The sequence below is a fragment of the Nonomuraea sp. NPDC050227 genome (genome assembly GCF_044459705.1).
Lineage (GTDB): Bacteria > Actinomycetota > Actinomycetes > Streptosporangiales > Streptosporangiaceae > Nonomuraea.
On sequence record NZ_JBITJF010000006.1, the window covers coordinates 562514 to 619061 of the forward strand.

Here is a 56548-nt window from a genome sequence, read left to right on the forward strand (position 1 = left end):
GCCAGCCCTCCGGCCGGGGCGTCCCCGGCTCGCGGCGCGGCAGGTCGCCGTAGACCATCAGGTCGCCGAGGGCGTTCACGCGGGTGGTGTAGCCGCCGGCCAGCCAGTGGATCACGTCGAGGTCGTGCGCCGCCTTCTGCAGCAGCAGGCCCGTGGTGCGGGTGCGGTCGGCGTGCCAGTCCTTGAAGTAGTAGTCGCCGCCGTAGGACACGAAGTGGCGTACCCACACGGTCTTGGGCTCACCGATCACACCCTTGCGGATGATGTCCCGCATCAGGCGCACCACGCCCATGTGGCGCATGTTGTGCCCCACGTACAGGCGGCTGCCCGTCTCGCGGGCGGCCCGCAGGATGTTGTCGCAGCCCTCGACGGTGATGGCCATCGGCTTCTCCAGGTAGACGGCCTTGCCGGCCTGGAGGGCGTCGATGGCGATGCGCTCGTGCGTGTCGTCGGGGGTGTTGACGACGATCGCGTCGAGATCCGGCCGGTCGAGCAGCTCGCGGTACTCCCCGGTCAGGAACTCCGCCTCGAACCGCTCCGACTGCTTCTTGAGCACTGCCGGGTCGGAGTCGCACAGCGCCGCCACGACCGAGCCCTCGCCCGGCCGGTGGGCGGCCAGGGCGAGACTCGTCCGCAGGCCGAGCCCGATGACTCCGATGCGCAGGTCTTCCACAAGTGTCCTTTCAAACGGTAGAACGATCAGCCCTTGGCGATGGAGGCCTCGTACTCGGCCCGCATCGCCTCGCCGCCCCTGCCCAGCCACTTCTTGACGAAGGCCGGCCAGTCCGACATCGACTTACGCCCGGTGACGATGTCGTCGACCATGTCCTTGCCCATGGTGCTCAGCTCGCCGTTCTTCTGGGTGTAGGTGTCGGAGAAGTGGCCGGTGGTGACGCGCTCCTGAAGCATGGGAGCGATCTTGGTCTCGAAGTCGTGGATGAGCTTGGTGCGCTCGGGCTGGCCGGGCAGGAACAGCGCGGACGGCGACCCGATCACGAACGAGAGCGGCTGCTGCGTGGTCGGCACCTCGGCCTTGCCCTTGTCGGTGAAGGCGAGGTCGCCGTCCTTCTTGGTGAAGTGGGTGCCCTCGACGCCGAAGTTGACGCGCTCGTACTCCTCCGTGCCGAACGGGGCGGCCAGGTAGTTGAGCACGCCGAGCAGGGTCTCGATGCGCTTGGCGTCCACCTTCTTGCTGATCGAGGTGAAGCCCACCGAGCCGAGCCCGGCGTTGTAGACCGGCTTGGACGACGGCGTCGCCGCGAACGGCACGATCGCGCCCAGGTTGTACTTCTGGGTCTTGGCGTCGTTGAGGAAGCCGGGGAACGACTCGACGTACGCGCCGATCTGGCCGTTGGCGACCTTGTCCTTGATGGTGGGCAGGGCGGGGTCGGGCCAGAACAGGTTGGCCTTGAAGCACTTGACCGCCAGCTCCAGCGCCGCCTGGTACTCGGGCGTCTCGAACTGGTGGATCAGCTTGCCGCCGGTCAGCTTCCAGGTGTTGGGGGCGCCGTACCAGTGGCTGAACATGTGCACGTGGTTGTAGTAGCTCGGTTCGAGCGGGTACTTGTTCTTCTTCACGTCGAGCAGCTGCTTGGCCTTGGCCAGGAAGTCGTCGGCGCCGGTGAACTCGGTGCCGCCGACCGGCTGCCAGTAGTCCTGGTTGACCAGGAACACCTGGCCGAAGCGGCTGTAGGCGACCGCCACGCCGTACAGCTTCCCGTCGGTGACCGCGGACTTCCAGGTCACGTCGCCCAGGTTGGCCAGGTTCGGGTACTTCTTGATCGCGTCGCCGCTCAGGTACGACGTCAGGTCGTGGAACTTGGCCGCCAGCAGCTCGGGCACCCGCTGCAGGCCCTGGTTCGGCGGGAACCAGACCAGGTCGGGCAGGTCGTCGCTGGCGATGATGGCGTTGAACTTGTCGGGGTAGCCGTCGCCCACGACGATGTTCATGCTCCACTCGGAGCCCAGGGCCTTGCTCAGCTCCTGCAGGTAGGTGTTCTGGCCGGGGGCGGGCGGCGCGACGTCCCACGTCTGGGTGAGCGAGGTGATCTTCTGGCCGTCGCCCGGGGCGGTGGCGACCGACTTGACCAGCTCGCTCGGGTACTTCAGGTACGCGGGGTCCTGGCCGGCGTCGATCGGCAGGTCGGGCGTGGGGATCTTGGCGGCGGTGTACGTCGGCAGCGTCAGCTTCTTGGACAGATCCGCGCCGCCCTTCTTCACGCCTGCGGGGCCGCTCTCGCCGCCGCAGGCCGCGAGCCCGGCGACCGTGGCGCCGGCGAGCGCGAGTCCGAGGAATCCACGACGGGACATGATGGATGACATGGTTGCTCCCGGGTTCTCAGCCCTTGATGGCGCCGGTGAGGACGCCCTTGGTGAAGTACTTCTGGAGGAAGGGGTAGGCGAGCAGGATCGGCACGAGCGCGATGATGAGCACCGCCATCTGCACCGACGAGGCGGGCAGGTCACGCACGATCGCGACGTCTGAGCCCGTGGCCGAGGTGCCGCGGAAGATGAACTGCCGCAGCACGACCTGGATGGGATGCTTGGTCTGGTCGTTGATGTAGAGGATCGCGGTGAAGAACGTGTTCCAGTACGAGACCGCGTAGAACAGGCCGACGACGGCGATCACCGCCTTGGACAGCGGGATCGCGATCCGCCACATCATCCGGAACTCGCCGCACCCGTCCATGCGGGCCGCCTCGAACAGCTCCTCGGGCAGGTTCTGGAAGAACGACCTGACCACGACCACGTTGAACGCGTTGACCAGCACCGGCACGATGAGCGACTGGTAGGTGTCGATCATGCCGAGTTCCTTGACCATGAGGTAGCTCGGGATCATGCCCGGCGTGAACAGGAACGTGGCCAGCACCATGAGCAGGATCGGCTTGCCGCCGAGCATGCCGCGCCGCGACAGCGCGTAGCCGAGGAAGACCGTGCAGATCAGGCTGAGCGCGGTGCCGGTGAGCGTGATGCCGATGCTGATCAGCACCGACCGGGTGACCGCGCCGCCGGACAGGATCAGCGAGTACGCCTCGAAGGTCGGGTGCGAGGGCCAGAGCACGTAGCTGCCGCCGTTGGCGATGCTCTCGGCGCGGCCCATCAGGCTCGTGCCGACGGCCAGCCCGAACGGGTACAGCACGGCCACGGTGATCGCGGTCAGCACGACGAACTTGAGCGTGCGCCCGGCGATGGTCGGGCGTTCCATCCACGGCGGCCTCATCGATAGATCCCCTGCTCTCCGAAGCGGTGCGCGAGCTTGTTGGCCGCGTAGATGAGCGCCGCGCCGATGAGGCCCTTCATGAGGCCGGCGGCGGTGCTCATGCCCCAGTCGCCGTCACGGATGCCGTGGTAGTAGACGTAGGTGTCGATGACCTCGGCCGCTCCGGCGCCCACGGCCTCCCGTTGCAGGACCATCTGCTCGAAGCCGACGGACAGGATGTCGCCCAGGCGCAGGATGAGCATCATGAGGATGACCGAGCGGATGCCGGGCAGCGTGACGTGCCACAGGCGGCGCTTCCAGTCGGCGCCGTCGATGGCGGCGGCCTCGTACTGGCTCATGTCGATCGCGGTGATCGCGGCCAGGAAGATGATCGTGCCCCAGCCGCAGTCCTTCCAGATGACCTGGGCCGTCACGAGCAGCTTGAACGTGTCCGCGTTCGACATCAGGTTGCCGATGGTGACGCCGTGCGAGTTCAGGAACGAGCTGACCGTGCCGGCGCCGCCGATGACCTGCTGGAACATCGCCACCACGACCACCCACGACAGGAAGTGCGGCAGGTAGACGACGGTCTGGATGAACCGCTTGACGCGGTGGCCGATCAGGGAGTTCAGCAGGAGCGCGAGCGCGATCGGGGCCGGGAAGTACAGGACGAGCTGGAGCGCCGTGATCTGCAGGGTGTTGCCGACCGCGCTCCAGAACTCCGGCTCCTCCAGCAGCATCACGAAGTTGTCCAGGCCAACCCAGGGGCTGCCCGCGATGCCGAGGAACGGCGCGTAGTCCTTGAAGGCGATGACGTTGCCGAGCAGCGGCACGTAGAAGAAGGCCACGAAGTACAGGACGCCGGGCAGGCACAGGGCCAGCAGCGTCCAGTCGCGCTTCAGCCGCTCAAGCAGGGTGACAGCGGCCACACGCTCACCTCCAGTCGGGTCGGGATGGCTGGAGGCTAGTACCGATTTATGCAAATAACTAGGTTAAAGCGATCAGTTCTGAGCATGCCTGCTGGATCGATGTCGCACAGCGACATGCCTGTGACAGAACGGTTATCTAATTAGCCAAGTTGGCTACGTAAAAAGCAGGCGATCTGCCTGATCGAGGGCAAACCGGACGGCGCCCAGCGTGATGCACTCGCTGCCCAGCCCCGACGCCACCACCTCCGGCGGGTAGAGGCAGTACTCCTCGAACAGCTCGCGTACCGGCTCGACCAGCAGGTCTCCGGCCGAGGACAGGCTGCCGCCGATGACGACCATGTCCGGGTCGAGCGGGTTGACCACCGTGACGAGCCCGGCGGCCAGGCCGCGCGCGAACTCCCTGACCGCCTGGCCCGCCCGCTCGTCGCCCGCGCGGGCCCGCGCGATCGCGAACTCGGCGCACTGCCGGCTGGAGCGCAGCTCGCCCGGCTCGACGGCCATCGCGTAGTCGAGGACGTACCGAAAGGCGGTCCAGTTGTCGTTCGGCTGGGCACCGATCTCGCCGCCCGCCGCGTGGGCCCCCCGGTACGGCCGGCCACCGATGAGCAGGCCCATGCCGATGCGGTCGCCGGTGAACAGGTAGACCACGTCGTCGCGGCCCTGCGCGGCGCCCCGCCAGTGCTCGGCCAGGACGGCCAGGCGCATGTCGTTCTCGACCAGCACCGGCGCGGGGATCCGGGCCGACAGCTCGCCCTGCAGGTCGAGGCCGGTCCAGTCGGACAGGGCGATGCTCTTGACGACGCGCCCGGAGCCGTCGACCGTGCCGGTGGTGCCCACGCCGACGACGGTGACGTCCGCCAGCGCCAGCCCGGCCTGGGCGGCGGTCTCCGTGGCCAGCCCGACGATCTGGTCGAGCCGCTCGGCGGCGGGCATGTCGCGGTGGTTGGGCGCCCGGCGGGTGACGGCGATCGTGCCGTTCAGGTCGGCCAGCATGGCGCGCAGGCTGGAACCGCCGATGCCGACGCCCAGCACGTGCCCCGCGGAGGCGCGGAACCGGAAGCGTTTGGCCGGGCGGCCCCGCTGGCGGTCGCCGGCCTCCTCCTCGCACTCCTCCGCCCAGCCCTCGGTGACCAGGTCGTCGACGATGACCTCGGCCGTCGGCCTGGACACCCGGGCGGACCTGGCCAGCTCCGACAGCGTGGCCACGTCGGCCTCGCGCAGCACGCGCAGGATGGCCGCCGAGTTGAGCTTGCGCAGAAGCGAGGCGTCGCCGCTCTGCTGTCGCACCGATACCTCCGAGTCGCCGGGCAGGTCATCTTCAAGCTTATTTCGTAATTGTGCCTGGTCCCGCTGCCGCGTGAAGCTGAGCTGTGGGGGCACTTAAGAATCCCTCGATGGACATGTTCCGAGGGGAGCGGGCACAGTGCGTTAGGTTCGGAACAGGGGGAAGTGAAGCGATGAAAGCGCTGGTCAAGCAGAAGGCCGAGCCCGGCCTTTGGCTGGTGGACGTGCCGGAGCCCGAGGTCGGGCCGGGCGAGGTGAAGATCCGGGTGCTGCGTACCGGCATCTGTGGCACCGACCTGCACATCCGCAAATATGACGACTGGGCGCGGCACACGCTGAAGCTCCCGCTCGTCGTCGGGCACGAGTTCTCCGGCCACGTGGTCGAGGTCGCGCCCGGCGTGGAGGACATCGCCGTCGGCGACCTGGTGAGCGGCGAGGGCCACATCGTCTGCGGCAAGTGCCGCAACTGCATGGCCGGACGCCGTCACCTGTGCCGCAACACGGTCGGCCTCGGCGTCAACAGGGACGGCGCGTTCGCCGAGTTCGTCACGCTGCCCGCCTCGAACGTGTGGGTGCACCGGGTTCCCGTTCATCCCGACGTGGCGGCCATCTTCGACCCGTTCGGCAACGCCGTGCACACCGCGCTGTCCTTCCCCCTGGTCGGTGAGGACGTGCTGATCACCGGCGCCGGCCCGATCGGGCTGATGGCGGCGGCCGTCGCCACGCACGTGGGCGCGCGCAACGTGATGATCACCGACGTCAGCGACGAGCGCCTCGACCTGGCCGGCAAGCTCGGCGTCACGCTCGCGCTCAACGTCTCCAGGGCGACGATCGACGAAGGCATGCGCCAGCTCCACCTGCGGGAGGGCTTCGACGTCGGGCTTGAGATGTCCGGTAACCCTGGGGCCATGCGTGACATGATCGCGAACATGACGCACGGAGGGAAGATCGCGATGCTCGGTCTTCCCGCCGAGGAGTTCGCCGTCGACTGGGCCACCGTGGTGACCTCGATGCTCACCATCAAGGGCATTTACGGCCGGGAGATGTACGAGACCTGGTACAACATGTCAGTCCTGCTGGAAAAGGGTCTCGACCTCTCCCCCGTGATCACCGATCGGTTCCCGTACCACGACTTCGACGCCGCCTTCGACACGGCCGCGAGCGGCCGTACGGGCAAGGTCATCCTCGATTGGAGCGCTTGATGTTCACGAACGTGCGCGAGCAGCTGCGTGCGACGCTCGACGAGATCACCGAGGCCGGGCTGCTGAAGCCCGAGCGGGTGATCACCACCCCGCAGAGCTCCCAGGTCGGCGTGGCCGGGCGCGAGGTGCTGAACTTCTGCGCCAACAACTACCTGGGCCTGGCCGACCACCCCGAGGTGGTCGAGGCGGCCAAGCAGGCGCTCGACCGCTGGGGCTTCGGCATGGCCTCCGTACGGTTCATCTGCGGCACCCAGGAGGTGCACAAGGAGCTCGAATCCCGCCTGTCGGACTTCCTGGGCATGGAGGACACCGTCCTCTACAGCTCGTGCTTCGACGCCAACGGCGGCGTGTTCGAGACCCTGCTCGACGCCCAGGACGCGGTCATCTCCGACGCCCTCAACCACGCGAGCATCATCGACGGCATCCGCCTGTCCAAGGCCCAGCGCTTCCGCTACGCCAACCGCGACATGGCCGAGCTGGAGGCCAGGCTCAAGGAGGCGTCCGACGCCCGGCGGCGGCTGATCGTCACCGACGGCGTCTTCTCCATGGACGGCTACCTCGCCCCGCTGCGCGAGATCTGCGACCTGGCCGACCGCTACGACGCCATGGTGATGGTGGACGACTCCCACGCCGTCGGCTTCGTCGGCCCCACCGGCCGCGGCACGCCCGAGCTGCACGGCGTCACCGACCGGGTCGACATCATCACCGGCACCCTGGGCAAGGCGCTCGGCGGGGCCAGCGGCGGCTACGTCTCGGCCCGCAAGGAGGTCTGCGAGCTGCTGCGCCAGCGGTCGCGGCCGTACCTGTTCTCCAACTCCCTGGCCCCGGTCATCGCCTCGGCCTCGCTGCGCATCCTCGACCTGCTGGAGACCTCCGGCGAGGCGCGCGAGCGGCTGCGCTCGAACACCGCGCGCTTCCGCAGCGAGATGACCAAGGCCGGGTTCGACATCCTGCCCGGCGAGCACCCGATCGTGCCCGTGATGATCGGCGACGCCGCCGAGGCGGGGGCCATGGCCGAACGCCTCCTCGACCTGGGCGTCTACGTGATCGGCTTCTCCTACCCGGTCGTGCCGCACGGCCAGGCCAGGATCCGGGTGCAGCTCTCGGCCGCCCACTCCACCGAGGACGTCGACCGGGCCGTAGCGGCTTTCGTCCAAGCACGCCAGGGTTGAGTATCCTCGCTGCGTGATTGACACGCGGCGGCTGCGCACACTGCGGGCGGTGGCCGACCACGGCACGGTCACCGCCGCCGCGGCAGCGCTCCACCTGACCCCGTCGGCGGTCTCCCAGCAGCTCGTGGCGCTGGAGCACGAGGTGGGCCACCGGCTGTTCACGCGTGACGGCCGGGGCGTGCACCTCACCGCCGTGGGCAAGATCATGGTGGGGCACGCCAACGAGGTCCTGGCCCAGCTCGAACGCGCCGAGGCCGAGGTGGCCGCGTACGCCACCGGCGAGGCCGGCGAGGTGGCCGTGGCCTGCTTCGCCACCGCCATCAGCGCCGTGCTCTCCCCCGCCATCGCCGCCCTGCGCGCCACCGCGCCCCGCCTGCAGGTCCGGGTGCTCGACGCCGAGGGCGACCACAGCCTGGCCATGCTGCTCGACGGCGGGGCCGACCTGGCGGTGACGGTCGAGTACCGGGGCGGCCCCGACGCCGCCGACCGCCGGCTGTCGCGCATCCCGCTGTACGCCGAACCGTTCGACCTGGTCCTGCCCGAGGGGCATCCGGAGGCGGGGTCGGCCACGCTGGTGTCGCTCGCCGCCGACACCTGGATCGGTCCCTATCCGGGCAATCCCGTGCACGACGTCATCACGTTCGCGTGCCAGCAGGTGGGGTTCACGCCCAACGTCGTCCACTGCTCCGACGACTTCCGGGCCGTGGTGGCGCTGGTGGGGGCCGGCGCGGGGGTGGCGCTCGTGCCGCGGCTCGCGTTGCGGGACATGGCGCTGTCCGGGGTGGTGGTGCGCCAGACGCCGGGGCCCGACCGCCGCGTCTTCGCCGCGATCCGCCGCGGAGCCGACGCCCACCCCCTGCTCCGGCCGCTGTTGTCGACGTTGCGCACGGTCGCCGCCTCCCTCACCTCCGACTGACCGCCCCGCCGAACCCGAGCGCCGCTGGAGGGCGATCTTGCGGGTTAGCGTGGGCGTATGGGGAGGGACATGCCGTATCGGGACCTGTTCCGGCTGCCCGGGGTCGGGGCGCAGGCCGTGTCCGGCTTCCTCGCCCAGCTCACCCAGCAGGTCGCGCCCGTGGGAATGGTGCTGGTCGTGCAGGACGCGACCGGGTCGCTGGCGCTCGCGGGCACGTGCGCGGCGGCGTTCTCGGTGGGCGCGGGCATGGGCAGGCCCGTCCAGGGGCGGCTCATGGACCGGCGCGGGCCTCGGCCGGTGCTCGCGGCGACGGCGTTCCTGCACGTCGTCGCGTTGATCGCGCTCGTCGCGGCGGCGGCGGCCGGGTGGCCGGTGTGGACGTCCGTGGTGCTGGCCTGGGTCGCCGGGGCCGGGCTGCCGCCGATCTCGGTGAGCATGCGCGTCGAGTGGGGGCGGCGGGTGTCCGACGGCGCCCGCACGGCCGTCTACAGCCTGGTCTACCTGGTGCAGGAGCTGGCCATGCTGGCCGGGCCGCTGCTGTTCGGGCTGGTGATCGCGGTGGCCTCGGCCTCCCTGGCGCTGGGGGCGGTGGTGGCGGCGGCGGGGGCGGGCACGCTGGCGTTCTCGCGGGCGTTGCGGGCGGGCAGGGCGGCGTCCGTACGGGAGGGCGGGCGGGTCTTCGCGGACCGCCGGATGCCGGTGCTGCTGGCCGTGGTGCTGCTGCTCGGCGGGACCATCGGGGCGTTGCAGGGGGGGTGCCCGCGCTGTCGGCCGCCCGTGGCGTGCCCGCCGCCACCGGGGTGCTGGTGGCGGCGCTCTCGCTGGGCGGCATCGCGGGGGCGGCCGGGTACGGGGCCCGTACGTGGGCGTCCTCGCCGGCGGCGCGGCTGGTGGGGGCGATGCTGGCGCTCGGGGTCGTGCTGACGCCGCTGGCGGTGGTGGAGGCGTTGCCGGTGTTCTGGGTGGTGCTGTTCGCCGGGGGGATGGTGCTGAATCCGGCGTTGACGACGTCGTCGCTGCTGGTGGACCGGTTCGCGCCCGGGGCGCAAGGCGAGGCGTTCGGGTGGTTGTCCACGGCTGTGGGGGTGGGGGGCGCGGCCGGGTCGGGGGTGGCGGGCGTGGCCGGGCAGTGGTTCGGGGCGCCCGCGCCGTTCCTGGTCGGCGCGGCGTCCGCCCTGCTGGGCGCACTGCTCGCGGTCCCCCTGCTCGGCCGGAGGAGGGCGTGACGGCGGTCAGGAGCGGGCCTCGGTGGAGCGGGCGTGACGGCGGTCAGGAGCGGGCTGTGGTGACGGCCTCGGTGAAGCGGGCGTAGCGGTCGAGCTCGGCCGTCACGGGGTCCAGCACGTAGTTCCCGGCGACCTCGCCGATGGCGGCGCGCAGGGCGCGGGCCGTGCGTCTGGCCCGGCGCCGCCCGCCCGCCCACGCGGCCAGCCTGGACAACAAGGCGACCACCACCCCGGCCAGCGCGCCGCCCGCCAGCAGCACGGTCGGCCACGGCACCGCGCCCACGGTCGGGAGCGGCGGCTGCGGCAGGCGCAGGTAGTCCATCCCGAACAGCACGCCCAGCCACAACGCGCCCGCCACCATGACGGCGAAGACCAGCCACTGCAGCACGTTCACCATCCGCCACCACCGCGGCCTGCGGGTCGTGCCCGCGGTGGTGCGGCCCACGGCCCGGTCCACCGCGTCGGCCAGCTCCGGGGAGCGCGAGCGCGCGGCCTGCCGCACCGCCGCCGCCCACGGGCCGGGCAGGTCCGCGGCGGCCGCCTCGCCGACGTCCCTGATCGCCGTCTCGACCTGCGCCCGCTGTACGGCCGACGCCGCCGGCACCGACGTACGCCCCACGATCTCCTTGCCCGGCTTCCCCACCCCGATCCTGAGCCTGCGCAACGGGTCGGGACGGAACCTGCGCAACCAGCGGGTGACCGGCCAGCCGGTGGCGACCACGGCCCGGTGCCGGTGCCCCTTGGCCACGGCCTCCAGGACCAGCGGCACCCCGGCGGCCTGGGAGAGCGCGCCCGTGAGCCGCCGGTCCAGCCCGGCCGCCCGCCGGTCGCCGGGGTCCGGCCGGGCGCCGTCCGCGGCCAGGTGACCGGCGGCGGCGGTGACGTCGGCGGCCAGGCGGGCGGCCCACGACTCGCGCTCGGCGACCCGGTCGGCGAGCACCGAGCGCAGCTCCGGCAGGCCCGCCCCGGTCCTGGCGGAGACCGGCAGCACCGGCACGCCCGCCAGCCCGTCCTCCTCCAGGAGGCGGCGCAGGTCGGCCACGCAGCGGTCCACAGCCTGTGGAGGCAGGCGGTCCATCTGGTTGAGCACCACCAGCATCACGTCGCGGTGCCCGGCCAGCGGGCGCAGGTAGCGTTCATGCAGCGCGGCGTCGGCGTACTTCTGCGGGTCCACGACCCAGACGAGCAGGTCCACCAGCGCCACCAGGCGGTCCACCTCAAGGCGGTGGGAGAGCCGGATGGAGTCGTGGTCGGGAAGGTCGAGGAGGACGAGACCCGACATCCCGGGCGCCTCGGCGGCGGAGTGGCGGCGCGGGACGTCCAGCCAGTCCAGCAGCGGCCCGGCTCCCTCGCCGTCCCACAGGGCGGCCTGGGCGGTGGACGTCGTCGGCCTGGTGACGCCCACGGCGGCCAGGTCCTCGCCGGCCAGGGCGTTGTAGAGCGAGGACTTGCCGCTGCCGGTCGCGCCGGCGAGCGCGGCCACGGTGTGGTCGACGGAGAGGCTGCGGCGGGCGCCGGCCCGTTCGGCGACGGACCGCGCGGCGGACACGTCCTGCTCGGGAAGGCGTCCTTCGGCCAGCTCGGCGGCCTCCAGCAGGGCGGCCAGCCGGGAGTCGAGCGAGGGCCCCTCCTTGCGGCGCAGCAGCTTCACGGCCCCTCCGAGCGGTCGCGAGCGGGCAACTCGGCTGTGGGAGCGGGAGGAGCCGGGGGAACGGGGAGTTCCGCCGTCGGGGCGGAGGCGGCGGGGAGTTCGGCGCGGTGGTCGTGGACGGCGCGGGCCGCCGCGCGCAGGGCGTCGGCCGTGCCCCTGGGCGGTTCGACGGTCTCCAGCCGGTCGGTGAAGCGGGCGGCCTCCTCCGCCAGCAGCACCCGCACCCGTTCGCGCAGGTCCTCGCGGGCCCGCGTGGTCAGCGAGCGCACGGCCTGATCGCCGAAGACCGCCTCCAGCAGCTTCTGCGACAACACGCTCGTGCCGCCCGCGATGCCGACCTCGATCCCGGTGAGCCCGCCGGTCGAGGCGAACACGGCCAGCATGAGCAGCAGCCCCGCCCCGTTGACCCCGAACGAGGCCAGCCGGGCGGTGGTGCGTTTCTCCGCCCCCTCCTCGCGGACGAGGTCGAGGACGAACTCCTGCCAGCCGCGCACCGCCGCCTCGGCCCGTCCGGCCAGGTCGGGAGAGGCCCGGCCGAGCCGCGCGGCCTCCATGGCGCCGAGCCGGTCGAGCAGCCCGCCACCGCCCGGCGCGGCCGACCACCCTTCGAGCGCGCGTTCGGCGGCGCCGTCGGCCGCGCCCCTGATCAGCGACTCGACGCCGCTCTCCAGGGCGTCCTTGAGCTCGACGGCGGGGGCGCGGCCGGTGAAGAAGCCGACGATCCGGTCACGCAGCCACCCCACCCGGCTCTCCAGGGAACGCATGAGGTCGCCGGTGCCGATGAAGTCCTGCCAGCGGGCCAGCACCTCGCCGCGCAGCAGGGACCCGTCGCGCATGCCCTCGTCGAAGTCGGCCATGCCGCCCGCGTACGCGCCGGTCACGATCGTCCGCAGCCCGTCGAAGGCGGCCTGCTGGCGTTCGACGGCCGTGGCCAGCGCGGGGACGCGGGTGTCCAGGCTGTCCAGGGCGCCCGACAACGTCTGGCGGACGACCCGGGCCCGCTCGGCGGCGTCGGCGGCCAGCCCCGTGAGCCAGGAGACGATGGGCCGCACCGACTCCTCCGGCAGCCGCGCCCTCTCGTCGGGCAGCGCGGCCTCGGGCACGGTGAACAGCCGGGTGCCCGGCAGGCCGTTCTCCACCAGGAGCCGGTCGAGGTCGCGTGAGACGGGCTCGACGGCCTCGGGCGCGATCCGGTCGAGGACGACGGCCAGGGCCGTGCTGCGTTCGCGGGCCGAGCGCAGGAAGCTCCAGGGCACCTCGTCGGCGTACCGGGCGGCGGTGGTGACGAACAGCCACAGGTCGGCGGCGGCGAGGAGCTGCGCGGCCAGTTCCCGGTTGGAGGTGACCACGGAGTCGATGTCGGGGGCGTCGAGCAGCGCCAGCCCGGCGCCCAGCGCGTCGGAGGCGACCACGCGCAGCGCGCCCGCGCCGCCGCCACCGGAGTCGCCGGTGGCGCGGGACAGGCCGGGCAGCACATTCTGGCCCGTGAACCAGTCGCGGTCGGCCGGGTTGACGACGAGCGTGGGCACCAGCGTGGTGGGCCGCAGCACGCCGGGCTCGGCCACGTCGGCCCCCACCAGCGAGTTGACCAGCGTGGACTTGCCCGCCCCGGTGGACCCGCCGACGACGGCGAGCAGCGGCGCGTCGATCGCCCGCAGCCGCGGCAGCAGGTAGTCGTCGAGCTGCCCGGCCAGCTCGCGCAGGGCACGCCGGTCCGCCGCGGCCTCGCCGATCGCCAGCGGGAACAGCTCGCGGTCGAGCGGGCGGCGCAACGACTCCAACGCCCCCAGCAGATCCATAGGTGCCAACCCCGCTTCCCGCGGTACGCCGCTCGACACCTCGCGCCCGCAGGTCCACGCTACGGTGAGCGCCCGGGACGGTCCACCGGCCGGGGCCGCGCGGCGGGGATCAACCGGCGGGCGGCGGCTCCCTGAGCACGTACCCGACGCTGCGCAGCGTGTGGATCAGGCGGGGCTCGACGTCGTCCACCTTGCGCCGCAGGTAGGAGACGTACGACTCGACGACGCCGGCGTCGCCGCCGAAGTCGTAGTTCCACACGTGGTCGAGGATCTGCGCCTTCGACAACACGCGGCCGGCGTTGACCATGAAGTAGTGCAGCAGCTTGAACTCCGTCGGGGACAGCCGCACCTGGCGGCCGGCCCGCCAGACCTCGCGGGCGTCCTCGTCCAGCTCCAGGTCGGCCACCTTCAGCCGGCTGGCCGGCGCCCCCTCCGTCCTGGTACGGCGCAGCACCGCCCGGATCCTGGCCTGCACCTCCTCCAGGCTGAACGGCTTGGTGACGTAGTCGTCGCCCACCCGGAGACCGGCGATCTTGTCCTCGGTGGCGTCCCGGGCGGTGAGGAACAGCACGGGCGCGTCGATCCGCCTGGCCACCTCGAACCCGTCCAGGTCGGGCAGCATGACGTCGAGCACCACCAGGTCGGGCGCGGCGCGTTCGGCGACCTCGACGGCCTCCTGCCCGTCGGCGGCGGTCAGCACCTCGAATCCGGAGAAGCGCAGGCTGGCGGAGAGCAGGTCCCTGATGCTGGGCTCGTCGTCCACCACCATGATCAACGCCTCGCGGACCTCGCGGAGCTCGGGTTTTGTCACGATTCCAGGGTGACCCAGGCACCTGAGGGTTAGCTGAAGGCTCACTCCAAGGCGAGTGGGAGTTCGACCCGGAAGGTGGAGCCCTCCTCGGGCGAGCTGGTCAGCGTCACGGTCCCGCCGTGAGCCTGGACGAGCGCCTGCACGATGGCCAGGCCGAGCCCGCTGCCGCGGTCCTCGGAGGAACGGCGGCGGCTGCGCGCGGAGTCGGCGCGGTAGAAACGTTCGAAGACCCGCTCGACCTGCTCGGGCGGCAGGCCGGGGCCGCTGTCGGCGACCTCGGTGAAGACGGTGTCGTCGGTCGCCCCGGCCCGGACGACGATGGGCGTGCCGGGCTCGGTGTGCACGATGGCGTTGGTCATGAGGTTGCTGATGACCTGCCGCAGGCGCACCTCGTCGCCGGAGACGATGAGCGCCGCGCCGCCGACCACGTCCAGCTTCACCGTCCGGTCGGGGGCGAGGATCCTGGCGTCGTGCACGGCGTCGGCGACCAGGGCCAGCATGTCCACCGGGCGCATCTGGAGCGGGCGCTGCTGGTCCACCCTGGCCAGCAGCAGCAGGTCGTCCACCAGCAGGCTCATGCGCCCGGCGGCCTTCTCCACGCGCTGCATCAGCTCGGCGGGGTCGGCGCCGGGGTTCTGGCGGGCGTACTCGGCGAAGCCGCGGATGGAGGTGAGCGGGGTGCGCAGCTCGTGGGAGGCGTCGCCGACGAACTGGCGCATGCGGTCCTCGGAGCGGCGGGCCGCCGCCTCCGACGCAGAGCGTGCGGCGAAGGCGGTCTCGATCTGCGCGAGCATGCCGTTGAGCGACCTGGCCAGGCGGCCCACCTCGGTGCGGGGGTCGGCGTCCGGCACCCGGCGGCCGAGCTCGCCGCCCGCGATGGCCTCGGCCGTGCGCTCGATCTGGCCGAGCGGGCGCATGCTGCGGCGCACGATCGTGACGCCCGCGACCGCCAGGATGAGCAGGATGCCGCCGCCGCCGAGCAGCTCGATCAGCACGAGCCGCCGGGTGATGGCGTCCACCTCCTCCAGGTCCACCGCGACGACCAGCGTGCGCCGCTGGATCTCGCTCTGCAGCACCCGCCACTCGCCGTCGCCGCCGACGGCGGGCGCGGTGTAGGCGTCCTCGCCGGGCGACTCGCGCAGCACGGGCTTGGGCTTGGCGTCCACGTCGCGGTCGCGCAGCATCGGGACGAACGCCTCACCCGGCTCCTTGACCAGCGCGATCGCGTCGGACTCGATGAGGATCGGGCGGTCGGGGGTCTCCCTGTCCCGCCGCCAGTCGCTGACGACCTTCTTGTGCATGCGCACGCTGAGCAGGTTGAGCTGGCTGTCCACCCGGTCCATGAGGTAACCGTGCAGGACCGAGACGCTGACCAGGCCGACGAAGGTCATGCCGCAGCCCAGCAGGGCCAGCATCGCCGCGATCAGCTTGACCCTCAGCGGCAGGGCTCTCATCAGGGGCTCGGCGGCAGGCGCAGCACGTATCCGACGCCCCGCAGGGTGTGGATGAGCCGGGGGCTACGGTTGTCGATCTTCCGGCGCAGGACGGACACGTACGACTCCACGATGCCCACCTCGCCCCTGAAGTCGTAGTCCCAGACGTGGTCGAGGATCTGCGGCTTGGACAGCACGCGACCGGCGTTGGTCATGAAGTAGCGCAGCAGCTTGAACTCGGTCGGCGAGAGCGAGACGGCGTTGCCGCCGCGCCAGACCTCGTGGCTCTCCTCGTCCAGCTCGATGTCGGCGAAGGTCAGCCTGGGCGGCGCGGCCTGCGCGTCCCCGCTCGTGCGCCGGAGCACCGCGTGGATCCTGGCCACGACCTCCTCCAGGCTGAACGGCTTGGTGACGTAGTCGTCGCCGCCGATCGTGAGCCCGCGGATCTTGTCCTCGGTCTCGTCGCGGGCGGTCAGGAACACCACGGGCGTGTGCAGCCCGCCGCTCCGCATCCGGCGGACGATCTCGAACCCGTCCAGGTCGGGCAGCATGACGTCGAGCACGACGAGGTCGGGCCGGTGCCGTTGCACGGCGTTGACGGCGTCGAGGCCGCTCTTGGCCGTGGTCACGTCGAAGCCCGCGAACCTCAGGCTCGCGGCGAGGAGTTCGAGGATGTTGGGGTCGTCCTCGACGATCAGCAGGCGTGATTCCATCACCTCCAAGGATGCCCTCATCGGGAGAGTGCTGGAACAATTCCGGCAATATGCCGGGCAATTGCCAGACTTGACGTCGCCGCGGGCGAGGGCGCGTTGCGCACCAGCACCACGCTCCCGTGGACGTCGACCACGAAGTCGTCCACCAGCCGGCCGTCCCTGGCGACGGCCTGGGCGCGTACGCCGCCGCCGGTCCTGACGAGGTCGGCGGCGGTGAGCTCGGGCACGTACCGCCTGGCGGCCCGGACGAACGCGCTCTTGACGAGCGAGCCGTAGACCTCCTTGATCCCGGTACGCCAGTGGGTGCGAGCCATGCGAAGTGTCCCCGGCCAACGCATAATTTGACCGAAATTTCGTACATCTCGCCATCGGTAGCCTTCGTAGGCCAGGGCCAGCACCGCGTTCGGCCCCACCAGGACCTCGTCGTCGATGTGCCTGGTCAGATGCACGCCCAGGAACGGGTACCGCGGGTCGGGCACCGGGTAGATCAGCCCGCGCACCAGCTCCCTGGCCGCCCCGGCCAGCGCGTAGTACTCGCCGCGGAACGGCACGATCCGCACGTCCCCCGCCGCCCCGGCCATCCTGGCGACCGCGTCCGTGCCGAGGCCGCCGCAGACCACCAGCCGGTCGAAGGTGAACCGCCGCCCCCCGGCCAGCACCTCGACGCCCCTCGACGTCTCGCGGATCGCCCGTACGGGGTGCGACAGGCGGACCGAGCCGCCCGTCCTGGCGACGTCGAGGGCGAGCGCGCGGGCGACGGCGGGGAAGTCGGCGATGGCGGTGTGCGGCGAGTGGATCGCGGCGACGCCGACCGCGTGCGGCTCGATCTCGCGCAGGCCGAGGGCGTCCAGCTCGGCGACGCCCGGCACGCCGTTGGCCCGCGCCCGCTCGGCCAGCGCGCGCAGCGGCGCCCGCTCGGCCCGCGTGCTCGCCACGACCAGCTTGCCGACCTCCCGGTAGGGCAGCTCGTGCTCGGCGCAGTACGCCTTGAGCAGCGCCACGCCCTCCCGGCACAGCCTGGCCTTGAGCGACCCCGGCGGGTAGTAGATCCCGGCGTGCACGACGCCGCTGTTGTGCCCGGTCTGATGGGCGCCGACGCGCGGCTCCTTGTCCAGCACGGTCACCTCGGCGCCGCGGGCGGCCAGCTCGCGCGCCACGGCCAGTCCGACGATCCCGGCGCCGACGACACCGATCTTTTCCGTCACACACCTGATTTTCCTGGTAAAGGCCGCCCTGTCGCCATACCTGGGCGAATCGAACATGAGTACGATGGCCTTCATGTACGTCCCGCCAGAGTGGCCCGCCGAGGTCCGCCCGCCCAGCGTCCCCGACTGGGAGACCTCGGCGGTGGCCTGGCTGCTCGACGCGGTGCCGCCCGACTACCGGGCCTACGAAGTGCTGAGGCGGCACCCGGTGGCCCTGGCCAGCATGGCCAGGCATCACGTGCGGTCGGCGGTCGAGGCCGCCCGCGCGGGCTATCGCGGCGCGGCCGTCGATCTCAAGGGCCACCTGCCGCCGCACGCCATCGAGGCCGTGCTCGACGCCTACCGCGAGGAGGGGCCGCGGCTGGTGCGCCTGTCACGCTCGATCGAGGTGGTCGAGCGCGCGCTGCGCGGCGACATGTTCACCGCGACCATGCGTCACCCCTGACGGCTCACCGGGTGCGGCGCGCGATGAAGGTGATCACCCCGGTCGCGCCCGCGGCCGCGGCCAGCCAGATCAGCACGTCTTTGACGGTCAGGCCGCTCGGCTCGCCGGTGTCGGACGGCCGCGCGCTCTCCTGGACGGCGACGGGCTTCGGCGTGGGGGTGCGCGTGGCCTGGGCGCGCTCGGGCAGCGGCACCCGGTAGACCGGGCTGTTCGGGCCCTCCGAGCCGACCAGCAGGGCCTTGCCGTCGGCGGTGTAGGCGATCGACTCGGCCTGCCGCAGCTCCGGCATGGGCACCCTGGCCAGGGTCTCCCCCGACGGGCGGTAGAGGGTGGCCGAGAAGTACGTGCGGACGACGTAGGAGGAGCCGTCGGGGGCGTAGGCGGCGTCCGTGGCCATGATCGGGGCCGCGGCGACCCGGCGCAGGATGTTGACCTTGTCGGTGCGGAGCTTCTTCGGCGCGGCGTAGACGGCCCCGGAGAACTCCTTGGACACGACGTACAGGCGGCCGGTGCGTGGGTTGATCATGATGCCCTCGGCGTTGCGGCCGCCGCCGGCGTAGCGGAAGCGGTAGCGGGTGGCCGGCAGCGTGGCGTCCCGGAGCGTGCGCGGCTCGGCGACCTTGTAGATCGACACGTCGGGCCAGGCGCCGTCGAGGTTGTCGCCGATGTCGGCGAACCAGAGCGTGCCCTGCCCGGTGTCCGGGTCCCTGGTCGCGGCCATGGCCTCCCAGTCCCTGGCCTCGGCGCCACGCAGGTGGAAGGTGGCCTTCGTCCGCCCGTCGGCGCCGACCGCGTAGAACACGGGGGCGGCGGAGCTGTCGTTGTGGGTGTAGAAGACGTTCTCGTGCGTGGGCGACACGGCCAGGCCGCTCGACTCGGTGATGTTCCGATCCTTGAACGTGAACAGCTTCTCCGGCCCGTCGTCGTCGGCCCACGCCGGAGCCGCCGACAGCGCGAACGTCGCCGCCACGGCGGCCAGGACCCGGAACACGACATCCCCCACCTCGCCATCATGCCCCACGGCTGCGCCCGGGACGCTCAGGCCACCGCCTCGGCCGTGCCCACGCGGGCGCTGTGACGGCGGAACCCGGCTCCCTGGAGCACCAGGAGCAGGCCGTTGGCCGCCGCCATGGCCACCCAGAGCCCGGTGATGCCCCACGTCCGCGCCACCGGCACGGCGACCGCCAGGAGCACGCCGTAGCCGAGGACGAAGTAGGCCAGGCTCGCCCCGGACCTCTTGAGCGCGGTCAGCCCCATGCCCTGCACCGCCTGCGCGGCGTCGGCCAGCGACGACGCCAGCATCAGCGGCAGCAGCGCGAGGGCCCGCTCGCGTACGGCGGCGTCGCCGGTGAACAGCCCGAGCACCCGCTCGCCGAGCAGCAGCAGCACCAGGGCCGCAGCCAGCGTCCCGGCGACGGCGAGCAGCGCGGCGGCGCGGTTGGCCCGCCGCGCCCCGGCCGGGTCGCCGGCGCGGGCCACCTCGGGCACCGACGCCTGCGCGACGGACAGCGAGACCAACATGATGAGGCCGGTGAGCGTGGTCAGCACCGCGTGCGCCGCGGTGTCGCGGGCGCCGGTCGCGCCCGCGGCGAACGTGACCACGCCGAGCACCCCGAACTTGATCAGCACGGTCGCCGCCAGCGGCACGCTGACCCTGGCCAGCCGGACGATCTCGGCCACCCTGGGCCGCCCCTGACCGATCGGCCGCCCGAGCGCCCTGCGCAGCAGGCGGCTCGCCACGACCGCGGCCACCACGCCGGCGACCACCCAGGCCACGCCCACGCCGTCGAGGCCGAGCCGCGGCGCCAGCACCGCGGTCAGCACGCTCAGCAGCAGGCCGAAGGTGAGGCTGGGCCACAACACGTCGCGGCTGCGCCCGAGGGCCACCAGGATCGTGCTCGCGCCGCCGGTCGTGGCGAAGACCAGCAGGTAGGCGGCCAGGAACCAGGGCAGCAGGCCCAGCTCGCCGACCACCTCGCCGGGCACCCCGCTCACCCGCGCGAGCGCGGGCACGCAGATCACGGCGAGCGCCCCCAGCGTGCCCGTGACCAGGCTCAGCCAGCGCGCGTCCCGTACAACAGGGACCGCCGCGCCCGGATCGTCCCGGTACGGCGCCACGAACGGCCCCAGCCCCCGCAGCGCGCCCTGCACGGCGGCGGTGGCCGGGTTGAGCACCGCGGTCATCACCGCGAAGGCGGCCAGCGCGACCGTCTCGTGGTTGCCGAGCACGGACGTGACCACCAGCGTGCCCACCATGCCGGTGACCATCGCCAGGAAGACCGGCAGCGCGGCGCGGAGCAGGACGATCACGACGACCCCGCGCAGATCATGAACTCACCCTATGGCCTGGAGCGCACTCCAGGTATTTAGTGTGGACCCCATGGACTATGTCAACCTCGGACGCAGCGGCCTCCAGGTGAGCCCGCTCTGCCTCGGCACGATGAACTTCGGCCCGCTGACCTCGGAGGAAGACTCCTTCGCGATCATGGACAAGGCCCACGACCTGGGCATCAACTTCTTCGACACCGCGAACGTCTACGGCTGGAAGAAGGGCGAGGGCATCACGGAGAACATCCTGGGCCGCTGGTTCGCCCAGGGCGGCGGCCGGCGCGAGCGCACGGTCATCGCGACCAAGCTCTACGGCGACATGGGCGACTGGCCCAACGAGCGCCGCCTGTCGGCGCTGAACATCCGCCGGGCCTGCGACGCCTCGCTGAAGCGCATGCAGACCGACTACATCGACATCTACCAGGCCCACCACGTCGACCGGAACACGCCGTTCGAGGAGTTCTGGGAGGCCATGGAGGTCCTGCGGCAGCAGGGCAAGGTCATCTACGTGGGCTCGTCCAACTTCGCGGGCTGGCACATCGCCAAGGCCCAGGAGACGGCGGCGCGGCGCGGCACGTTCGGGCTGACCAGCGAGCAGAGCCACTACAACCTGCTCACCCGGGCGGTGGAGCTGGAGGTGCTGCCCGCCTGCGAGGACTACGGCATCGGCGTGATCCCGTGGAGCCCGCTGGCCGGCGGCCTGCTCGGCGGCGTCCTGCGCAAGATCGACAAGGGCCGGTCCGCCTCCGACACCATGGTGCGGGAGCTGGACAAGCACCGGGACAAGATCGAGGCGTACGAGAAGCTCTGCGACGAGCTGGGCGAGGACCCGGCGTACGTGGCGCTGGCCTGGCTGCTGCGGCAGCGCGCGGTGACCGCCCCGATCATCGGCCCGCGCACGCTGGAGCAGCTCGAAGGCAGCATGCGCACGCTGGAGATCGAGCTGGACGAGGCCACCCTGGCCCGCCTCGACGAGATCTTCCCCGGCCACCGCACCGCCCCGGAGGACTACGCCTGGTGACGGCGTGACCGGCCGGGCCCGGCACGACCACGGGCCCGGCCGCTCGGGGCGGCTCAGGTCAGCAGGGCGCCGAGAAGGACGATCAGGAACAGCAGGCCGAGCACGAGGGGCAGCAGCCAGGGGCGAGGACGGTCCACGCCCTGGAGCCTAGCCCTGCTTCACCGGTGCGAGCGCCCAATCGCCGAGTGACTCGTACCTCACCGCAGGCCCGGTGTGGCTGCGGAACAGGTGCAGCCGCTCGGCCCGCCACGGCGACCCGGCGAACCCGGCCAGCGACTCCACCAGCTCTCTGAGGTCGACGTCTGTCCGGGCCCTGGCCAGGGTGAGATGGGCGTGGAACCGTTTCTCGTCGGTCTGCACGGCCCCCGCGCGGCGGCCGGCCGCGCGGGCCGAGTCGGCCAGCCGGGTCATGGGGTCGCCCGCGACCCCGGCCCAGAGCACCCTGGCCCGCCGCGCCGAGGAGAACGCCCCGGCCCCGGCGAGGGCCACGTCGAGCACCGTGTGCCGGTGGGCGGCCCGCTCCAGGCGCACCTGGAGGTCGGACAGCGCCCGTTCGGGCACCTCGCCGTAGAAGGCCAGCGTGACGTGCCAGGTGGGGCGGCCGGCCCAGCGCAGCCCCGGCACCTGCCCGACGTACGGCGCCACGGCCCGCTCGACCTCGTCGAGCGCCTCCTCAGGCGGGACCACGGCCGCGAAGAGCCTCATGTCATGCGATTGTCCCCGGACGGGGACGGATCACGCCATCGCCAGCGCCGGCCTGGCCATCCGGTTGCCGATCAGCTTGGTCACCATCACCGCGAGCCCGGTGCCCACCAGGACGAGCACGCCCGACAGCAGCACGCCCGTGCGCGGCCCGCCCACTTCCGACAGCCACCCGATCAGCGGCGCCCCGATGGGCGCTCCCCCGGTGAAGACCAGCATGTAGATGCCCATGACCCGGCCCCGCATCTCGGGGGACGTGGCGATCTGCACGCTGGCGTTCGCGGCCGTGTTGATGGTGATCAACGCGATGCCGGTCGGGACGAGTAGCAGCAGATAGACCGGGTAGAAGGGGGCCAGCCCGGTCAGCACCTGGAACAGCCCGAACCCGATCGCCCCGGAGAAGAGCACCTTGCGCGAGAGTCTGGCCCGCCGCGCCGCCAGCAGCGCGCCGCCCAGCGCGCCCACCGCGAACATGCTGGAGGCCAGCCCGAACGACGACGCCCCGGCGCCGAACACCTCGCGGGCCATCAGCGCGATCGACATCGAGAACGACTGCGAGAACATCGACACGAAGGCGATCAGCAGTATCGGCATGAGGAGCTCCTCGCGCCGCAGCACGTACCGCAGGCCCTCCCTGAGCTGGCCCTTGGCCCTGGGCACCGGCTCGGACAGGTTGAGCTCGGACTTCCGCATGAAGACCAGGCTGGAGATCACCGCGCCGAAGGTGAGCGCGTTGATCAGGAAGATCGGTCCGGTGCCGCCCAGCATGGAGATCAGGATGCCGGCCAGCGCGGGGCCCACCACGCGGGCGAGGTTGAAGATGGAGCTGTTCAGGGCGATGGCGTTGGGCAGGTCCTGCCGTCCGACCATCTCGACCACGAACGCCTGCCTGGTCGGCACCTCGACGCAGGAGATCAGGCCGAGCAGGAACGCCATCACGAACACGTGCCACACCTGCGCGGCGCCGGTCATGGTCAGCACGCCGATGGTGAGCGCGAGCACCGCCATCATCGACTGGGCGGCGATGAGGATGGGCCGCTTGGGGTACCGGTCGGCGAGCACGCCGCCGAAGAGCCCGAACAACAACATCGGCAGGAACTGCAGGGCGGTCGCCAGGCCGAGGGCCGCCGCGCTGCCGCCCGCGCCGTGCGGGCCCTTGGTCAGGTCGAGCACCAGCCAGTCCTGGGCGGTGCGCTGCAGCCAGGTGCCGACGTTGGAGACGGCGCCACCTGCCGCGAACATGCGATAGTTGCGAACCTTGAGCGACCGGAACATCCCGGTCTTGGGTTGCTCAGGCTCTATATCTTGCTGAGCTTCTCCAGGATCGGCGCCGCCTGCCGCAGGATCGACCGCTCCTCCGGCGAGAGCTCCTTCAGCCGCTGTGTCAGCCACGCCTCCTTGCGGCGGCGTTCCTCCTTCAGCAACGTCTGGGCGGCCTCGGTCACGGTCACGGTCACCTGACGCCGGTCGGTCGGGTGCGGGGTGCGTGCGACCAGGCCGCGTTCCTCTAGCGCGGCGATCACGCGCGTCATCGAGGGCGGTTGCACCTTCTCTAGCTCGGCCAATTCGCCGGGGGTTATCCCGGAATGCCGTTCCACGGCGGCGAGCGTCGCGAACTGGGTGGGCGTCAGCGAGTGCGCCGCCGCCTGACGCCGGAGTCGCCTGGTCAGCCTTGCCATCGACACGCGCAGGGCTGAGGCCAGGCCCGCGTCGCTGCGCAGGTCCATCTTGGGCTGGTTGTTCATTAGCACGTCTCATTACCTTTGCTAACTATATGCGAAGGCAAGATATTTCCCTAGGTCAGGTTCGTCTCACTCCTTGATACCCCGAAGCCGCCCCACATGCGCGGGGCGGCTCCTGGACGTCGAGGTCAGAGACCGATCGCGGCCCGGATCGGGCCGATCGCAAAGTACAGGACGAACAGCGCGGTGACGCCCCACATGAGCGGGTGGACCTCGCGCGCCTTGCCCCGCACGACCTTGACCAGCACGTAGCTGATGAAGCCGGCGCCGATGCCGTTCGAGATGGAGTAGGTGAACGGCATGACGACGATGGTGAGGAAGGCCGGGATGGCGATCTCGTAGTCGTCCCAGTCGATGTCGCGGATGGCGGTCATCATGAGGAAGCCGACGACGACCAGCGCGGGCGTGGCGGCCTCGTAGGGCACCACGGCGACCAGCGGCGCGAAGAAGATGGCGATCAGGAACAGCGCACCGGTGACCACGCTGGCCAGACCGGTCCGCGCGCCCTCCCCGACGCCGGCGGCCGACTCGATGTAGGTGGTGTTCGACGAGACCGAGCCGGCGCCGCCCGCCGCCGCGGCGATCGAGTCGACGAGCAGGATCTCCCTGGTCCGCGGCAGCGTGCCGTCGGCCTGCACCAGGCCCGCCTGGCGGCCGACGCCGACGATCGTGCCCATCGTGTCGAAGAAGTCGGTGATGAGCAGGGTGAACACGAACAGCACGGCCAGCAGCACGGAGATCCGGCTGAAGGCGCCGATCGGGTCGAACTCCGTGAACAGCGTCAGCGGGTTGTGGAACCCGAAGATCTTGTCGGCCGAGGGCAGGGCGGGGACGTTGAGCTGCCAGCCGCCGGCGTTCTTGGGCCCGGCCGCCCCCACCTTGGTGACCGCCTGGACGACGATCGCCAGCACGGTCGAGCCGACGATGCCGATCAGGATCGCGCCCTTGACCTTCCGCGCCACCATGGCGGCCGTGGCCAGCAGGCCCACGATGAACACGAGCACCGGCCAGGAGGTGAGCTGGCCGCCGATGCCCAGTTCCAGCGGCGTGCCCGCGGCCTTGCGCACGAAACCGGCGTCCACGAAGCCGATCAGCGCGATGAACAGGCCGATGCCGACGCTGATGGCGGTCTTGAGCTGGGCCGGGATGGCGCGGAACACCGCCGTCCGCAGGCCCGTCAGCACCAGGATCGCGATGATGACGCCTTCGAGGAAGACCAGGCCCATGGCCTCCTCCCAGGTCATCATCGTGGCGATGTTGAAGGTCACGAAGGCGTTCAGCCCGAGCCCGGCGGCCATCGCGAACGGCACCCGGCCGACCAGGCCCATGATGATCGTCAGGACGCCGGCCACGAACGCCGTGCCCGCGGCGACCAGCGGCACCTGCGGGGTCGTGCCGTCACCGATGACCTGGCCCTCGATGTCCTTGCCGTAGGCGAGGATGATCGGGTTCAGCACCACGATGTAGGCCATCGTGAAGAACGTGGCCAGGCCGCCGCGCACCTCACGGGAGACCGTGGAGCCTCGTTCAGAGATTGCGAAGAAACGGTCTATTGCATTACGTATGTCACTCACGCGCCGAAGAGTGACAGTAGTGGTGAGCTGGGAAAAGTGTCCGCAATCGGATCGAGACCCGATTGGAAGCTAGGCTGGACACGTGAAGCAGCAGTGGCGCCCCGATCCCGAGCCGATCAAGACCAACGACACGGCCGCCGTCGGGGCCGGCACCGCCCTGTGGGCCGTCGCCCTGATCGTCCTGCTGATCTTCCGCCCGGCCCCCGAGAACACGTGGTGGATCTGGACCTGCGCCACCGGGGTCGGCTTCGGCCTCTTCGGCATGTGGTTCGTCAGCCGCCCGCGCCGGGGTTGACATTCATCATCTTCCGGACATCTCCGAAGTCATCAGGAACCCATGTCTCCCTCCACTACCTGGGCGGACACCGTCCCGGCAGGCTGGTCAGCATGAAGAAGGCGATGTTGACGATCCTGCTGGGCGCCGCCGTCCTCGCCGGTTGCGGCACCACAGGTGAGCCCGCGAAGCAGGCCGGGCCCGGCAAGGGCACCGTCGCCTGGAGCCCGTGCACCGGGCTGACCGGGCCCGACGGCAAGCCGCTGCCGAAGGACGAGGCCGTCCAGTGCGGGACCGTACCGGTGCCGCTCGACTACGACAATCCCGGCGGCCAGAAGATCGACCTGGCGCTGATCCGGATCAAGGCCAACGGCGACCCGCTCGGCTCGCTGGTCTTCAACTTCGGCGGGCCCGGCGGGTCGGGCGTCGACACGCTGGCCCAGGCCGCGAAGGCGTTCGGCAGCCTGGGCACCCGCTACGACCTCGTCAGCTTCGACCCTCGCGGCGTCGACCGCAGCGCGGGCGTCAGGTGCGGCGGCGAGCTCGACGCCCTCCTCGCCGCGCCCGCGGGGGCCGACGGCGAGGCCATGTCGAAGAAGTTCGCCGCCGCCTGCGAGAAGGACTCGGGCAAGATCCTGCCCCACGTGGGCACCGTGAACGCCGCCCAGGACCTCGACCGCATCAGGGCCGCGCTCGGCGACCGGCGGCTCAACTACTTCGGCTTCTCCTACGGCACCCACCTCGGCGCCGTCTACGCCACCCGCTTCCCCGCGAACGTCGGCCGTTTCGTCCTCGACGGCGCCTTCGACCCCACGGTCACCTTCGAGCAGCGCGCCGTCACCCAGGCCACCGGCTTCGCCCACGCCTTCGAGGCGTTCGCCAAGGACTGCGTGGCCCAGACCTGCGACCTCGGCCAGGACCCGGCCGCCGTGAAGAGCGCCGTCGAGAAGCTGCTCGACGGGCTCAGGAGCAAGCCGCTCAAGGTCGGCGACCGGCAGCTCACCTACGGCCTGGCCCAGCTCGCCGTCATCACCCCGCTGTACGCCAAGTCCGCCTGGCCGGTGCTGGAGCAGGCCGCCGCGGCCGGGATCAAGGGCGACGGCGCCACCCTGCTCGCCCTGGCCGACGCCTACACCGGACGGCGGCCCGACGGCACCTACTCCACCATGATGACCAGCCTGCAGGCCATCACCTGCGCCGACACCACCGAACGCCCGACCGCCGCCGACATGGCCCGGGTGGACGACAAGATCAAGAAGATCTTCCCCATCCTGTCGGCGGACGGCACCGCCACTGCCTGCGGCCACTGGCCCACCCCCGGCGACGACGCGGCCAAGCGCATCGACGCCACCGGCTCGGCGCCCATCGTGGTCATCGGCGGCAAGGGCGACCCGGCCACGCCGTACGAGTGGGCCACCGCGCTCAACGCCAAGCTCAAGACCGGCGTGCTCATGACGTACGAGGGCGAGGGCCACGGCGCCTACCTGAGCGGCGACGGCTGCGTGACGCGCACGGTGGACGCGTACCTGCTGAACGGAAAGGTGCCGGCGCCCGGCACCACCTGCGCGGCCTGACCGGGGATGGGACCGGGGGCGGGCGCCACCTGCGCGGCCTGACCGCGGCCTGACCGCGGCGGGCCGCCCCCGCGACGGGAGGCGGCCCGCCGGTCTCAGGACAGGTCGGCCTCGGCCAGCAGCAGCGGCACCGCCTCCGGGTCGCGCAGCAGCGCGGCCACGGCCAGCCGGTCGTTCCACTGGCCCGTGGCCCAGGCCAGCCCGCGGGCCAGCCCGTCGACGCCGGTGCAGTGGACCGCGCCCTCGAAGAACCGCCACGTGCAGGCGACGCCGTCGACCAGCAGCTTCTCGTGCTCGACGTACGTCTCGGGCGCAGTGGGCAGCAGCGAGCGCACCTGCGGCGGCACCGCGCGCACCTCGCCCTGCGAGGTCACCTCGCCGCTGGCCAGCTCACCGGCCAGCGGCAGGTCGAGCAGCTCCGACAGCGCCTCGGCCAGGTCGTAGGAGGCCAGCACCAGCGGCCGGTCGGTGACGAGCTGCAGCAGGTCGGGGGCCTCGACCACCACGGCGTCCTCAGCGGCGGCCACCACGATCTCGCCGCCGAGCACCGCGCGCACCCGCGAGGGCGGCTCGACCCGGGCCGGATCGACGGCGGCCAGCGCGATCCACAACGCCCGCAGCTGCGCCCGGTCGACCTCGATCGCCGGGTCGGCCATCAGCTCCAGCAGCTCCTCCGGGCCGCCGTGGGCGGCCAGCAGCTCGGCGAGCGTGGTGCGCACGCCGAGCATCGACAGCGCCGCCTCGTCGAGCCCGGCCGGCGCGTCGGCGTAGAGGCCCTGCAGCAGCGGGTCGGCGCCGGGCAGCCGCAGCTCAAGCGGCTTGCGGCCGCCGAGCACCGGATGGTTGGCCAGCCACCACGCGGTGTAGGAGGGCACCTCCACGCCCTCGACGCGCAGCGGGTGCAGCGCGGCCCGCAGCGGCGGCCGGGTCAGCAGCGGCAGCGCGGCTTCCCAGTCGGCCACCAGCTCAAGGTCGCGCACCGCCGCGAACTCGGCCACCACCGGCGGCACCGCGAGGTCGGGCAGCAGGTCGAGCACGTGGTCGAGCCAGTCGGTCTCGCCGTCGAGGTCGTGGTCGCAGTCGTCGGGGTCGAGCAGCACGTCGGAGTCGTGGGCGACGGCGAACCCGTCGAGCACGCCCGCCGCCGCCAGCACCCGCGCCCCGTAGGTCTCCTCCAGCTCGGGCGCGGCCACGCCGAGGTGGGTGTCGGGGGCCAGCAGCCCGGCCAGGGCGCCGTCGGCGAGCATCAGCTCACCGGCCGCGTAGAGCTCGCCGTCGGCGCCGCGCAGCGCCAGCTCGGCCAGCCACGGCGCCTCGCCGGGAACCAGCCCGGACGCCGCCACCAGCGACAACACCGCCCGCGCGACCGGCTCGGGGTCGGCGCTGTCGAGCGACTGCGCGACGGCCGCCTTGGTCAGCGGGTCTTCGAGCACCGTGCGCGGGGTGGCCTCGGCGGCGCCCAGCCGCAGCAGCGCCGGATGGGCCGCCTCCGGATGCACGATGCGCAGCCCGAGCGGGGTGAGGTCGAGGTCGGCGCCGCCGTCGGTGAGGATCAGCGTGCCGCGCGGGCCGCGCACCACGCGGCCGTCGGTCAGCGGCACCGGCAGCGCGCCCAGCGACTCGGGGTCGTCGGCGGGCAGCACCGCGTACAGGGAGCGCCACCAGGACGGCTCACGCGCCTCCACGGCCTCCCCGGACAGCAGGTCGACCACGTCGGCCAGCTCCACCCGGCGCACGCCCAGGGCGACCATGGCCGGATGCCTGGCCGGCCATCCGGCGGGCAGCAGCCCCGGCACGAAATCGGCCACGGTGTCGAGCAGCTCGGCGGTGGCCCCGGCCACGACGGCCGCCTCCCGGCCCGCGACCACCCAGCCGTCGCCCTCGGGCTCGCGCGCCGGATGCTCGACCCGCCACTCGGCGTCGGGCTCGTAGACCTCGGCCTCGGCGAAGGACGGCGTCTGGACCGCGGGCGCGGGCGCCGACAACGCGGGCAGCAGCGGCGCGGACGGCAGGCGTTCGAGCACGGCCCGCCGGACGCGCGCGTCGAGCTCGCCCTTGCCCATGAGCGACGGCACCAGGTCGAGCAGCCTGGACGTGCGAGGCAGCTCGCCCAGCAGCCGGACGTAGGCGTCGGCCGCCCGCTCGACCAGGAAGTCGGTGAGCGGCCCCTTGGCGACGTGCCGCCGGTCGGTGGCCATCGGGAAGGACGCGATCAGCAGCGCGGGCAGGTCGACGGGCTCGTCGCTCGGCGTCGGGGCGTGCACGACGGGCGGTACGGCGGCGGGCAGCGGGCCGGGCTCGCCGGTGCCGGTGACGGGCACCGCCCAGCGTAGCGACCAGAAGGGCCGCGCCCGCTCCTCGGTGGGCCGGTCGGCGAACAGCCTGGCGACCTCGTCGGGGGTGAACTCGCCGGAGTCCGACACGACGTGCCAGCCGTCGGCCACGACCGTCCGGGTGGCGCCGTCGAGGTCGATCTCGATGGCCTCCAGCGCGGGCAGGCCGAGCAGCAGCGCCGGGCTGGTCTCGGCCAGCATGACGCGGACGGCGTCGACCGCCGCGGCGTCGCGCAGCGGCAGCCGGACGAGCGTGTCGAACCCGTCAGGCACCTCCAGCGGCGGCGCGTCGAACGGCAGCCTGAGCAGCGGCACGTGGCCCGCCCGGTCGGCCAGCTCGCCCGCCAGCACAGGGATGCCCGCGACCAGCTCGGACGTGCCGGCCCGCGACCAGCGCACCGAGCCGCCGCCGCGCGAGCCGATGGCCGGCTCGTCGCAGACGGAGACGACGGCCGCGAAGCCCACGCCGAACCGGCCGGCCGCGCCGATCTCGTCGCGCTTGCCCGACACGCGCAACGTGGACAGGCCCTCAACGCCGGTCGCGTCGAGCGGGGCGCCGGTGTTGGCGGCCGTCAGCACGTCGCCGCGCAACGTCAGCCGCAACACCCCTGGCACCCCCGCGCGCAGCGCCGCGTCGGCGGCGTTCTGGGCGAGCTCGACGATCAGCCGGTCGCGGTAGCCGCCGAGCGCGAAGTCCTCCTCGGCGTTGGCGTCCTCGCGGAAGCGGGCGGGCGAGGCCGTCCAGGCGGAGAGGACGGCGGCTCGCATCCGGTCAGTGCCAAAGGTGTCGGTCATCGATCACGATCCTGGTCGAGTGAAGAGGGGCCAGGGTAGGTTAGCCCCCCTGACCGACGAAACCGCCGTGCCCGCGCTCGCGCCCGTGCTCCGGTCAGGAGTGGCCGAGCTCCTCGGTGGCGGATCCGTCCACCGAGCCCTCTTCCTCCTCGATCAGGTCGTAACCCAGGTCGTCGAGGATCGGGATGGCCTGCTCGACCGGCGGGGGCAGCACGGCCGCCTCCGAGTGGGCGCCGCAGCCGTGGTCGGCGGCGACGACCTTGCCGTCGTCGGGGGCGTACTCGTTGGCGCAGACGCCGAACGACAGCCGCAGCTCACCGGAGAGCAGCCAGTAGAACCCGCAGGTGGAACACTGCGCGGGCGCGGCGTGTGCGATCGGAGTGTGCGGCCCGTGCTCGCCCGCGTGCCAGCGTCTGGCAGCCCGGTCTCTGCCGATGGCCGAGAGCACACGGGCTCGGCCCAGGCCGTACTCGAAAACCATCTGACGGTCGGCATCTTCGTCGAGCTCGGTGAAACCGGGCGCCAGCCTGTCGTCGTCGTCGGGGGTCGGCAGCAGGTCGCCGACGCCCAGGTCGCCCGGCCGCAGCCGCTCGCTCCACGGCAGCCACTCGGGGGCGAGCAGCGCCCCCGAGCCGGGCAGCAGCACGGCCTCGCTGACCGTGACCTTCTTCGCGCGCGAGGCGCGGGTGACCGTGACGGCCCACCGCCAGCCGCGATAGGCCCGATCGAGGCAGGCGAAGTAGTGGGTGACGATCCGGTCGCCCTCGCTCTCGAAGCCGAGGTGCTCGCCGGCCTCGCCCGGGTGCGCCAGCTCCTGCGCCGCGGCGCGCGCCAGATCGACTGCGGCGACGCAGGCCTGGTCGGGAGCGGGGACGCGGGCCCGGGTGCGGCTCATCGGGCCGCCTCCGCCTGAAGGTGCTGTTCGCTCACACTTCATTCTCACCCATAGGCGGACCTGGCAGACCCACAACCGCCGATCCGAAGCTGAGAAGAGGGGTGAATCGGGTAAGACTGATAGGCGTGGGGGGTGGCTGGGAGCAGGCTCGGGACATCTCGCGGCGGATGGGCCAGGCCATCGGCGGCGCGGGACGCGCCGGTGTGCGCGCGGGCCGGGCCACCGCGAGCGGCGCCGTCCGGGCCGGCCGCGCCACCGCCAGGGGGGCGCGCAAGGCGGGCAGGGCGACCAGGAAGCTGACGTACGCGGGCGGCGCGGGCCGTACCGGGCTCGGCCGGCTGATCGAGCTGTCGGCCGGCAACAGCGCCGCCGACGCGCTGGTCACGGTGGCCCTGGCCAGCACGGTGTTCTTCGGCGTGCCGGTCGGCGAGGCGCGCGGGTCGGTCGCGCTCTACCTGGTCATCACGATGTTGCCGTTCGGGCTGCTCGCGCCGTTCGTGGGGCCGATCCTCGACCGGTTCAGGTCGGGGCGCCGGTACGTGATGGCCGGCACGCTGTTCGGCCGGGGGCTGCTCTGCTTCGCCATGGCCGCCGCCGTGGGGGCGGGCGACCTGCCGACGCTGTTCATCGGCGCGCTGGGCGTGCTGGTGTTGTCGAAGGCGTACAACGTGTCCAGGGCGGCGATCATGCCGAGCGTGCTGCCCGCCGACATCACCCTGGTCTCGGCCAACGCGCGGGTGGCGCTGTTCACGCTGGTGGCGGCCGGGGTGGCGGTGCCGGTCGGGGCGGGCCTGACCGCGTGGCTGGGCAGCGCCGTGGTGCTGCGCGTGGCCATGCCGGCCTTCCTGCTGCTCGGCGTCGCCGCCGTACGCCTGCCGCGGCACGTCGACTCGCCCGACCAGGAGGAGGAGGGCGTGGCGCCGCGCTGGCGCACCCTGCTCAAGGTGGGCCCGGCCGTGGCCGAGGCGGTCTGGGCGAACGTGGCGCTCCGGATCTTCTCCGGTTTCCTGGTGTTCTTCCTGCTCTTCCTGGTCCAGGACAAAGCGGTGCCGTGGCTGGCCGCGCCGGCGGCGGCCGCCTCGTTCTTCGACGTGCCGAGGACGATCGCGCTGCTCGCCCTGGCCGCCGGGCTGGGCGGCCTGGCCGGGGCCGCGGTCGCCAACTGGACGCGCAACCACTCCCCCCAGGTGATCGTGCTGGTCACGCTGGCGGTGACGGCCGCGACCACGATCGCCACGGCCGTCCTGTTCGGCCTGTGGACCGCGCTGGCGGTCTCGCTGGTCACCGCGTTCGCCCAGGAGCTGGGCAAGCTCGCGCTCGACGCGATCGTGCAGCGGGAGATCGGCGAGGAGGTGCGCTCGTCCACGTTCGGGGTGGTGGAGGCGGTGCTGCAGTTCGCCTGGGTGTTCGGCGGCCTGCTCGGGCTGGTGTTGTCGCTGACCCGCAGCTCCCTGGCCGGCTTCGTCGCGCCGGCGGTCGCGCTGACCGGCGCGCTCGGCTGGCTGCTGGTCACCAGGCGGGGACGGGTGCGGGCGGCCGAGGTCAAGCTGGCCAGGCAGCGGGCCGAGGACCCCGATCAGCAACGGACCGAGACCCTCGACCGCACCAAACCCCTGACGAACCCGGGCGGTTAGGCGTCGAGGTCGTCCGCGACGGCCCTGAGCACCTGGGCGATCTTCTTGGCGTGCGCCGCCTCGGGGTGCTTGCCCCGCTGGTAGGAGGTGGAGACGCCGTCGAGCAGCTTGATCAGGTCTTCGACGATGACGACCATCTCGTCGGGCGTCTTCCGCTTGCCCTTGGGCTTCGTCTTGGCCAGGGTCGGCGGCTGGTCCAGGATCCGGACCGACAGCGCCTGCTGGCCCCGGCGGCCCTCGGCCACGCCGAACTCCACCTTCTGGCCTGGTTTGAGCGGGCCGGCGTTTGTGGGAAGCGCGGAGGAATGCACGAAGACCTCACCGCCGTCGTCACGGGTGAGGAAGCCGAAACCCTTGTCGGCGTCGTACCACTTGACCTTGCCACTCGGCACAGGAGGACCTCGTTCAAACAGTCGAAAAGGATGAATGGATGTAGGTTATGCCCCGAAGCGCGCGGAGGCGACCGGGAAAATGCCCGGCAATTACCGTAGTTCGTCGCGCGCACGCCATCCGGCGAACCAGTCGGCGAATTCGGTCAGGTCGGCGAGCGCCACATCGGCTCCGTGCTCACGCAGCTCTCCCACCGTGTAAGGGCCCGTCGCGACGGTCACGCTCATGGCGCCGCCCGCGCGTGCCGCCTCGATGTCGGCGACATGGTCACCAACATAAGCCGCCGCGCCGAAGCGCGCGAGTGCCGTTCCCTTGGCGGCTCCGAACACCGATCCGACCACTTCGTCCACGGCCAGCCCGAGCAGTTCGACGGTGCCGGCGGCGTCGCGCGGGTTCTTGCCCGTCACCACGATCACCCGGCCGCCGCGGGCCCGTACGGCGGCGATGGCCTCGTACGCGCCCGCCATCGCGGTGTGCACCGGAACGCCCACCGCGGGATAGATCTCCCGGAACAGCTCGGCGGCCGCGGGAATGGCCTCCGCCGGCATCCAGTTGGCCAGCTCGTACTCCAGCGGCGGCCCCAGCCGGGTGACGATCTCACCGCTGTCGATGTGCACGCCCAAACGGCTTGACAGCTCGTCGTAAACGGCCGCGATGCCTGATCGCGTGTCGGCCAATGTCATGTCCAGGTCGAAACCCACTGAGGTAGTCACCCGTGCAGGATGCCAAACGCCGCATCCACGTCGGTAACGACCCTTGTTGTGGGACTCTGGGAATGGGCAGAAAGGAATTACTTATCGGAGAGGAGTGACCGTGTCAGAGACCCCCCGCACGCCCGGCGCGGAAGACCGGCTCGTCGCCGCCGCTCCCCGTCCCCATCGGCCCGCCCGGCCGCGCGGCACGCCGGTGACGGCCTGGCGGCGGGCCGTGTCGCTCGTGGCGTACGCGGTGCGGCTCGCGTCCAGGCTGGCGGCGCTCTCCTTGGCGCTGCACGGCGTCTTCACGGTGTTCCGGGCCAATCCGGCCAACGGCTGGTACCAGCTCGTCGAGTCGCTGGCCTCTGGGCTCTCGCTGGGCCTGGCCGACCTGTTCCAGCTCGCCGACCCGCGCTGGACCACGCTCGTCAACGACGGGCTGGCCGCGCTGGTGTGGCTCGTGGCCGGTTCGGCGGTGGCGGGCCTGGTCAGGCGCACCGCGGCCTGACGACTACTCTCGTTGCGGAGGTATCTGCACAGACATGACCAGATCGACCCGTGAGCGGATCATCGACGAGGCCCTGCGGCTGTTCGCCGAGCGTGGCTACGCCGCCACCTCCGTGGCCGAGATCGAGGCCGCCTCAGGGCTCTCCCCCGGCGCGGGCGGGCTCTACAGGCACTTCAAGTCCAAGTACGAGGTGCTCGCGGCGGCGATCAACGAGCATGCCGCCCGCACCAGGAGCCAGGTCGCCGAGAGCCTGGCCGAGCTGAGCACCATGGAGGCCGCCGCCGGCCTGGAGGACCGCCTGTCGCTGCTGTGCCGGGCGGGCCTGGCCAAGGTGCGGGAGGAGTCGGAGCTCACCCGGGTGTTCTTCCGGGACCTGAGCCAGTTCCCCGAGCTGGTCGCGGTGGTCCGCGAGGGGCTGCTGCAACCCATGTTCGACGCGATCACCACCTGGTTCCGCGCCCAGCCCGAGTACGCCGACGTCAAGGTCGACTGGACGGGCATCGCCGCGGTGCTCGGCGGCTCGGTGGTCCACTACCGGCTGTTCCAGGAGACCGTGGGCGAGCTGCCGGGCCACGCGGAGAAGGACCAGTTCGTCGCCGCCTGGGTACGTCTGGCCGTCGGGCTGCTCCCCAGCCCCGCGCCGGTCAGCTGACGTCGAGCAGCCGGTAGGCCAGCCAGGCGACGCCCAGGGCCGTACCGATCATGAACATGACCCCGCTGACCTCGAAGAACCGGGCGACGAACGCCGCCGGCCCCGGCTCGGCCGCCTGGAACCCCCCGACGAGCACGCCGCCGACCGTGTAGCCGAACAGCGGCGCCCCGGCCCCGGCCAGCTTGTCGCCCGCCGTCCACGTGTCGCTGAACAGCACGGCCGCCGCCCCCGCCGCCCACACCAGCACCGGCACCTGGAAGATCGCCACGGCCGGCAGCCCCACCGGCACCAGCAGCGCGGCCAGCGCCAGCACCACGAGGGCGGCGAGGTCGCGCGGCCGCCCCCTGACCACGCTCCCGGTGAGTTCGGTGGGCCGGTCGGCGGACGGTCCGACGGTGGGGGCCGCGGCTGGGTTGGCCAGGCGGCGGGCCTCGCGTTCCACCAGGGCCACCGGGTCGCCGAAGCGCGTCAGCACCTTGGCGACGTCCCGGGCGTCCTGGCTGCCCCGCCGCTCCGCCTCGATCCTGGCCCGCAGCCGCCGGGCGAAGTCGAGCCGCTGGTCGGGCCTGAGCACGCCGTGCGCCGCGTCGGCCGCCCTGCTGACGTAGTTCAGCACCATTTGGTCCGCGCGCTCTATCACGTCTGGCAATGCTGCCCCGATCAGGCGGGACATACCATGGCAACGATGGAGTTCACGGAGTGGATCAGGGGGCGCACCGACGAACAGCTTCGGGCGCTCGTCTCCGCGCGGCCTGAGTTGATCACTCCGGTGCCCGCGCATCTGGAAGGGCTGGCCGCGCGGGCCGCCAGCCCTTCGGCGATCGGCAGGGTGCTCGACCGGCTCGACCGGTTCACGCTGGCCGTCGTCGAGACGCTGGCCGTACAGGACGGGCCGGTGACGAAGGCGGCGCTGCGCGGCCTGATCGGGCGGGCGCTGGCGGCGGGCAGACCCGAGCCCGCGCTGACCGCGGCCCTCGACCGGCTGCGTGACCTGGCGCTGGTCTTCGGCCCCGACAACGCGCTCGACCTCGGGCCGGGCGTGCGCAAGGTCCTGGAGGAGCCCGCCGGGCTCGGCCCCAGGGTCGTCGACGTGTTCCGGCACCACCCGCCCGAGCAGCTCGACGAGATGGCCGACGACGTCGCCCCCGGCACCGACGGGCCAGGCAAGGAGCGGCTGGCCGCCGCGCTGTCCGCGCCCGACGCCCTGGTGGCGGCGGTCTCGCCCGAGGCCAGGGGCGCGCTCGACCAGCTCGTGTGGGGGCCGCCGACCGGACGGGTGCCCAACGCCAGGCGCGAGGTGCGCGTGGCCTCGGCCCGTTCGCCCATCGAGGAGCTGCTGGCGCGCGGGCTGCTCGCGGCCACCGGCGAGGAGAGCGTGACGCTGCCCCGCGAGGTGGGCCTGCACCTGCGCGGCGGGCGCGTCCACCGCGACCTGCTCGCCGTGCCGCCCGCGCTGGGCGGGGCCGCGCGCGACCGCCAGCTGGCCGACCGCACGGCGGCGGGCCAGGCGTTCTCGTTCGTCAGGTCCGTGGAGGAGCTGTGCGAGCGGTGGAGCATCGATCCGCCGGGGGTGCTGCGCACCGGCGGGCTCGGCGTACGCGACATGAAGCGCACCGCGACCGACCTCGACCTGCCCGAATGGGCGGCGGCGCTGGTCGTCGAGGTGGCGCACGCGGCGGGGCTGGTCGCCGCGGGCGGCGGCGTCGACGGCGAGTGGCTGCCGACCTCCGGCTACGACCTGTGGCGGGTCAGGGCCACCGCCGACCGCTGGGTGACGCTCGCCGCGGCCTGGCTGCACATGGACCGCGTGCCCGGCCTGGTCGGCGAGCGCGACGACCGCGACCGGCCGCTCAACGCCCTGCACACCGACCTGCGCCGGGCCTCCGCACCGGGGGTGCGCACGGCGGCCCTCGGCGTGCTGGCCGCCGCGCCTGGCCTCGCGCCCGACCGCGACTCGGTGCTCGAACGCCTGGCCTGGGAGCAGCCGCGCCGGCGCGGGCCGCTGCGCGAGCAGCTCACCGAGTTCGCGCTGCGCGAGGCCGAGCAGATCGGCGTGACCGGGCTCGGCACGCTGTCCGGCCACGGACGGGCGCTGCTCGACGGCGGCGACGCGGCCGGCCTGCTCGCGCCGCTGCTGCCCGAGCCGGTCGACCACGTGCTGCTGCAGGCCGACCTCACCGCCGTCGCCCCCGGGCCGCTGACCAGCGAGCTCAACCGCTGGATGACGCTCACCGCCGACGTCGAGTCCAAGGGCGGGGCGACCGTCTACCGGTTCGGCGAGGGCTCGATCCGGCGGGCGCTCGATGCCGGGCACGGCGGCGAGGAGCTGCTGGCGATGCTGGCCCGCCATTCGGCCACGCCGGTGCCGCAGGCCCTGTCGTACCTGGTGACGGACGTGGCCCGGCGGCACGGGCGGATCCGGGTGGGCACGGCCAGCGCCTACGTCCGGTGCGACGATCCGGCGCTGCTCGACCAGATCACCGCCGACCGCCGCGCCGCCGCGCTGCGCCTGCGCCGGCTGGCCCCCACGGTGATCGCCTCGCGCTCGTCCAGGGCGGCGCTGGTGGACTCGCTGCGGGCCATGGGGTACGCGCCGGTCGCCGAGTCGCTCGACGGCGACGTGATCATCTCCCAGCTCGACAGCAGGCGCACCGAGGGGGTGGCGCCCGTACGCGCCGTGGCCTCGGTCAGCGGGCTCGATCCCGAGGTGGCCTCGGCGGCCGTCCGCGCGCTGCGCGCGGGCGACGCCGCTCACCTGGCACGCCGCGAGCCGGTCGACGCCCCGGGCGGCGCGGTGCCCCGGGGCCCCGCCACCGCCACGATCTCGGCCCTCCAGGACGCCATCAAGCAGGGCGTACGGGTGTGGATCGGTTACCTCGACTCGCAGGGCAACGCCACCTCGCGCATCCTGGAGCCAGCCCGGATGGAGGGCGGCTACCTGACCGCGTACGACGAGACCAGGGCGGCCGTCCACCGTTTCGCCCTCCATCGCATCACCGGGGTCGCGGGCCTCTGATCCGCCTTCCCGGCCCGCGTCCGGGTCAGGGGTGGCGGGTGAGCGCGTGGGCCGCGAGCCGGGCCGCGGGGCCGTCCCCGGCGGCCAGGCGGCGCAGCTGGGCCGCCGCGTCGGCCGGGTAGCGCAGGGACAGCCCGCCGCACAGCCCGGCGACCGCCGCGGCCGCCCGCGGGTCGGCCGGGTCGCGGGCCCAGGTGAGCGCCAGGCGCAGGGCCTCGGGGGCGAGGGCGTCGTCGGCGCACATGTACGACAGCGCACCGCCCGCCGCCAGCCGTTCGCCCGCCCGCCCCCGGGCCCACACCTCCAGGAACTCCTGCCGCGCCTCCCTGAACGACCAGGCGGCCAGCAACGCCACGCCCTCGGCCGCCCGCGCGCGCACGTCGTCCCCCTGGAGGGCCAGCGAGCGCACCCACTCGCGCAGCGGCTGCCACAACCAGTAGCCGTACCGGGCGACCAGCTCGCCGAGCACCTGGGCGCGGTGGCCCGGAACGCGGAAGACGACCAGACCGTCGTGCACGGCGATCAGCGGGTGCGGCGCGCCGGTCGGCCCCGGCCCCGGCTCGTGGGTCTCCCGGCTCCGCTCGAACGCGGCCAGCCGGCGGGCGAACTCCGGCTCGGGCAGCCCGTGCGCGAACGCGAGCGCCGCCACCGCCCGCACCTCGCGCATCGGCGGCTTGGTGTCGAACCAGGCGGCCACCTCCTCGCCCGCGGGCTCGTCGTCCCGCACCAGGCGCGTGGCCAGGCGGACGACCTCGGCGGGCGTGCGCAGCGCCAGCGCGCGGACCCGGGCGGTGGCGGCCCCGGCCGGGGCGCTCCGGCCGCCGAACGCGCTCAGGTACAGATCGAACAGCTCGCCGGGGTCGGGCGCGCACCACGGCTGCTCCACCTCGACCGCCTGCGACGGGACGCCGTTCCGGGTGATCACCAGGTACGACCCCAGCTCGGCGAGCTTGCGGGCCAGGTCGAGCAGCTCGCTGGGGTCGGTGCTGCCGGCGATCCAGTCGTGCAGCAGGTACGCCCGCCCCGGCCCGTACTCGGTCCTGGCGAGCAGGTCGGCGGCGCTGCCGGCCGGCGAGAGCACGGTGATCCTGCCCTCGGCCAGCGACATGCGCGACAGCAGGGCGATGGCGCCGAGCCGCTTGCCCAGGTCCGCCTCCCCCACCAGGACGAGCAGATGCCGCATGGACAGCCGACGCACCGCGTCGGCGAAGCCGGCGGGCTCCAGGTAGGAGCGCAGCAGGGTGTCGGCCGCGCGCCGGTCGAGGTCGCGGGCCACCGGGACGACCAGAGGCCGGAGCTGCTCGTTGATGGCGATGACAAGCTCGGTGAGCGTTTTGTCGTCGAGGTCGCTCTCGCCTGCTTCAGGCGTGTCGATCACGAAGTCACCTCGGGCCTGACTGGGACGTTGACTGTGGAAAATGTCTTTCGCGAACTTTTTTGTCCGGCGACTTGTTTCCCCGGCTTATGGATTGACCGTGCGCCGCCCGGCAGCCACCGTTCTGACCAGGCATTCCTCGCGAAGCTCGCGGCCACGGCCGCCGGCGCGCGCATGTCGATCATGTCCTCCATTGCTCTGGGCGACGGGCCGGTGACAAGAACCGCGACAGGCCATCTGGTAGCACGGAACCCTAGTTATCCCACCAATACACGATCTAGCGCCACCCGAAAACTCGAATGACCTTCTAGGCCGATATTGGACATTTACTCGGCATGAGAGCATCGTCCACAATCGTCAGTCAAGGGGGGACGTGTGAACGTTCAGGGTTGACTGCGCGCGGCGCCTCCGATCAGGTTGTGCATGTGACCGAGCAAACGCTGGGCCAGCTGGCCGAGGAGTCATGGAACCGCTTCGACGACCACGACTCGGTGTTCTACGAAGGGGTCTGGCACCGCAGCCACGCGCTTGCCGGACGCGCGCGCCGGATGTGCGGCGGGTTCGTCGAGGCCGGGGTCCGGCCGGGCGACCGGGTGGTCGTGATGATGGCGACGTCCCCCGAGGTCCCGATCGTCTACCAGGCGTTGTGGGCGGCGGGCGCGGTGGTCACGCCCGTGGTCTTCCTGGTGGGGGCCGAGGAGCTGCGGCACATCCTGCTCGACAGCGGCGCGGCCGCCGTCGTCACCTCGCCCGAGCTCGTGGAGACCGTACGGGCCGCGGCGGTGGACGTCCCGATCCATGTGGACACGGCCGAGCTGGAGAGGGCCACCGAGCACGGACCGGTGCGCAGGGACCCCGGCGACCTGGCCGCGCTCATGTACACCGGCGGCACCACGGGCGTCGCGAAGGGGGTCATGCTGAGCCATCGCGGCCTCTGGCAGGTGGCGAAGGACGCGTACGAAATATCCCATCAAGAGGGGAAAAATCGTGCGATCGTGCCTGTGCCGCTCTCGCACGCGTACGGGTTGATCATCACCGTGGCCGGCCTGCACGCGACCGAGCCCCAGCAGGCCGTGCTCATGCGCTGGTTCGAGCCGGAGGCGTTCCTGCGACTGGCCGCCGAGCAGCACGTCCAGTACGGCACCGTGGTGCCCGCCATGATCCACATGCTCCTGGCGCAGCCGCTGGAGTCGCACCCGCTCCCCGACCTGGCCTACCTCACCTGCGGCGCGGCGCCGCTGGGCCGGGAGGCGCTGCAGGAGTTCGAACGCCGGATGCCGGGCACGCAGATCCTGGAGGGCTACGGCCTGACCGAGACCAGCGCCGTCACCACCTTCAACCCGCCGGGCAGGCGCCGGCCCGGGAGCGTCGGCCTGCCGCTGGCCGGCTACACGATCACCATCCGCGACGCCGCGGGCGAGGCGGTGGAGTGCGGCGACGTCGGCGAGATCTGCGTCAGCGGCGACTCCCTGATGCTCGGCTACTGGGGCGAGCACGAACCCGACCCCGAGGGCACCGCGCTGGTCGGCGACGAGCTGCGCACCGGCGACATCGGCTGCGTGGACGACGACGGCTACCTCTACATCGTCGACCGCAAGAAGGACCTGATCATCCGCGGCGGCTTCAACGTCTTCCCGCGCGACGTCGAGGACGCGCTCAACCAGCACCCCGACGTGGTCATGTCGGGCGTCGTGGGCCGTCCCGACCCGCGGCTGGGCGAGGAGGTCGTGGCGTTCGTGCAGCTCAGACCGGGGGCCGAGGAGAACGCCGAGGAGCTCATCGAGTGGGCGCGCGACCGGGTCGGACGGGTGAAGTACCCGCGCGAGGTGCGTTTCGTCGAGTCGATCCCGGTCACCAGCGTGCTCAAGCTCGACAGGAAGGCCCTGCGCGGGCGGTTGTGACCGTCCGCGCACACCGGGTCGGGCGCGCCCGTATTCCGTGATAAACGTTGACCTGTCTGGAGGTGAACGTGAGTCAAGAAGATCCGTCCGGCTACCCGCACCTGCCTTACGGGGCGCCCTACGGCGAGCAGCCGCCTCCGCAGTACGGCTACGGCTACGGCGTGCCGCCGCGGCGCGACGAGGGCCCGCAGGCCGCCGCGATCGTCGCCGTCGTGCTCAACTTCCTGTCCCTCGCCTCCTGCCTCAACGTGCTGGGGCTGCCCGGCGGCATCCTGGCCGCCGTGGCGCTGACGCGGGTCCGCGAGCAGCCGAGGAGCGCCCGTTCGCTGCTGGTCTGGAGCTGGGTGCTGTTCGGCGCCGGTTTCGTGCTGAACGTCGGGCTCTTCCTCTTCCTGGGCCTCACCGGCCGCCTGGACGACTGATCGATTACCCGTTCCGGGACTGTTCCTGCCGTCGTGTGTGTTGGATAAGGGTCAACCGTAGGAAGGGATGTCCGTGAACGACGGCCCGCTCATCGTCCAGTCGGACAAAACGCTGCTGCTCGAGGTCGACCACGAGAAGGCCGACGCGTGCCGCAAGGCGATCGCGCCGTTCGCCGAGCTCGAACGAGCGCCTGAACACGTCCACACCTACCGCGTCACGCCGCTCGCCCTGTGGAACGCGCGTGCCGCCGGCCACGACGCCGAGCAGGTCGTCGACGCGCTGATCGGCTTCAGCCGCTACCCGGTGCCGCACGCGCTGCTCGTCGACATCGCCGAGACCATGGCCCGCTACGGGCGCCTGCGCCTGGAGAAGGACCCGGCCAACGGGCTGGTCCTGACCTCGACCGACCGCGCGGTGCTCGAAGAGGTGCTGCGCTCGAAGAAGATCCAGCCGATGCTGGGCGAGCGCCTCGGCGCCGACTCGGTCATCGTGCACCCGAGCGACCGCGGCAACGTCAAGCAGGCGCTGCTCAAGCTGGGCTGGCCCGCCGAAGACCTGGCCGGCTACGTCGACGGCGAGGCCCACCCCATCAAGCTGCTCCAGGACGGCTGGGAGCTGCGCCCCTACCAGCGCGAGGCGGCCGACGCCTTCTGGCACGGCGGCTCCGGCGTGGTCGTGCTGCCCTGCGGCGCGGGCAAGACCATCGTGGGCGCGGCGGCCATGGCCCACGCCCAGGCCACCACGCTGATCATGGTGACCAACACGGTCAGCGCCCACCAGTGGAAGACCGAGCTGCTCAAGCGCACCTCGCTGACCGAGGACGAGATCGGCGAGTACTCCGGCAACAAGAAGGAGATCCGCCCGGTCACCATCGCCACGTACCAGGTGATGACGACCAGGCGGAAGGGCGTCTACAGCCACCTGGAGCTGTTCGACGCGCGCGACTGGGGCCTGATCGTCTACGACGAGGTCCACCTGCTGCCCGCGCCCATCTTCCGGATGACCGCCGACCTCCAGGCCCGCCGGCGGGTGGGCCTGACCGCGACGCTCGTGCGCGAGGACGGCCGCGAGGGCGACGTGTTCTCCCTCATCGGCCCCAAGCGCTACGACGCGCCGTGGAAGGAGATGGAGAACCAGGGCTGGATCGCGCCGGCCGACTGCGTCGAGGTGCGGGTCACGCTGACCGACGAGGAGCGGCTGGCGTACGCGATGGCCGAGGCCGAGGAGCGTTACCGCTACTGCGCCACCACGCCGTCCAAGACGTACGTGACCGAGGCGCTGGTCCGGCGGCATCTGGGCGAGCAGGTGCTGGTCATCGGCCAGTACATCGACCAGCTCGACGAGCTCGGCGAGCACCTCAACGCGCCGGTCATCAAGGGCGAGACCAGGGTCAAGGAGCGCGAGCGGCTCTACCAGGCGTTCCGTGACAAGGAGATCCAGGTCCTGGTGGTGTCGAAGGTGGCGAACTTCTCCATCGACCTGCCCGAGGCGGCCATCGCGATCCAGGTGTCGGGCACGTTCGGGTCGCGGCAGGAGGAGGCCCAGCGGCTCGGGCGGGTGCTGCGGCCCAAGGCCGACGGCGGTGGCGCCCGGTTCTACACGGTGGTCAGCAGGGACACCGTCGACCAGGAGTTCGCCGCCCACCGGCAGCGATTCCTGGCCGAGCAGGGATACGCCTACCAGATCATCGACGCCGACGACGTGCACGGCGAGGTGTGACCGGTTGAATGCCCGGCCGCTCGTTGCCTGAGCGGCCAGGCACGGCGCTTATGTCACGTCCACGAGACTCCACGGGTCGTCGACATCGAACCACCCCCCTCACCTGCGTACTATCACGCCGCCTGCGACATACCCCCATGATCCGACAAGCGCACCTGAAATGCCCGACTTTTTCGGTATTCCCACGTTCACTCAGAGATACGTTCTTTGCCGGGTTCGCTAGCCGGCCAGCAGGCCGCCGAGGAACAGCACCGCGCCGGCGACGATCCACGCGGCGACCCCCGTCCCCATGAGGCGGCCGAACGTGCGCGGGTCTCGCCGGGCTGCCGGGACCAGCCAGGCGGCCAGCGTGGCGCAGGCGGCCGGCACGGCGAACACCCCCGACACCGCGCAGACCGCGCCGAGCCGCCGGGAGCACGCCGCCGGGGACTCGCCGCCCGCGCAGAACGCCTCCAGCCCCCAACCGGCGAAGACCGACATCCCCCAGAGCGCCGCCAGCAGGAAGCTCGCGACCGTGGGGATCATCGGCGAGAGGACCAGGCGAAGCCGCGCCACCTTCCCTCCGTACCCCGCCGCGCGCCGGTAAATGTTTTGGAGGCGCCGCGCGGCCGCCGTTAAACTAGTCGATTCGCTGCCTTGACCACCTCCGTTTTCCAGCATGGGAGGCGCTTTCGCATGCCCACACACCAACTGGCTCCCGACATACCCTCCGACGTGCTCGCCGCCGAGCAGGCCCACCTGGCCGAGTCCAGGGCCGCGCTCAAGGCGATGCGGGCCCACGCCCAGTCGTTGTCGGCCGACGCGGCCGGCGACTGGGTCTCGCAGCAGATCCTCCAGTCGCTGCTGGACCAGCGCGTGGCCGCCCTGGCCGACCATCCGGACACCCCGCTGTTCTTCGGCCGCCTCGACCGCGAGGGCGGTGACGACCTGCCGGGCACCCTCTACGTCGGCCGCCGCCACGTGCACGACGGCACCAGCCGGCCGCTGGTCATCGACTGGCGCGCGCCGGTGTCCCGCGCGTTCTACCAGGCCAGCCCGGCCGACCCGATGGGCGTCGTCCGCCGCCGCCGCTTCGGCTACCACGGCGGCGCGCTGACCGCGTTCGAGGACGAGCCGCTCGGCGAGGGCGGCGAGGTCGGCCCCTCGAAGATCCTCACCGAGGAGATCGAACGCCCGCGCACCGGCCCGATGCGCGACATCGTGGCCACCATCCAGCCCGACCAGGACGAGATCGTCCGCGCGACGCTGGCCCAGACCGTGTGCGTCCAGGGCGCCCCCGGCACCGGGAAGACCGCCGTGGGCCTCCACCGGGCCGCGTACCTGCTGTTCACCCACCGCGAGCGGCTGGCCAGGTCGGGCGTGATGATCGTGGGCCCGAACCGGGCGTTCCTGTCCTACATCTCCTCCGTCCTGCCCGCGCTGGGCGAGGTCAAGGTCGACCAGACCACCGTGGCCGGGCTGCTCGGCGAGCACGCCGCCGAGGAGGACCCGATGGTCTCCGCGGTCAAGGGCGACGCCAGGATGGCCGCGGTGCTCGAACGGGCGCTGTGGATGCACATCGTCAAGCCCGAGGACGGCCTGGTGTTCACGAAGGGCGCCTACCGCTACCGGGTCGCCGACCACGAGGTGCGCGAGATGGTGGCCTCCCTGCGCGGCACCACCCGCTACTCGCCGGGGCGGGCCGCGCTGGCCCAGCGCCTGGCCCACCAGGTGCTCGTGCGGATGGAGCAGCGCGGCGAGTCGCCCGACGACCGGGTCCAGGACGCGGTGGCCAGGTCGAGGCCCGTCAAGCAGCTCGTCGACGCGGTGTGGCCGAAACTGACGCCGGAACAGGTCCTGCACCGCCTGTTGTCCGATCCGGAATTCCTCACAAAAGCCGCCAAAACTGATTTGTCGCCTGACGAGCAGGAAATGCTGCTTTGGCGGAAGCCTTATCGGAGCTGGAAGTCCGCCAAATGGTCGGCCGCCGACGCCGCGCTCCTCGACGAGCTGCGCGACCTCATGGAGCGCACCCCGTCCCTCGGCCACCTCGTCGTGGACGAGGCGCAAGACCTGTCCGAGATGCAGCTGCGGGCGCTCGGCCGGCGCTGCCGCAACGGCTCGGCCACCGTGCTCGGCGACCTGGCCCAGGGCACCACGCCGTGGTCCACCACCTCGTGGGAGACCGTGCTGAAGCACCTCGGCCAGGACGAGGGCGAGGTGACCGAGCTGACGCTCGGCTTCCGCGTGCCGCGCGAGGTGCTCGACTACGCGGCCCGCCTGCTGCCCTCGATCGCCCCCGCGCTGGCCGCCCCGCGGTCGCTGCGTCCGGGCGCCGGCTCGCTCACGGTCCGGCCGGGCGGCACGGTCGCCGAGGCCGCCCGGGAGGTCCTGGCCAGGGAGGGCTCGATCGGGGTCATCGTCCCCGACGCGATGGTGGCGGCGGTCTCCGAGTCGCTGTCCGGCCTGCCGCACGCGGTGCTCGACCCCGACGCGACGCAGGAGCACCGCCTGCTGATCGTGCCCGCCACGCTCGCCAAGGGCCTGGAGTACGACCATGTGATCGTCGTGGAGCCGGCCGACATCGTCGAGGCCGAGCCCCGCGGCCTGGCCCGCCTGTACGTGGTCCTGACCCGCGCGGTCACCTCGCTCACGGTGCTGCACGACAGGCCGCTCCCGGCGCAGCTCGGAACCTGACGGAGGGCGGGCACGGCCGCTTCTAGGATGGCCTGAAGGAGCTGTCAACCTAGGAGGATGCCGTGCCCGCACCGCTTCCGCATGAACACCTGCCCCCGGTCCCCGCGCTCGTGGTGGAGAGCGACGACATCCGCGACGGCGAGCGGCTGAACGACCTCCACGTCTTCGACGACTGGGGGATGACCGGCGGGAACGTCTCGCCCCAGCTGCGCTGGTCGGGCGCGCCCGAGGGCACCTGCGGCTACGCCGTCACCTGCCACGACCCCGACGCCCCCACCGGCAGCGGCTTCTGGCACTGGGTGCTGTTCGACCTGCCCGGCGACACCACGGAGCTGCCCAGGGGCGCGGGCACCGGCCCCGACTTCAAGGGCCTGCCCGCCGGCGCGGTCCACGCCCGCAACGACTACGGCACCAAAGACTACGGCGGCGCCGCTCCCCCGCCCGGCGCCCCTCACCGCTACGTCTTCACGGTGCACGCGCTCGGGGTCGACGAGCTGGGCGTCGGCGGCGACGCGAGCCCGGCCGTGGTCGGATTCAACATCACCGCCAACACGCTGGCCCGCGGCCACATCGTCGCGCACTTCGGCGTCTGAGACCGGCACAACACCGCGGCGAAGGCGCCCCGTTCGTTCGGGGCGCCTTCGCCGTGGTGCCGCGTCGGGTTCAGTACGCCCGGCGCCACCAGACGGGGCTTCAGTCGCCCTGCACCAGCTCGTCCGCGAACGTGAAGTCCCCGGGGGCGTTGGACGACAGGTCCTCGCTCTCGCCGCCCGACTCGCCCTCGAAGGCGTCCGAGACGTCCTCGCGCTCGCCCGACATGTCCTGACCCTCCTCCGAGACGTCCTCGCGCTCGCCGGACATGTCCGCGCCCTCGTCCGAGGCATCCCCGCGCTCGCCGGACCGCTCGTCGGCCTCCTCCGTCGACCACTCGTCGGCCTGGTCCGACGACCTGTCCTCGGCCTCCTCCGACGACCTGTCCTCGCCCTCCTCCGACATCTCCCCGCGCTCGTCCTGCGACGTCCACCTGGACGGCGAGGCGCAGTAGTCGCGGTCGTACAGTTCCAGGTAGCCCGCGCAGTAGGGCACGTCGACGTACTCCAGGGCCTCGTCCAGGTAACCGTGGTCGTCTGCCTGGGCGGGCATCGTCATGGCGGCCGCGGCGGCCAGCATGACGGCTCCGAGCCCGAGAACGCGCGCGGTGCGGGAATTCATGTAACTACTCCTTTGTGCGGTGAATCGTCACTTCGTTTCGTTACTGTCCGTAGTCAATAACTACTAAACGTAACGGGACCGGACACAACAAAAGGCGGCCGGATCCTTGGAGATCCGAACCGCCTTCTGATGCGTCAGCGACCAGGCGAGGCCTAGAAGTCCATGTCGCCGCCGCCGGGCATGCCGGCCGGAGCAGCAGGGGTCTTCTCGGGCTTCTCGGCGATGACGGCCTCGGTGGTGAGGAAGAGCGCCGCGATGGAGGCGGCGTTCTGCAGCGCGGAGCGCGTCACCTTGGCCGGGTCGATGATCCCGGACTCGAACATGTTGACGTACTCGCCGGAAGCGGCGTTGAGGCCCTCGCCCGGGGTCAGGTTGCGCACCTTCTCCACGACGACGCCGCCCTCAAGACCGGCGTTGACCGCGATCTGCTTGAGGGGCTCCTCAAGAGCCTTCTTCACGATCGCCGCGCCGGTGGCCTCGTCGCCGTTGAGCTCGAGCTTGTCGAACGCCTTGGCGCCGGCCTGCAGCAGCGCCACGCCACCGCCGGGGACGATGCCCTCCTCGACGGCTGCCTTGGCGTTGCGCACGGCGTCCTCGATGCGGTGCTTGCGCTCCTTGAGCTCGACCTCGGTCGCCGCGCCGGCCTTGATGACCGCCACGCCACCGGCCAGCTTGGCCAGGCGCTCCTGCAGCTTCTCGCGGTCGTAGTCGGAGTCGGTGCGCTCGATCTCGGCGCGGATCTCGTTGACCCGGCCGGAGATCGCCTCGGCGTCACCGGCGCCGTCGACGATGGTGGTCTCGTCCTTGGTCACCACGACCTTGCGGGCGCGGCCGAGCAGGTCGAGGGTGGCGGTCTCGAGCTTGAGGCCGACCTCCTCGGCGATGACCTGACCGCCGGTCAGGATCGCGATGTCGCCCAGCATGGCCTTGCGGCGGTCGCCGAAGCCCGGGGCCTTGACGGCCACGGAGCGGAACAGGCCGCGGATCTTGTTGACCACCAGGGTCGCCAGGGCCTCGCCGTCGACGTCCTCGGCGATGATCAGCAGCGGCTTGCCGGACTGCACGACCTTGTCGAGCAGCGGCAGCAGGTCCTTGTTGGCCGAGACCTTGCTGTTGACGATCAGGATGTACGGGTCTTCGAGAACGGCCTCCATACGGTCGGAGTCGGTCACGAAGTACATCGACGTCATGCCCTTGTCGAAGCGCATGCCCTCGGTGAGCTCAAGCTCCAGGCCGAAGGTGTTGCTCTCCTCGACGGTGATGACGCCTTCCTTGCCGACCTTGTCCATCGCCTCGGCGATGAGCGAGCCGATCTCGGGGTCGGCGGCGGAGATGGAGGCGGTGGAGGCGATCTGCTCCTTGGTCTCCACGTCCTTGGCCAGCTTGGAGAGCTCCTCGCTGACCCGCTCGACGGCGGCCTCGATGCCCTTCTTCAGGGCCATCGGGTTGGCGCCGGCGGCCACGTTGCGCAGACCTTCGCGCACCAGAGCCTGGGCGAGCACGGTGGCCGTGGTGGTGCCGTCGCCGGCGACGTCGTCAGTCTTCTTGGCGACTTCCTTGACCAGCTCGGCGCCGATCTTCTCCCACGGGTCCTCGAGCTCGATCTCCTTGGCGATGGAGACGCCGTCGTTGGTGATCGTGGGAGCGCCCCACTTCTTCTCCAGCACGACGTTGCGCCCCTTGGGGCCCAAGGTCACCTTGACGGCGTCGGCGAGCTGGTTCATACCGCGCTCGAGACCGCGCCGGGCGTCCTCGTCAAACGCGATCATCTTGGCTGCCATAAGGCTAGACCTCCCAGATGCAGGGTGGCGTGTCCTGGACCGAGCCGACGCCCGCGACGGCATAGGCCTGCATCTCCGTTCGGCAGACCCCATCGTCTCGATCCGAGTTGTTGGCACTCTGCCACACAGAGTGCCAACGAACTGTTTAGCACTCTACCCTGCCGAGTGCAAGCCACGGGCACCCCACCCCAGCTCATCGGGCAGGTCATCGGGTGCGCCGGTTCGTACGGCGAGCCGCCCCTGAGGCGCGGCCCGCCGTGCGAAGCCGACGGAGGAAACAGTGGCGAGCCCGTACGGACTGCGCTGCCGCACGTCCCGCCTTGGTGCATACCAGCGAGGGTGAATCAGACCGTGCGGACGGACTCCGCCTGCGGCCCCTTCTGGCCCTGCGTGATCTCGAACTCGACGCGCTGTCCCTGTTCGAGAGAGCGGTACCCGTCCATCATGATCGCTGAGTAATGGACGAATACATCCTTACCACCGTCTACCGCGATGAAGCCGTAGCCCTTGTCCGCGTTGAACCACTTGACGGTGCCCTGCGCCACTTCCGACTCCTCTTACTGGGCTCGCAGATCTCGCCCATTCCTTCGCGAGACCCGTAATCGCATGACTTTTGGGAAAATCAGCCAGACGATCGCCCTCGACCATACCTGTGGCACGGGGTTTGGCAACAGAGTCAACCGACAAAACGCTAATTTCATCGAAGGCTGAGTCGTTCGAGGTTGAATTTGGTTCTAAAACAAGAAGGCGCCCACAAGGGGCGCCTTCAAGAGTCGGTGGTCCGGCGGTCAGCCGCCCGCGACTGCGGGGATGATGGAGATCTGAGTGCCTTCAGGGGCGGGAGTGTCCAGGCCCTCGGCGAAACGGACATCCTCATCACCAACGTATACGTTGACAAAACGACGAATCTTGCCCGATTCATCCAGAATTCTCGCGCCGATCCCCGGGTAGTCGGAGTCAAGCTTGGCGAGAACGTCACGAAGAGTCGCCCCTTCGCCACTCACCTCGGCGTTACCCCCGGTGTAAGTGCGCAGAATGGTGGGAATCCGCACAGAAACGCTCATGGTTTTTGTTGCCTTTCCTGGATTGTCAGACAGTCGCGCGGAACGCGTCGAGAGAGGGCCGGATCACGGCGGTGGGCCGCGCGTCGTCGCTGATCGCGTCGAGCGTCTTCAGGCCGTCGCCGGTGTTCAGGACCACCGTCTCGGCCTCGGGGTCGAGCCTGCCCGTCTCGACGAGCTTCTTCAGCACGCCCACCGTGACGCCGCCCGCGGTCTCGGCGAAGATGCCCTCGGTGGAGGCCAGGAGCTTGATGGCGGCGACGATCTCGGGGTCGGTGACGTCCTCGACGCCCCCGCCCGTGCGCCGGGCGATGTCGAGCACGTACGGCCCGTCGGCGGGGTTGCCGATGGCCAGCGACTTGGCGATCGTGTCCGGCTTGACCGGCTGGACGACGTCGTGCCCCGCCTTGTACGCCGTCGAGACCGGCGAGCACCCGGCCGCCTGGGCCCCGAACACCTTGTAGGGGGTGTCCTCGACCAGCCCGAGCGCGATCAGCTCCTTGAAGCCCTTGTCGATCTTCGTGAGCTGGGAGCCGGAGGCGATGGGGATGACGATCTGCTCCGGCAGCCGCCAGCCGAGCTGCTCGGCGATCTCGTACGCGAGCGTCTTGGAGCCCTCGGCGTAGTAGGGCCGCAGGTTGACGTTGACGAACCCCCACCGCTCGCCCAGCGGGTCGCCGATCAGCTCCGAACAGAACCGGTTGACCTCGTCGTACGTTCCGTCGATGCCGATCAGCCGGCCGCCGAACACCCGGGCCATGGCGATCTTGGCCGCTTCGAGGTCGGCCGGGATGAACACGCACGCGTCGAGGCCGGCCCGCGCGGCGGCGGCGGTGACCGCGCCGGCGAGGTTGCCCGTGGAGGAGCAGGAGAGCGTGTGGAAACCGAAGTTCCTGGCCGCCTCGACGGCGATGGCGACCACCCGGTCCTTGAAGGAGTGGGTGGGGTTGCCCGAGTCGTCCTTCACGAACAGGGACCGGATGCCGAGCGCCTTGCCGAGGTTGCCGGCCTTGACCAGCTTCGTCCAGCCCGGGTTCATGTTGGGCTTGCTCGCCACGTCGGCGGGGACCGGGAGCAGGGAGCGGTAGCGCCAGATGTTGGCGGGGCCGGACTCGATGTCCGCGCGGGTCACCTGGCCGAAGGAGTAGGCCGCTTCGAGCGGCCCGAAACACTCCAGGCAGGCGAAGCTGGGACCCAGGGGGTAGCGCGTGCCGCACTCGCGGCAGGACAGAGCGACGGCAGGACCAAAGTCGAGCGACATGAAGCGAGGCCTTCCCTCATCTTCGCCCGCGGCCACCTTGACCGCGAACCGGAATTGGCACCTTGTCCCGGTCGGCCTCGCCAGGTCGCGAGCACAAGCCGGGAGGGTTGCCGGGGCTTCGCAGGGCCGGTCCCTCCACCCCTCTGGATGAGCAATATTCAGTTGTCGAAAAGGACTCTACCTTCTCAAGTGGCGGAAACGACCACCCGTCTCACCATGCGAGAGGACGCGTCTCACCGATAGTCCTCCCCGAGGACTCCCTGCACGTACTTGCGGGCCTGGTGGATGCGGGACTTGGCGGTGCCGAGCGGGATGTTGAGCTGCTCGGCCACCTCGTTGTAGTCGAGCTGGACGATGTCGCGCAGCACCAGCGCCTGGGCCAGGTCGGGCTTGTCGGCCTCCAGCGCCTCCATCGCGTCGAGCAGGTCGAGCCGCGAGCCGGCGATCACGCTGACCCGCCGCGCGTCGGGCTTCTGCATCGGCAGCTCCTCCGACGTCTGCTCGGCGGCCCTGCGCTTCAGCGAGCGGTACGTGGTGCGCGCGCAGTTGGCGGTCACGATGTGCAGCCAGGTGCTGAACCTGGCCCGCCCCTCGAACCGGCCGATGTTGCGCGCCACGGCCAGCAGAGTGTCCTGCGAGGCTTCTTCCGCGTCCTGGTGATAGGGCAGGATCCGGGCGCAGTGGCGCATCACGTCAGGCTCGATCCTGGCCAGGAGCTCGCCGAGCGCGCGATGGTCTCCGGCCGCGGCCGAGCGGGCGAGTTCCTCGGTTAGCTCATCTAGCGCCATAGCTGGGATCCTATGGGCGAAGGGAGCCCAAATGAACAGCGTTCTCGTGGCGTCCAACCGCGGGCCGGTCTCCTTCACCGTCGACGACGACGGTGAGCTGACCATGAAACGCGGTGGTGGCGGCCTCGTCTCGGGCCTGTCGGGGGTGGCCAAGGAGCACGGCGTGCTGTGGGTGTGCGCCGCGCTGTCCGACGGCGACCGCAGCGCCGTGCGCCTGGCCCCGGGGGGCCGGCTCGACCGCGGCGGCTACGACACGGGCGCCCTGCGGATGCTCGACATCCCCGCGGCCACCTTCCACCGCGCCTACAACGCCGTGGCCAACTCGACCCTGTGGTTCGTCAACCACCTGCTGTACGACATCCCCAACTCCCCCAGTTTCGGCACCAAGTTCCGGCGCGAGTGGGAGTCCTACCGCGACTACAACGGCGCGTTCGCGCTGGCGCTGGCCGAGGAGGCCGGGCACGGCGCGCGCGTGATGGTCCAGGACTACCACCTGACGCTCACCCCGGCGATGCTCCGCGCCGAGCGGCCCGACCTGCGCATCGCCCACTTCAGCCACACGCCGTGGGCGCCTCCCGAGTACTTCTCCCTGCTGCCCGACGCGGTGACCAGGGAGGTGCTCGACGGCATCCTGGGGGCCGACCACGCGGGCTTCCTCACCGCCCGGTGGGCGGCGGCGTTCATGGACTGCTGCGAGGCGCTGCTGGGCGCGCGGGTGGACCGCGCGGCCGGCACGGTCACCCACGAGGGCAGGACGACCCGCGTCGGCGTGCACAGCCTGGGCGTGGACGGCGCGGCCCTGTGGGCGCGGGCCTGCGAGCCCGACGTCGAGTCGCACATGGCCGCGCTGGCCGAGCAGGTGGCCGGACGCCGGCTGATCGTCCGCATCGACCGCACCGAGCTGTCCAAGAACATCGTGCGCGGGCTGCTGGCCTACCGCGAGTTCCTGGCCGCCCATCCGGAGTGGCACGGCAAGGTGGTCCACCTGGCCTTCGCCTACCCCAGCCGGCACGACCTGCCCGAATACCGCGAGTACACCGCGTCGGTGCAGCGCTGCGCGCGCGAGATCGAGGACGAGTACGCCACCGAGGACTGGGACCCGGTCATCCTCAACGTCAACGACGACTACCCCCGCTCGCTGGCCGCCTACCGGCTGGCGGACGTGCTGCTGGTCAACCCCATCCGCGACGGCATGAACCTGGTCGCCAAGGAGGGGCCGGTCCTGTCGCCGCGCTGCGCCCTGGTGCTCTCGCGCGAGGCGGGGGCGGCCGCCGAGCTGGGCCCGTACGCGCTGGTGGTCAACCCCTACGACGTGAGCGGCACGGCGGACGCGCTGCACGAGGCGCTGGTGATGCCCGAGGACGAACGCCGGCGGCGGCGCGACCGGCTGCACGAGGCGGCCACCGCGCTGCCGCCGCACAAGTGGCTGGAATCCCAACTCGACGCCCTGCTTTAACATGAGAAGTCGGGTTCACTGCCAATGACGGAGGCTGCCGGGTGTCGACGGTCTCAGTGCCCATCAGACTCGTCCGGGACCGTCCGACCTGGCTCATCTACTTCCTGCTCGGCACGTTCGCCACGTTCGTGTACGGCCTGAGCGCCGCCCTCCCGCTGCTGCGCGCCGACCAGCGCACCACGGCCACCGTCGCCGGGCTGCACGGCACCGCCATGGCGGTCGGGACGATCGGCGCCGGGCTCGCGCTGCCCCTGCTCACCAGGCTGCTCGGCCGGCGCTCGACGTGCTGGTTCGGCCTGGCCGGGATGAACGCCGGCGTGCTGCTGGTCATGGCCGCCTCCGCGCTGCCCCTGACGCTGCTCGGCTACGGCGTGGCCGGCGGTTTCGGCTCGGTCATGCTCTACGCGGCGATGGCCGAGCTCAGCGACCACCACGGGGCCGCGGGACCGGCCGCGCTCAGCGAGGCCAACGCCGTGGGCGTGCTGGTGGGGATGGTGGCGACGTTCGTGCTCAGCCAGGTGGCGCAGAGCGCGCTCGGCTGGCGGGCCGCCCTGCTGGTCACCCCGGCCGTCAGCGCCCTGCTGGCGCTGTCGCTGGGCCGCTCCTGGCCCGCGCCCCGGCGGGCCGGCGGAGGGCGGGGCGGCGCGGTCGCCGGGGAGGCCGTCCCGGCGCGGGAGGGCGGCGGGTGGCGCTTCCATCTGGCCGGGGGCGTGCTGTTCTGCTGCGTGGCGCTGGAGTTCACGTTCAACCTGTGGGCCGCCGACCTGTTCGCCCTCAGGACGGGCGTGCCGGCGGCCGTCGCGGCGACCGGGCTGACGGCGTTCGTCTGCGGCATGGCGGCGGGCAGGTTCGCGGGCGCGCAGCTCGCGCTGCGGCTGCCGGCCACGCCGCTGCTGGCCGGCGCTCTGGGGCTGATGGCCCTCGGCTGGGTGCTGTTCTGGGCGAGCACCGCGCCGATCCTGTCGTACGCGGGGCTGGCGCTGAGCGGGCTGGGCGCGTCGCTGCAGTTCCCGCTCGCGCTGAGCACGCTGATCGCCGCCTCGGGCGACCGGGCGGACCGGGCGGCGGCCGCCTCGCCCGTGTGGGCGGGCGCCGCCATGGCGATCGGCCCGCTGCTGCTCGGCGCGCTGGCCGACGGCTACGGCACCGGGAACGCGTTCCTGCTGGTGCCCGTGGTCATCGGCCTGGCGGTCGCCGGGGTGCTCATCTCCAGTCGGCGTACTTGAGCGTGTCGGCCAGGCCGGGCGTGTTCCACTGGTCGACGACGAGGATCCCGCTCTTCGGCAGGTACCACTCGCGCTGCGTGAAGCGGGCCTTGACGCCGCCGCCCGAGTAGCTGACGCACGTGGCCTGCCAGGCGTTGTAGGCGGCCTTGTGCCCGGCCCCCATCTGCCGGTAGCCCCTGGTGACCTTGGGGCCGACGACCTCGCCCCACTTGCGGTTGATCGGGCAGGGCTGCACGTCGCTGGCCGGATAGTACGGGTCCTTGCCCGTGTAGGGCCCGAACCCCTCGGCGCCCCGCTTGATCGCGGCGGGACCGAGGACGTAGAACGCGTCGCACTCGGGCGAGCCCCAGCCCTGCGGCTTGGCGCACCGGCCGGTGACCACCTGGACGACGTCGCCGCCCTTGCGGTGGACCACCCACTCGATCGGGATGTAGAGCGTCAGGCCGCCGCGCAGCCTGAGCTGCTGGGCGGGGGCGGCGGAGGCGGCGCCGGGGACGGCGAGCACGGCAGCCAGAGTGGCCAGAGCCGCGGCCGAGGCGGCGGCGAGAGATCGTCGTGACATGCGCACCAACGTAGGACCCGCCACTTGCAGCCCAATCACGAACGGCTGAAAGCCGCGAGCCGGCCCAGACGGCGCAAGGCCGCGAGCCGGCTCACGAACGGCTGGGCTCTAGGGACGGGTGAAGGCCGTCGTCAGCTCCCGCAGCAGCGCCACCACGCCGTCGGGCCCGTCGACCACGATGTCGGCCCGCTCGGCCAGCGCGGTCACCTCGGCCGAGCCGCTGCACACGGTCACGCCGGGCAGCCCCGAGGCGCGTACGGCGTCGAAGGCGGCCAGGTCGCCGAGGTCGTCGCCGACGAACATGACGGACCTGGCGTCCCGCTCGGCCAGGAACAGCCCGAGCGCGTGGCCCTTGTCCATGCCGGGCGGGCGCAGCTCCAGGACCATGCGTCCCGGCTCGATCACCAGGCCGTGTTTCGCGGCCAGCTCGGCCAGCGGCTCGCGCAGCACGGCGAGCGCGCCCTCGGGGTCGGGGGCGCGCCTGGTGTGCACGGCCACCGCCCTGCCCTTGTCCTCGATCACCACGCCGTGCAGGCCGAGCGCGTCGAGCAGCAGGGGCAGCTCGGCCCGGACGCGCGGCACGCCGGGCGGCGGCGGCGGCGCCGAGACGCGTCCGTGCTCCCACCGTTCGAAGCCGTAGTGGCCGAGCACCACGAGGCCGGGCACGTCGGCCAGGCCGGGCCCGAGTTCGAGCGCGGTGGCCGCCGGCCTGCCGGTCACGATGGCCACGGCGCCGACGTGCGCGCCCAGGTCGGCGAGCACGGCGGGGGCCTCGGGGTGGATCTTGGCGGAGGCGGGATCGGGCACGATCGGCGACAGGGTTCCGTCGAAGTCGAGCCCGATCACGGCGCCGGACGGATCTTTAAGGATCGCTTCCATACCAGGGATGTTCCTCACGCGGCTGCCGTACCCAGCCGGTCAGGGACGCATGCCGAGCCGTCTCGCCGCACGGTCGCGCTGACGGGTGGAGCGCAACCTTCGCAACCGTT

Annotated in this window: 53 protein-coding genes and 1 riboswitch (2 of these 54 cut by a window edge); of the genes, 20 read left to right on the plus strand and 33 right to left on the minus strand. The window is 71.9% G+C overall.

From position 1 onward, the window contains the following. The 5 genes from ACIBK9_RS26130 to ACIBK9_RS26150 form a co-directional block, all read right to left on the minus strand. Positions 1 to 673 carry the 5' portion of a Gfo/Idh/MocA family protein gene (locus tag ACIBK9_RS26130; protein ID WP_397161654.1) on the minus strand. Its footprint begins 497 nt before the window's first position, so the window shows 673 of its 1170 coding nt (coding positions 1–673); it begins with the start codon at positions 671 to 673; the stop codon falls past the left edge of the window. Between the two features lie 26 nt (positions 674 to 699). Then, positions 700 to 2322, minus strand: a complete 1623-nt coding sequence (locus tag ACIBK9_RS26135; protein ID WP_358298802.1) for a hypothetical protein — start codon at positions 2320 to 2322, stop codon at positions 700 to 702. Between the two features lie 16 nt (positions 2323 to 2338). After that, complete coding sequence (locus ACIBK9_RS26140; RefSeq protein ID WP_352325035.1) at positions 2339 to 3205, minus strand: carbohydrate ABC transporter permease; 867 nt, start codon at positions 3203 to 3205, stop codon at positions 2339 to 2341. Between the two features lie 11 nt (positions 3206 to 3216). After that, positions 3217 to 4128 carry an ABC transporter permease subunit gene (locus tag ACIBK9_RS26145; protein ID WP_352325034.1) on the minus strand — a complete coding sequence of 304 codons (912 nt, stop codon included), beginning with the start codon at positions 4126 to 4128 and terminating at the stop codon, positions 3217 to 3219. 153 nt (positions 4129 to 4281) lie between these two features. Then, a complete protein-coding gene (locus ACIBK9_RS26150) occupies positions 4282 to 5415 on the minus strand; it encodes an ROK family protein (RefSeq protein WP_397161655.1) in 1134 nt (377 codons plus the stop codon). 170 nt (positions 5416 to 5585) lie between these two features. On the opposite strand from ACIBK9_RS26150, the gene tdh reads away from it, so the two are divergent. The 5 genes from tdh to ACIBK9_RS26175 all read left to right on the plus strand — a co-directional run bounded on the left by tdh (position 5586) and on the right by ACIBK9_RS26175 (position 9928). Beyond that, positions 5586 to 6614 (plus strand): L-threonine 3-dehydrogenase, encoded by a 1029-nt coding sequence (gene tdh, locus ACIBK9_RS26155; protein WP_387681261.1) that lies wholly within the window; start codon positions 5586 to 5588, stop codon positions 6612 to 6614. Next, entirely contained in the window at positions 6614 to 7786 is a 1173-nt protein-coding gene (locus ACIBK9_RS26160) for a glycine C-acetyltransferase (RefSeq protein ID WP_387681264.1), read from the plus strand. Before tdh ends, ACIBK9_RS26160 begins: the two co-directional genes overlap by 1 nt. 13 nt (positions 7787 to 7799) lie before the next feature. Then, the gene (locus tag ACIBK9_RS26165; protein WP_387681267.1) at positions 7800 to 8702 is read left to right on the plus strand and encodes a LysR family transcriptional regulator; all 903 of its coding nucleotides are present in this window, start codon (positions 7800 to 7802) and stop codon (positions 8700 to 8702) included. Between the two features lie 69 nt (positions 8703 to 8771). Next, positions 8772 to 9626 (plus strand): MFS transporter, encoded by an 855-nt coding sequence (locus ACIBK9_RS26170; RefSeq protein ID WP_397161656.1) that lies wholly within the window; start codon positions 8772 to 8774, stop codon positions 9624 to 9626. Then, complete coding sequence (locus tag ACIBK9_RS26175) at positions 9602 to 9928, plus strand: hypothetical protein (RefSeq protein ID WP_397161657.1); 327 nt, start codon at positions 9602 to 9604, stop codon at positions 9926 to 9928. The genes ACIBK9_RS26170 and ACIBK9_RS26175 overlap by 25 nt, the downstream gene beginning before the upstream one ends. 43 nt (positions 9929 to 9971) lie before the next feature. Here the strand turns inward: ACIBK9_RS26175 and ACIBK9_RS26180 are convergent, their stop codons facing one another. From ACIBK9_RS26180 to lhgO, 6 genes are all read right to left on the minus strand, one after another. Continuing rightward, on the minus strand, positions 9972 to 11579 hold the full coding sequence (locus ACIBK9_RS26180; protein WP_397161658.1) for a GTPase family protein: 1608 nt from the start codon (positions 11577 to 11579) through the stop codon (positions 9972 to 9974). Beyond that, on the minus strand, positions 11576 to 13378 hold the full coding sequence (locus tag ACIBK9_RS26185; RefSeq protein WP_397161659.1) for an ABC transporter: 1803 nt from the start codon (positions 13376 to 13378) through the stop codon (positions 11576 to 11578). The genes ACIBK9_RS26180 and ACIBK9_RS26185 overlap by 4 nt, the downstream gene beginning before the upstream one ends. 109 nt (positions 13379 to 13487) lie before the next feature. After that, positions 13488 to 14147, minus strand: coding sequence for a response regulator transcription factor (locus ACIBK9_RS26190; protein ID WP_352361783.1), 660 nt, complete (start codon positions 14145 to 14147; stop codon positions 13488 to 13490). An 83-nt stretch (positions 14148 to 14230) separates the two neighbouring features. Continuing rightward, the gene (locus ACIBK9_RS26195) at positions 14231 to 15643 is read right to left on the minus strand and encodes a sensor histidine kinase (RefSeq protein WP_397161660.1); all 1413 of its coding nucleotides are present in this window, start codon (positions 15641 to 15643) and stop codon (positions 14231 to 14233) included. Then, positions 15643 to 16335: a response regulator transcription factor gene (locus ACIBK9_RS26200; protein WP_352361663.1), complete on the minus strand. Its 693-nt coding sequence runs from the start codon at positions 16333 to 16335 to the stop codon at positions 15643 to 15645. Before ACIBK9_RS26200 ends, ACIBK9_RS26195 begins: the two co-directional genes overlap by 1 nt. Positions 16336 to 16352: 17 nt before the next feature. Continuing rightward, on the minus strand, positions 16353 to 17540 hold the full coding sequence (gene lhgO, locus ACIBK9_RS26205; RefSeq protein WP_397161661.1) for an L-2-hydroxyglutarate oxidase: 1188 nt from the start codon (positions 17538 to 17540) through the stop codon (positions 16353 to 16355). Positions 17541 to 17613: 73 nt separating this feature from the next. On the opposite strand from lhgO, the gene ACIBK9_RS26210 reads away from it, so the two are divergent. Continuing rightward, on the plus strand, positions 17614 to 17985 hold the full coding sequence (locus tag ACIBK9_RS26210; protein WP_397161662.1) for a hypothetical protein: 372 nt from the start codon (positions 17614 to 17616) through the stop codon (positions 17983 to 17985). Between the two features lie 4 nt (positions 17986 to 17989). On the opposite strand, the gene ACIBK9_RS26215 is transcribed toward ACIBK9_RS26210, so the two are convergent. Continuing rightward, positions 17990 to 18988, minus strand: coding sequence for a hypothetical protein (locus tag ACIBK9_RS26215; RefSeq protein WP_397161663.1), 999 nt, complete (start codon positions 18986 to 18988; stop codon positions 17990 to 17992). 35 nt (positions 18989 to 19023) lie between these two features. Continuing rightward, complete coding sequence (locus ACIBK9_RS26220) at positions 19024 to 20295, minus strand: MATE family efflux transporter (protein WP_397161664.1); 1272 nt, start codon at positions 20293 to 20295, stop codon at positions 19024 to 19026. Positions 20296 to 20365: 70 nt separating this feature from the next. Between ACIBK9_RS26220 and ACIBK9_RS26225 the strand changes: the two genes are divergently transcribed. After that, complete coding sequence (locus ACIBK9_RS26225) at positions 20366 to 21334, plus strand: aldo/keto reductase (RefSeq protein WP_397161665.1); 969 nt, start codon at positions 20366 to 20368, stop codon at positions 21332 to 21334. A 147-nt stretch (positions 21335 to 21481) separates the two neighbouring features. Here ACIBK9_RS26225 and thpR read toward each other — a convergent pair whose 3' ends face one another. The 4 genes from thpR to ACIBK9_RS26245 all read right to left on the minus strand — a co-directional run bounded on the left by thpR (position 21482) and on the right by ACIBK9_RS26245 (position 25280). Next, positions 21482 to 22039, minus strand: a complete 558-nt coding sequence (gene thpR, locus ACIBK9_RS26230) for an RNA 2',3'-cyclic phosphodiesterase (RefSeq protein WP_397161666.1) — start codon at positions 22037 to 22039, stop codon at positions 21482 to 21484. Between the two features lie 30 nt (positions 22040 to 22069). Further along, complete coding sequence (locus tag ACIBK9_RS26235; protein WP_397161667.1) at positions 22070 to 23278, minus strand: MFS transporter; 1209 nt, start codon at positions 23276 to 23278, stop codon at positions 22070 to 22072. 56 nt (positions 23279 to 23334) lie between these two features. After that, on the minus strand, positions 23335 to 23781 hold the full coding sequence (locus ACIBK9_RS26240; protein WP_357696577.1) for a MarR family transcriptional regulator: 447 nt from the start codon (positions 23779 to 23781) through the stop codon (positions 23335 to 23337). Positions 23782 to 23906: 125 nt separating this feature from the next. Then, positions 23907 to 25280, minus strand: a complete 1374-nt coding sequence (locus ACIBK9_RS26245; RefSeq protein ID WP_397161668.1) for an NCS2 family permease — start codon at positions 25278 to 25280, stop codon at positions 23907 to 23909. 154 nt (positions 25281 to 25434) lie between these two features. Between ACIBK9_RS26245 and ACIBK9_RS26250 the strand changes: the two genes are divergently transcribed. Together ACIBK9_RS26250 and ACIBK9_RS26255 are read left to right on the plus strand one after the other, a co-directional pair. Next, on the plus strand, positions 25435 to 25647 hold the full coding sequence (locus tag ACIBK9_RS26250) for a DUF2530 domain-containing protein (protein ID WP_358298770.1): 213 nt from the start codon (positions 25435 to 25437) through the stop codon (positions 25645 to 25647). 92 nt (positions 25648 to 25739) lie between these two features. Continuing rightward, the gene (locus ACIBK9_RS26255) at positions 25740 to 27200 is read left to right on the plus strand and encodes an alpha/beta hydrolase (protein WP_397161669.1); all 1461 of its coding nucleotides are present in this window, start codon (positions 25740 to 25742) and stop codon (positions 27198 to 27200) included. A 95-nt stretch (positions 27201 to 27295) separates the two neighbouring features. On the opposite strand, the gene ACIBK9_RS26260 is transcribed toward ACIBK9_RS26255, so the two are convergent. Both ACIBK9_RS26260 and ACIBK9_RS26265 read right to left on the minus strand, forming a co-directional pair. Beyond that, a complete protein-coding gene (locus ACIBK9_RS26260; protein ID WP_397161670.1) occupies positions 27296 to 30328 on the minus strand; it encodes a sacsin N-terminal ATP-binding-like domain-containing protein in 3033 nt (1010 codons plus the stop codon). 94 nt (positions 30329 to 30422) lie between these two features. Further along, the gene (locus ACIBK9_RS26265; RefSeq protein ID WP_387681305.1) at positions 30423 to 31223 is read right to left on the minus strand and encodes a DUF3027 domain-containing protein; all 801 of its coding nucleotides are present in this window, start codon (positions 31221 to 31223) and stop codon (positions 30423 to 30425) included. Between the two features lie 125 nt (positions 31224 to 31348). Here ACIBK9_RS26265 and ACIBK9_RS26270 point away from each other — a divergent pair, with 125 nt between their 5' ends. Then, complete coding sequence (locus ACIBK9_RS26270) at positions 31349 to 32857, plus strand: MFS transporter (protein ID WP_397161671.1); 1509 nt, start codon at positions 31349 to 31351, stop codon at positions 32855 to 32857. Here ACIBK9_RS26270 and ACIBK9_RS26275 read toward each other — a convergent pair. Together ACIBK9_RS26275 and ACIBK9_RS26280 are read right to left on the minus strand one after the other, a co-directional pair. Next, a complete protein-coding gene (locus tag ACIBK9_RS26275) occupies positions 32854 to 33249 on the minus strand; it encodes a cold-shock protein (RefSeq protein ID WP_352320910.1) in 396 nt (131 codons plus the stop codon). The genes ACIBK9_RS26270 and ACIBK9_RS26275 overlap by 4 nt on opposite strands. A gap of 90 nt (positions 33250 to 33339) precedes the next feature. After that, positions 33340 to 33948, minus strand: coding sequence for an HAD family hydrolase (locus ACIBK9_RS26280; protein WP_397161672.1), 609 nt, complete (start codon positions 33946 to 33948; stop codon positions 33340 to 33342). A 112-nt stretch (positions 33949 to 34060) separates the two neighbouring features. Between ACIBK9_RS26280 and ACIBK9_RS26285 the strand changes: the two genes are divergently transcribed. Together ACIBK9_RS26285 and ACIBK9_RS26290 are read left to right on the plus strand one after the other, a co-directional pair. Then, positions 34061 to 34450, plus strand: coding sequence for a hypothetical protein (locus ACIBK9_RS26285; protein WP_397161673.1), 390 nt, complete (start codon positions 34061 to 34063; stop codon positions 34448 to 34450). A gap of 34 nt (positions 34451 to 34484) precedes the next feature. Then, entirely contained in the window at positions 34485 to 35102 is a 618-nt protein-coding gene (locus ACIBK9_RS26290; RefSeq protein WP_397161674.1) for a TetR/AcrR family transcriptional regulator, read from the plus strand. Here ACIBK9_RS26290 and ACIBK9_RS26295 read toward each other — a convergent pair. Next, complete coding sequence (locus ACIBK9_RS26295) at positions 35095 to 35742, minus strand: hypothetical protein (RefSeq protein WP_397161675.1); 648 nt, start codon at positions 35740 to 35742, stop codon at positions 35095 to 35097. The genes ACIBK9_RS26290 and ACIBK9_RS26295 overlap by 8 nt on opposite strands. A gap of 45 nt (positions 35743 to 35787) precedes the next feature. Between ACIBK9_RS26295 and ACIBK9_RS26300 the strand changes: the two genes are divergently transcribed. Continuing rightward, positions 35788 to 38118 carry a helicase-associated domain-containing protein gene (locus ACIBK9_RS26300; RefSeq protein ID WP_397161676.1) on the plus strand — a complete coding sequence of 777 codons (2331 nt, stop codon included), beginning with the start codon at positions 35788 to 35790 and terminating at the stop codon, positions 38116 to 38118. 25 nt (positions 38119 to 38143) lie between these two features. Here ACIBK9_RS26300 and ACIBK9_RS26305 read toward each other — a convergent pair whose 3' ends face one another. Continuing rightward, positions 38144 to 39496 carry a hypothetical protein gene (locus ACIBK9_RS26305; RefSeq protein ID WP_397161677.1) on the minus strand — a complete coding sequence of 451 codons (1353 nt, stop codon included), beginning with the start codon at positions 39494 to 39496 and terminating at the stop codon, positions 38144 to 38146. A gap of 422 nt (positions 39497 to 39918) precedes the next feature. On the opposite strand from ACIBK9_RS26305, the gene ACIBK9_RS26310 reads away from it, so the two are divergent. The 3 genes from ACIBK9_RS26310 (at position 39919) to ACIBK9_RS26320 (ending at position 43536) form a co-directional block, all read left to right on the plus strand. Further along, on the plus strand, positions 39919 to 41394 hold the full coding sequence (locus ACIBK9_RS26310; protein ID WP_397161678.1) for an AMP-binding protein: 1476 nt from the start codon (positions 39919 to 39921) through the stop codon (positions 41392 to 41394). Between the two features lie 68 nt (positions 41395 to 41462). Then, entirely contained in the window at positions 41463 to 41816 is a 354-nt protein-coding gene (locus tag ACIBK9_RS26315) for a hypothetical protein (protein WP_397161679.1), read from the plus strand. 67 nt (positions 41817 to 41883) lie between these two features. Further along, entirely contained in the window at positions 41884 to 43536 is a 1653-nt protein-coding gene (locus ACIBK9_RS26320) for a DNA repair helicase XPB (RefSeq protein WP_358298746.1), read from the plus strand. Between the two features lie 219 nt (positions 43537 to 43755). Here the strand turns inward: ACIBK9_RS26320 and ACIBK9_RS26325 are convergent, their stop codons facing one another. Continuing rightward, positions 43756 to 44091 (minus strand): hypothetical protein, encoded by a 336-nt coding sequence (locus ACIBK9_RS26325; protein WP_397161680.1) that lies wholly within the window; start codon positions 44089 to 44091, stop codon positions 43756 to 43758. Positions 44092 to 44211: 120 nt separating this feature from the next. Here ACIBK9_RS26325 and ACIBK9_RS26330 point away from each other — a divergent pair, with 120 nt between their 5' ends. Both ACIBK9_RS26330 and ACIBK9_RS26335 read left to right on the plus strand, forming a co-directional pair. Then, complete coding sequence (locus tag ACIBK9_RS26330; RefSeq protein WP_397161681.1) at positions 44212 to 46212, plus strand: HelD family protein; 2001 nt, start codon at positions 44212 to 44214, stop codon at positions 46210 to 46212. Positions 46213 to 46274: 62 nt separating this feature from the next. Continuing rightward, a complete protein-coding gene (locus ACIBK9_RS26335) occupies positions 46275 to 46805 on the plus strand; it encodes a YbhB/YbcL family Raf kinase inhibitor-like protein (protein WP_397161682.1) in 531 nt (176 codons plus the stop codon). Positions 46806 to 46905: 100 nt separating this feature from the next. Here ACIBK9_RS26335 and ACIBK9_RS26340 read toward each other — a convergent pair whose 3' ends face one another. The 6 genes from ACIBK9_RS26340 to ACIBK9_RS26365 all read right to left on the minus strand — a co-directional run bounded on the left by ACIBK9_RS26340 (position 46906) and on the right by ACIBK9_RS26365 (position 52315). Continuing rightward, positions 46906 to 47424 carry a hypothetical protein gene (locus ACIBK9_RS26340; protein WP_397161683.1) on the minus strand — a complete coding sequence of 173 codons (519 nt, stop codon included), beginning with the start codon at positions 47422 to 47424 and terminating at the stop codon, positions 46906 to 46908. Between the two features lie 152 nt (positions 47425 to 47576). Further along, a complete protein-coding gene (groL, locus tag ACIBK9_RS26345) occupies positions 47577 to 49205 on the minus strand; it encodes a chaperonin GroEL (protein WP_357696638.1) in 1629 nt (542 codons plus the stop codon). Positions 49206 to 49549: 344 nt separating this feature from the next. Further along, positions 49550 to 49750: a cold-shock protein gene (locus tag ACIBK9_RS26350; RefSeq protein WP_106250594.1), complete on the minus strand. Its 201-nt coding sequence runs from the start codon at positions 49748 to 49750 to the stop codon at positions 49550 to 49552. A gap of 243 nt (positions 49751 to 49993) precedes the next feature. Then, positions 49994 to 50269, minus strand: coding sequence for a MoaD/ThiS family protein (locus ACIBK9_RS26355; RefSeq protein ID WP_352361720.1), 276 nt, complete (start codon positions 50267 to 50269; stop codon positions 49994 to 49996). 25 nt (positions 50270 to 50294) lie between these two features. Continuing rightward, entirely contained in the window at positions 50295 to 51527 is a 1233-nt protein-coding gene (gene thrC, locus ACIBK9_RS26360) for a threonine synthase (protein WP_358298739.1), read from the minus strand. Positions 51528 to 51540: 13 nt separating this feature from the next. Continuing rightward, positions 51541 to 51681: riboswitch (SAM riboswitch) on the minus strand. A gap of 79 nt (positions 51682 to 51760) precedes the next feature. Next, the gene (locus tag ACIBK9_RS26365; protein WP_189654051.1) at positions 51761 to 52315 is read right to left on the minus strand and encodes an RNA polymerase sigma factor; all 555 of its coding nucleotides are present in this window, start codon (positions 52313 to 52315) and stop codon (positions 51761 to 51763) included. Positions 52316 to 52346: 31 nt separating this feature from the next. Here ACIBK9_RS26365 and ACIBK9_RS26370 point away from each other — a divergent pair, with 31 nt between their 5' ends. Further along, positions 52347 to 53771, plus strand: a complete 1425-nt coding sequence (locus tag ACIBK9_RS26370; protein WP_387681340.1) for a trehalose-6-phosphate synthase — start codon at positions 52347 to 52349, stop codon at positions 53769 to 53771. A gap of 41 nt (positions 53772 to 53812) precedes the next feature. Further along, the gene (locus ACIBK9_RS26375; RefSeq protein ID WP_397161684.1) at positions 53813 to 54997 is read left to right on the plus strand and encodes an MFS transporter; all 1185 of its coding nucleotides are present in this window, start codon (positions 53813 to 53815) and stop codon (positions 54995 to 54997) included. On the opposite strand, the gene ACIBK9_RS26380 is transcribed toward ACIBK9_RS26375, so the two are convergent. The 3 genes from ACIBK9_RS26380 to ACIBK9_RS26390 all read right to left on the minus strand — a co-directional run. Continuing rightward, the gene (locus ACIBK9_RS26380; protein WP_397161685.1) at positions 54975 to 55559 is read right to left on the minus strand and encodes a hypothetical protein; all 585 of its coding nucleotides are present in this window, start codon (positions 55557 to 55559) and stop codon (positions 54975 to 54977) included. The two genes, ACIBK9_RS26375 and ACIBK9_RS26380, sit on opposite strands and share 23 nt — an antisense overlap. A gap of 108 nt (positions 55560 to 55667) precedes the next feature. Then, the gene (gene otsB / locus ACIBK9_RS26385; RefSeq protein WP_397161686.1) at positions 55668 to 56438 is read right to left on the minus strand and encodes a trehalose-phosphatase; all 771 of its coding nucleotides are present in this window, start codon (positions 56436 to 56438) and stop codon (positions 55668 to 55670) included. A 39-nt stretch (positions 56439 to 56477) separates the two neighbouring features. Next, a protein-coding gene (locus ACIBK9_RS26390) for a DUF3263 domain-containing protein (protein ID WP_352320870.1) crosses the window boundary here: on the minus strand, positions 56478 to 56548 show its 3' end. It continues 229 nt past the right edge of the window; only the last 71 of its 300 coding nucleotides appear in the window; its start codon lies off the right edge, out of view; it ends in the stop codon at positions 56478 to 56480.

Excerpts from the sequence above, each read along its gene's own strand:
- ACIBK9_RS26235 (WP_397161667.1), bottom strand. The coding sequence starts at position 23,278 with ATGTTCGCGGCAGGTGGCGCCGTCTCCAACGTCGGCACCTGGCTGCAG.
- ACIBK9_RS26225 (WP_397161665.1), top strand. The coding sequence starts at position 20,366 with ATGGACTATGTCAACCTCGGACGCAGCGGCCTCCAGGTGAGCCCGCTC.
- ACIBK9_RS26320 (WP_358298746.1), top strand. The coding sequence starts at position 41,884 with ATGTCCGTGAACGACGGCCCGCTCATCGTCCAGTCGGACAAAACGCTG.
- ACIBK9_RS26200 (WP_352361663.1), bottom strand. The coding sequence starts at position 16,335 with ATGGAATCACGCCTGCTGATCGTCGAGGACGACCCCAACATCCTCGAA.
- ACIBK9_RS26175 (WP_397161657.1), top strand. The coding sequence starts at position 9,602 with ATGCTGGCGCTCGGGGTCGTGCTGACGCCGCTGGCGGTGGTGGAGGCG.
- ACIBK9_RS26300 (WP_397161676.1), top strand. The coding sequence starts at position 35,788 with ATGGAGTTCACGGAGTGGATCAGGGGGCGCACCGACGAACAGCTTCGG.
- ACIBK9_RS26255 (WP_397161669.1), top strand. The coding sequence starts at position 25,740 with ATGAAGAAGGCGATGTTGACGATCCTGCTGGGCGCCGCCGTCCTCGCC.
- ACIBK9_RS26195 (WP_397161660.1), bottom strand. The coding sequence starts at position 15,643 with ATGAGAGCCCTGCCGCTGAGGGTCAAGCTGATCGCGGCGATGCTGGCC.
- ACIBK9_RS26365 (WP_189654051.1), bottom strand. The coding sequence starts at position 52,315 with ATGGCGCTAGATGAGCTAACCGAGGAACTCGCCCGCTCGGCCGCGGCC.
- thrC (WP_358298739.1), bottom strand. The coding sequence starts at position 51,527 with ATGTCGCTCGACTTTGGTCCTGCCGTCGCTCTGTCCTGCCGCGAGTGC.
- ACIBK9_RS26210 (WP_397161662.1), top strand. The coding sequence starts at position 17,614 with ATGTACGTCCCGCCAGAGTGGCCCGCCGAGGTCCGCCCGCCCAGCGTC.
- ACIBK9_RS26135 (WP_358298802.1), bottom strand. The coding sequence starts at position 2,322 with ATGTCATCCATCATGTCCCGTCGTGGATTCCTCGGACTCGCGCTCGCC.
- ACIBK9_RS26240 (WP_357696577.1), bottom strand. The coding sequence starts at position 23,781 with ATGAACAACCAGCCCAAGATGGACCTGCGCAGCGACGCGGGCCTGGCC.
- ACIBK9_RS26290 (WP_397161674.1), top strand. The coding sequence starts at position 34,485 with ATGACCAGATCGACCCGTGAGCGGATCATCGACGAGGCCCTGCGGCTG.
- ACIBK9_RS26265 (WP_387681305.1), bottom strand. The coding sequence starts at position 31,223 with ATGAGCCGCACCCGGGCCCGCGTCCCCGCTCCCGACCAGGCCTGCGTC.
- otsB (WP_397161686.1), bottom strand. The coding sequence starts at position 56,438 with ATGGAAGCGATCCTTAAAGATCCGTCCGGCGCCGTGATCGGGCTCGAC.
- tdh (WP_387681261.1), top strand. The coding sequence starts at position 5,586 with ATGAAAGCGCTGGTCAAGCAGAAGGCCGAGCCCGGCCTTTGGCTGGTG.
- ACIBK9_RS26170 (WP_397161656.1), top strand. The coding sequence starts at position 8,772 with ATGCCGTATCGGGACCTGTTCCGGCTGCCCGGGGTCGGGGCGCAGGCC.
- ACIBK9_RS26185 (WP_397161659.1), bottom strand. The coding sequence starts at position 13,378 with ATGGATCTGCTGGGGGCGTTGGAGTCGTTGCGCCGCCCGCTCGACCGC.
- ACIBK9_RS26330 (WP_397161681.1), top strand. The coding sequence starts at position 44,212 with ATGCCCACACACCAACTGGCTCCCGACATACCCTCCGACGTGCTCGCC.
- ACIBK9_RS26260 (WP_397161670.1), bottom strand. The coding sequence starts at position 30,328 with ATGACCGACACCTTTGGCACTGACCGGATGCGAGCCGCCGTCCTCTCC.
- ACIBK9_RS26355 (WP_352361720.1), bottom strand. The coding sequence starts at position 50,269 with ATGAGCGTTTCTGTGCGGATTCCCACCATTCTGCGCACTTACACCGGG.
- ACIBK9_RS26140 (WP_352325035.1), bottom strand. The coding sequence starts at position 3,205 with ATGGAACGCCCGACCATCGCCGGGCGCACGCTCAAGTTCGTCGTGCTG.
- ACIBK9_RS26380 (WP_397161685.1), bottom strand. The coding sequence starts at position 55,559 with ATGTCACGACGATCTCTCGCCGCCGCCTCGGCCGCGGCTCTGGCCACT.
- ACIBK9_RS26160 (WP_387681264.1), top strand. The coding sequence starts at position 6,614 with ATGTTCACGAACGTGCGCGAGCAGCTGCGTGCGACGCTCGACGAGATC.
- thpR (WP_397161666.1), bottom strand. The coding sequence starts at position 22,039 with ATGAGGCTCTTCGCGGCCGTGGTCCCGCCTGAGGAGGCGCTCGACGAG.
- ACIBK9_RS26190 (WP_352361783.1), bottom strand. The coding sequence starts at position 14,147 with ATGGTGGTGGACGACGAGCCCAGCATCAGGGACCTGCTCTCCGCCAGC.
- ACIBK9_RS26370 (WP_387681340.1), top strand. The coding sequence starts at position 52,347 with ATGAACAGCGTTCTCGTGGCGTCCAACCGCGGGCCGGTCTCCTTCACC.
- ACIBK9_RS26340 (WP_397161683.1), bottom strand. The coding sequence starts at position 47,424 with ATGAATTCCCGCACCGCGCGCGTTCTCGGGCTCGGAGCCGTCATGCTG.
- groL (WP_357696638.1), bottom strand. The coding sequence starts at position 49,205 with ATGGCAGCCAAGATGATCGCGTTTGACGAGGACGCCCGGCGCGGTCTC.